This window comes from Bacteroidales bacterium (genome assembly GCA_013141385.1).
Lineage (GTDB): Bacteria > Bacteroidota > Bacteroidia > Bacteroidales > Tenuifilaceae > UBA8529.
Genome location: JABFRB010000018.1, coordinates 115,343 through 156,716, shown reverse-complemented (window position 1 = coordinate 156,716; position 41,374 = coordinate 115,343). Strand labels below are relative to the sequence as shown.

Below are 41,374 nucleotides of genomic sequence, written 5' to 3'. Positions count from 1 at the left end.
GATTCCATTGTAAGCCAAACAAGGGAAATTGTTCGCCCTGGCCGAAAGCATGAAAGAAAAAAACGCCCAAAGAAACTCTACTATATGAATTACAAACCTTTATAGCTTAAGTCAACGACATTGATATCCAATTATATTATTATAATCTTTTTAATCTTTTAATATCCTCTTCAATTTCTTTCAAACTCAATTCTTTTGATATCTCTTTCTGTTTTTCTTTGTATTTCTCGTATTCAACTTCCGATTTATCTAAAGCCATCTGGTGGCTTATTTTTCCGGCGTGTGTGAGTAACTCCCTGCCGTTTAGCTGTAGAATGGAATCGAGCCGTTCAATCCAATCCTTCATGTACATTGGGGTTTGCTGTTGTGCCATTGTTTCGGCAAAAGCAAGGTATTGTTCAACCAGTAAACCTAAGAGTTTTATTTCGTTCTCGTTCAGGTAATTCTTAGCAACGCTAATATCAGTTTTTTTAATGCTTACAGAATTTTTCTTGTCATACGATTGCATCCCGAGCAAGGGTAACGAAGCATCAATACGGCGGTATATTAGTTCGGCTGCCGTTTGCTGGCTAATTGCCCAAAGCAATTTGTTTTGTACCACTTTAAAGAACAGGATTGTTTGTTCATCATGGGCATTATAATCGATGCTTGTTTTGTATATATCTTTGATTTTTTGGTAGAAGAATCGTTCAGAGATACGTATCTCCCTAATACGTTCTTGCAATTCAGAGAAATAGTTCATTGAACTGCCCGACTTAAAACGCTCGTCGTTTAGGGTAAAACCTTTAATAATATATTCCTTAAGCCTTTGTGTTGCCCAAATACGGAATTGTGTACCTTGTTGTGATTTTACACGGTAACCAACTGAAATTATGACATCGAGGTTGTAGTAATTAACATCGTAGGATTTGCCATCGGTAGCAGTTGTCCGGAAATTCCGGACAACTGAACTTCCGTTCAGTTCACCTTCTTTGAAAATATTGTTAATATGCTCAGATATAGTGCGTTTATCCTTATTGAAAAGTATTCCCATTTGAGCTTGTGTAAGCCAAGCGGTTTCATCCTCTAGTCGAACATCTATTTTTATATCGCCTTCATTGTTTTTATATATGAGTATTTCGCTGGTATTCATGTGTTTAATTTTCAATAGTTTTTCAATGTTTTAATCTCTATTTACAATACTCCTGAATTGCATCATACGCAAAGTCTAGGCCTAGCTCACCAGCTTTGCTTAAATCTAAGCATCCGCTATCCTTTTGGCCTAATGTGATTTTCACAAGACCCCTGTTGCAATATGCGTGTGCACTTTTTGGGTCTATCTCAATGACCTTTGTAAAGTCTAGAATTGCTCCTCTGTAATCGGTAAGGTTAACTTTTGCGCTTCCTCTGTTGCTATAAGCCTCTTCGTATAAAGGGTTAATTTCAATGGCTTTGGTGTAATCACTAATTGCTCCGATATAATCTTGATCGCTTAATTTGGCATTGCCTCTCTGACAGTAGTAAAATGCGTTTTGGGGATCTTTCTCAATCGCTTTGGTATAATCCTCAATTGCGCCGTTATAATCTTGTGTATTTGCTTTTTCAGCTCCACGTTTATAGTATTCATCAGCTGTTTGGCAGAATACTGATGAGAAAATTAGAGATAAAGAGATTATAGAAAACAATTTCTTCATAACCTAATACTTATGGATGAGTAAGGTTTGTATTATATCCTATAAAGTTATAAAAATTAGTCGATAAGTTACTTTCCGATACAAAACTTCGAGAATATATGCCCAAGAATATCATCAGTAGTAATTTCGCCAGTTATTTCACCAAGGTAGTAAATGGCTTGCCTGATATCGATTGCAAGTAGATCGCTGGGGAGGTTGGTGCTTAGGCCAGTAATTGCCTGATCGAGATTTTCCTTTGTTTTCAGTAGTGATTCGTAGTGACGGACGTTGGTAACAATTACCTCATCGCTATCGGTTTGCCCGTGGAGGCCAATGTTTATTAGGGTATTGGTTAGCTGCTCGATATTATGCCCGCTTTTAGCCGATATGGTTAGCGCGTATATGGAGGGGTAGTCCTTTTTAAGCATTGAAAGGATGCTATTGAGCCGGTCTTTATCCGCTTTATCCTCTTTATTTAGCAGGATTATCAACCTTTGGTCATCGGTGAGCTTTGTTTTAACCTCTTCAACGGAATGGATTACCTCATCTACTGTGATTTGTGCATCAACTAGTAAAAGGATAACTTTTGCCTGTGATATTTTTGCATAAGCACGCTCAACGCCAATGGATTCAACGATATCCTTGGTATGTCGCAGCCCAGCAGTATCAATAAATCTAAACGATATTCCACCAAGGTTTATGGTATCTTCAATAGTATCCCTTGTTGTACCAGCAACTTCCGATACTATTGCACGTTCCTCGTTAAGCAGTCGGTTAAGTAGCGTTGATTTTCCAACGTTTGGCTTACCCGCAATTGTTACGGGGATTCCCATTTTAATTACGTTACCGAGTTGGAATGAGGCAATCATCTTTTCAATAACTGACAAAATCTCGGTTATAAGGTTTTTAAGCTGAGTTCTATCAGCAAATTCAACATCTTCCTCGCTAAAATCGAGCTCAAGTTCAATAAGTGCTATGAAATGGAGTAGCTGATCGCGTAGGTTTTTTAATTGATCGGAAAACCCCCCTCGCATCTGCTGAAGTGCTACCCTGCGGGCTGCTTCGCTGGATGATGATATTAAATCGGCTACCGCTTCGGCTTGGGATAGATCCATTTTGCCGTTAAGGAATGCTCGTAGAGTGAATTCCCCAGGTTGGGCAAGTCTTGCACCATTCCTTACTAATAGCTCAAGTATTTGCTGCTGGATGATTTGTGAACCATGGCATGATATTTCTACAACATCCTCGCTGGTGTAGGAGCGGGGGGCTTTGAAAAGGCTAACCAGAACTTCATCAACAGGCCTATTGCCATCGTAAATGGTGCCATGATGAATTGTGTTGGGCTTTTGTGCCGTTAGCTTTTTGTTTTTTGAGGATGGTTTAAACAAATTATCGCAAATTGCGATAGCATCTTTTCCGCTGAGCCGAATTATGGCAATGGCTCCTGTACCGGGGGCGGTTGCTATTGCTACAATTGTAGTATCGTCTAAAATCATCCTAAAAGTGTTTGTGCAAAGCTAGTAAAAAAGTGGGAATGGAGTATCGGTGGAGATTGTTAGCAAAACAAAACCCGGTTGCCCGGGTCCCGTTTTTCACATATCATTTTAAACTTTTCACTTTCCTTCAATCAGCTTAACGGTATAATCTAACGCTTCATCAAGCATCTCAGCAGGGGGATCTGCAACAAAACCTTCTTTGCTTAAGAGGGCTGCCATAGATCTTGAGTAATCAATATCCCTTTTAGCAATTTGATAAACCTCATCCCATGTTAAAGTTTTACGTGCAACACCATCTTTAATAGCCTGCATGGCAACATCTGCAGCTTCAACAGCAAACACATCAGGTTCATCCATTTTGGGAACAATGTTTTCTGGGTTAATTCCACGCTTTTCGGCATAGTTAGCCAATGAATGGGCTGCTGTAATAGCCATTTTATCGGTTATTTTTGATGCTCTTACAATTAATGCACCCTTTAAGATTCCAGGAAACCCTATGGAGTTATTGACCTGATTTGGGAAATCACCTCTTCCTGTTGCAACGATATAGGCACCTGCTTCCTTTGCAGCGTAAGGGTAAATCTCGGGTACTGGATTTGCACAGGCAAAAACTATTGCTTTCTGATTCATTGCTTTCACCCACTCTTTTTTAATAGTATCGGGACCTGGAGTTGATGCTGAGATTAGAACATCAGCATTTTTAATGGCCTCCTCAAAAGTCGAGATGCAATTTGGATTTGTGCTTTCGCAGAGCTCCCATTTCCTATAAAACCTTTCATCTGCCTTAATATCTGCTCTCTTTTTATGTAGAGCACCTTTTGTATCGAAAAGGATTATTTTCTTTGGATCGCCACCATCGGCAATGATAAGCCTTGCTATAGTTGTATTTGCAGCACCCGCACCAAAAAGTACAATTCGAGTATCGCCAATTTTTTTATCAACAAGTTTTAGGGCATTGATTAACCCTGCAAGGGTAACGCATGCTGTACCCTGAGCATCATCGTGCCAAACAGGGATAGTGCATTCTTCTCTAAGAACATCTAATACTTTATAGCAGTTGGGTTGAGAGATATCTTCAAGATTAATAGCTCCAAAACTGTACTGACACATCTTTACAAAATCGATAATTTTTTGAGGACTGTTGTGACAACCATTATCTCGACTATCGACACAAAGTGCAACGGCATCAACACCACCAAGGTATTTCATCAGGAATGCTTTTCCTTCCATAACGCCTAATCCTCCTGAAGGAGAACAATCCCCATCGCCAAGAACACGCGTTGAATCGCTAACAACGGCAACTAGATTGCCTCTATTAGAAAGTTCAAATGAAGCATCATTATTCTCTCTAATATTTGTTGAAACCTTTGATACTCCAGGAGTGTACCATACATTAAACCAATTGAATCCTGGTACAGGGACTTTTGGTGCTACTTGGGTTTTTCCACCATAGAATTTATGAGCTTTTTCGGAAAGGCGTTTTAAAAAGATTGTTTTTCCTTTTGCTTTTTGTTCTTCATTCCAGTTTGATGGAAAAATTGACCCAAGATTTTCAAGTTTTACATTGATTTTACTCATAATGTGATAGATAAAGTGATTTCTTTCTTATATTTTTCGAAAGCAATTTACAAAGAAATTTTTAAGTGTTATTTAATACGAGTGTTTTAAAACAACAAATTGATTATATTCGAAAAAAATTTGATACATAAATTATTCTAAATAGCTAAATCGATGAGCGTACTAGTAAATAAGGATTCAAAGGTTATCGTTCAGGGGTTTACAGGTAGCGAAGGGACATTCCATGCAACCCAGATGATAGAGTACGGAACAAATGTTGTGGGTGGAATTACCCCTGGGAAAGGCGGTCAACTCCATTTAGGTCTTCCCGTTTTTAATACGGTTGAAGAGGCTGTTAAAAATGTAGGTGCTAATGTGTCGGTGATTTTTGTACCACCAGCCTATGCAGCCGATACAATAATTGAAGCGGCAACTGGAGGTATTAAGGTGATTATTTGTATCACCGAGGGAATACCCATTGCAGATATGGTAAAAGTAAAGCATATACTTTCCGAATTACCTGATGTTAGGCTTATTGGACCCAACTGCCCAGGAGTAATTAGCCCCGGCGAGGCTAAGGTTGGAATTATGCCCGGATTTATCCATAAAAAAGGCAGTATTGGGGTGATATCGCGTTCGGGTACTTTAACCTACGAGGCCGTTGACCAGCTTACAAAGCAAGGACTAGGTCAATCAACCTGTATTGGGATTGGTGGTGATCCAATAATTGGTACAACAACCCTTGAAGCGCTTAAACTTTTAATGGATGATTCCGAAACTGAGGGAATTGTTATGATTGGTGAGATTGGCGGTAGCATGGAAACCGAAGCTGCACAATGGGTTAAGGAACATGGAACTAAACCTGTAGTTGGCTTTATTGCAGGCCAAACAGCTCCAAAGGGTAGGAGAATGGGTCATGCTGGAGCAATCATTGGTGGGGCAGAGGATACCGCTGCTGCAAAAATGAAAATTATGCGTGAATGTGGAATCCATGTTGTTGAATCGCCAGCTATGATTGGGGAAACTATGAAAAAAGCGTTAGTAAAATAAAAGAATAATGGAGGGATGTTTTACAGATATATTTTCTTCCATTCAAATATTATTAGGAATTCAAAAATAATCATCGGATTTACTCACCTCTCAAGTCAATTAATCAAATGAAAAAGTACATTAAGGTTATACTTATTGTTGTTGCAATTGTATTGGTATTCGTGGGTTTTTATGGGTATCAAATTTATAAAATGGTGATGGGAAGTGAACCATTAACCGGTAAACAAGAAAATATACCAACAAATACAGCCTCTATACCCCCAATCACTGTAGGAGTTGCGGATTGGACAAATTGGAGGGGAACTAATTTTGAAGGAAAAAATGCAACAACTGGCATTAAAACCGATTGGTCCAATGGGCTTGAAAAACTTTGGGCAGTCAATTACTTGTGTCAGGATAAAGCAACCGCTTCATGGTCGTCCGTTGTAGTTCAGGGTAATAGGTTGATTGTTCCTGGCAGGGATGCTAAGAACGATTTAGTTTTCTGCTTAAATGCTGATAATGGACAATTGATTTGGAAAGGCTCCTACGAGGCTAAAGCCGAAACGGCTCATGGCCCTGGCTCACGTGCAACCCCATTTATTGATGAGGATAAGGTATACACATTTGGACGTAGTGGCGATTTGGTTTGCTGGCAGCTTGAGGATGGAAAACTCCTTTGGAGAAAAAATGTAAAGGATGAGGGCGGTATAGAACCATCATGGGGTCTTTCAACAAGTCCGCTTGTATCCGAGAATATGGTTATAGTACAAGGCGGAGGAAAAGCCTTAGTGATAGCCTATGATAAATTAACTGGCAATGTTCTTTGGAAATCAATGGAAGGCGAGGTTGGATACTCCGCTGCAATAACCATGAACATTGAGAACGAGGTTGAACTTCTTATTTACCACGCAAAAGGGTTATCGTGTCTTAACCCTGCGGATGGTAAAGTTCGATGGACTGTTCCTTGGCCAACCGAGTATGGTGTTAATGCAACAACACCGATAGTTTGTAGTGATATTGTTTACCATACCTCTGGTTATGGTATGGGCTGCGAGGCTATAAAGGTTACCAAGGATGGATATTCCGTTCTTTGGAAAAGCCAGGTGTTGGCAGCACAACACTCCGATCCAATTCTTATTGATGGATATATATATGGATATTCAGGCGAAAGCACCCGAAATGTTGGTCAGTTTAAGTGCATTGAGTTTTTAACAGGCAAAGAGATGTGGAGCACAGATCAAATAGGGCAGGGGACAACAACCTTTGCCGATGGGTATCTTATTTGTCAGGACTTAAAAGGGAATATTTTCCTTATAAAACCCGATACATCAGGCTTTAAAAAGATAGGCGAGATTAAATCTGCCATTGGGGATGTAAAAAACCTTGCTTGGACAGTACCAGTGGTTGCCAATGGAAAGCTATACCTTCGTTATATACAGCAGTTGGTTTGCTACAAACTTGTTCCATAGAGGACTATTAGCCAACTATAAACTATTAAAACCGCCGCCTTTAGGTTGGCGGTTTTTTTATTGCATAAAGCCACAAAGGGTATAATAATTTTATGATGCTTGATGAACAAAAAGTATATTTGTATGGAGGATGTCAGGAATCAGACCTATCCCTTAAATTTTAAAGTATAGGTCTTACAAGATTAGACATATATTAAGTTACCAGTCATTTTATGACGAACTTGGAGAACTCTCTTGATAAAGATGAAAACTATTTAAAACCGAAATATTATGAAAACCAGAAAACTCAGGAATCAAGTTATTTCAAACATTCTAGCAGGTTTATTTCTCATTTTAGCCTTATTTGCTTGTAATAATAATGAGAATCCAACTGTAAGCGTTGTTAAGAATTATGTAAAACAAAATCCAGAATATGGAAATTTAAATGGAACAAGCGATATGCCCAATTGGGCAAATGGTAAACGACTAGAAGTAAGAACAGATAATGGTAGATATTTATTTTACATAAGCGGTAATGAGGTCGTAGGAATTGATAAGTATTTAGAAAATGGTTCAAGGGAGAAAGTATTTAAAAAAGAAAGTTCTCTCACAGAAACCAAATCTGAATCTTCATTAGATGAAAACCTTCCTCAATACCAAATACTGTTTCAAGTAGAATTAATGTCTGGAGCGGGTACGTTTGGAGAAATATTAGTTCTTAGTTATTCTAAAGAAATCCCTAAAAAGGAAAGAGAAAGCACATTAAGAAAAATTATCAAGAAAGAGGGTTTTGTATCAGCTATGCTTTATTCAACCGAAGAAGCATATAAAGCGAACAGTTCTGAATCCTTTTCAAAAGCACATCCAAACGCACTTAAAAAAGGTTACTTAGGACAAATAACTGAACAAGGATTATTTATTGAATAAAAAATAAAAAACGCCTAGTAACACGTGGCAAAATCTATTGGGGCAGATGTGCAGATAAGCAAGTTTTTAGTACTTTAGTAAAAGTTTACCGTAGGATAGATGTTCGGTTCTTAACTCCCCAACAGCTCTTGCCACGGAAACGTTGTATGCAATAGACCAGGCATTTTGCATACAATAATGATTCAAAATTTAAAACTTGATTTATAATATAGCAAATATTCTTTTTTAACTTAACATTAGATTTATGATTATTAGCGTATTGGAAATAGCCTTGCTCATAATGTTTCCCTTAATTTTATTTTATCAACGGAGTATTTGGACTTATAAAAAATATTTGCCAAGCATAATGATTATTTATTTGATTTGGTATTTATCATACATGCTGTTTCATGAGTTGATGCATATGCTAGGTGCTTGGATTTTTGATAAAACTATATATGAAACCAAGTTGATTCCTAAATTTTGGGCTGGTGATCTTGGTTCAGGATATATCAGATATGATTACAAAAGTGATTCCAAAGATTTTATAATTATTCTTCTTCCATATGTTAGAGATATTATTCTTCTTGCACTTGGATATTTATTGATAATTAAAGTTGAGATAAAAAAGCCTTTTATGATAGGTTTAATTTTAGTAATAATGATATTGAGTCCGCTTTTCGATATTGGGAACAACTATTTTGCTTATTTACTTGGGTCCATGAATGATTTTAATGCACTTGGAGAATCAAGTAATAAGTTATTTTCTCATTTGATTGGGATTTCATTTTTTATGATTTCTGCTATGATTTCAATCCATATTCTAAAAAGATGTAAGAATTATCCTGAACATTACAACAATTAGATTCAATATCTACTGCATACAACAGCGTATTTATTGACTCCGCCGAACTCCCAAACACAACCAACTAGCAAACGTTGTGTGGCATAATAAAGAAACGAAATTCACAAAATATTGAAGAAATGAACAAACGATTTTTATTTTTTTCTATTAGCATTTTGCTAACAGTATTCAGTTGTCAACCGTTTTATCAGTTGATTAATATTAGTCCTTCTACCAGGTTGAAGAGCATCACTTTTTCAGAAACCGATTTAAATCCCATTTATCAATTGTATTATTCAGACACAATAAATAATGCATATCTGAGGGAGCTTCGTCAAGTTTATAAGCTAGATTCATTAACAGAAAGGACGGATAACGAATTTGAAAAGATAAAAGCAATACTTGATTGGACAAATAAACAATGGGCTCATAGTGGAAGTAATACACCTTCAAAATCTGACCCTTTGACAATTTTGAAAGAAGCTAAAAAGGGGAATAATTTTAGATGTGTTGAATATGGGATTGTGTCAGCAGCAGCTTTAAATAGTATCGGTATTCCATCAAGAGTTTTGGCATTAAAAACAGCAGATGTAGAAAAAGTAAAATATGGAGCAGGACATGTTGTTGCAGAAACTTACTCAAAGGAATTCGAAAAATGGATATTTATTGACGGACAGTTCAATGCGATTCCCATATTAAATAATATCCCATTAAATGCCGTTGAATTTCAAAAAGCAATTAAAGGAAACAGTGTTAACATAAAGATAATTAATAGCAAAGGAGATATCTCAAAAGCAGAAAAGGAACGGTATATTGCTTGGATAAGCAAATATCTATTTTATTATGACATAACCTTTGATAATCGGTATATTGCTAATAAAGACAAAGTGAAAATTAATGAAAAGTCCAAGTTAATGCTGGTTCCTCTTAATGCAGATAATCCTTCTGTCTTTCAGCGGAAAAACAAAATAGATGATTGTTTATATACTAACAATATTAACGATTTTTATCAAAAGCCAAATTAAGAATTACGCCACACACACGTAGTAATAAATATTGGAACTAGACATTGCAGATGCGACATTTTTATTATATTTATCTAAGTTTCTAACGGCGGATAGATGTTCGGTTCTTAACTCCCCAACATTTCTTACTACAGAAATGTTGATTTTCATTGATTGACAAAGCTTTGACTGAGTTTCTCTTATTTGTATATTTGACGAAATTAAAAGAACATGGAAGCATTAAGAATTGAAATACTTAACCCGAAAGTCAAGACCATTTTGAAGCAGCTAGCTGATTTAGATTTAATCACTATATCTAAGACCGAAAAACCAAGTTTAGAGTTAAAAAACCTTCTAAAGAAACTTCGGTTGAAATCTGAGGAAGTTCCTTCTTTGGACGTCATTACAAAGGAGATAGAAATCGTTAAATCAGAGCGATATGCCAAGAAAAAAATTAGAAGTGAAGTAACTGAGTGTCGAGATCCCAAAGATAACTTCTTACTTAATTTAACTATTGACTCAAAAGCAGACTATCTTGCAACTGGCGACAAAGACTTGCTTGTTCTAAAGCGGATTGGAAAGGCCAGAATAATTACCCTTCATAAGCTGGAAGAAATCTTAAAATAAATTCACGAATGCCTTCTTAAATCCCTTAATCATCATAAAAATGAAAATAGCCATAATAGGAGCAGGAGGGGTTGGTGGATACTTTGGCGGTAAGCTTGCCCATGTTGGTTACGATGTAACCTTTGTTGCTAGGGGTGAGCATCTAAAGGCAATTCAGCAGAATGGGCTGGTAGTTAAAAGCATTCATGGTGATTTTAAAGTGGAATCGGTTAAAGCTACGGATAGTATAAAATCTATTGGAGCTGCTGATCTGATTATAACATCAGTAAAAGCATGGCAAATTAAAGAGATTGCTAGAGAATTAAAAGATGTTATAAATTCAAATACCACTATTCTACCACTCCAGAATGGCATTCTTGCCACTAAAGAACTGGTGGAGTTTATCAATCGCAAAAATGTTGTTGGCGGGCTATGTCGCATAATCAGTAAAATTGAATCTCCTGGGGTGATCAATCATCTTGGACTCGAACCTGTAATTATATTCGGGGAGTTGGATAATTCTGTAACAGAAAGAATTCAAATGATAAATGATGTATTCAGTGGGGCTGGGATAAGATCAATAATATCTAAGGATATAGATGCTGATTTATGGGAAAAATTCATTGCTATTTGTGTTAGTGGATTGTTAGCCATTACAAAAACAACTTATGGTGAATTAAGGGAACTCAAGGAGACAAGACAACTAATGATTGATCTGTTTCGTGAGATTTATTTGCTATCGCAAAAAGTTGGAATTAAGATTGATCCCGATTTCGTAGATAGAACCGTAGAAGCAATTGATAAAGTTCCTTACAATAATACATCCTCGTTAACAAGAGATGTTTGGGCAGGAAAACCATCCGAGATTGAATACCAGAATGGAACTGTGGTTAAACTTGCACAAAAGTATGGTATTGATGTACCAATCAATAGATTTGTTTATAGTTGCATTCTACCAATGGAGAAAAAGGCTAGAAAACAATAATGAACTGCCTAGGAAATATTTAACTTGATACGTGTTTCAAAGGGGTCACTGTGTATAGGGTTTCCCCCTTTTTTAAGGGGGAATTAAAGGAGGTAAATGTCTCTACCCTTTTACAACAGCCTCCCACATCACCTCAATTGGGTGTAATGCTTTTCGGCCTGTACCATCCTTTATTTGGTGCCTACAGCTTGTTCCAAGAGCAACTATTGTAACATCCTCTGGTGTTTTACGAATCTCGGGGAAAAGCACAAGCTCGCCAACCTGCATCGATAGCTCATAGTGCTCCTTTTCATAACCAAATGATCCTGCCATGCCGCAACATCCGCTTGGAATTTCAGATACAGAATACCCATCGGGGAACGAAAGCATTGCTTTGGTTGCTTTGGTTGATGCCACTGCTTTTTGCTGGCAATGACCGTGCAGTTTCATCATTTTTGCTTGTGAATTAAACTGCTCCTTACGGATATTACCTTTTTCAACCTCCAACATAAAAAACTCATCGAATAGAAATGAATTTCTGGATAGGTAGGATGCGCTGCACAAATTATCAGAATCGGATAAATCCAAATATTCGTCCCTAAAACTCAGAATTGCTGATGGTTCAATTCCAATAATAGGAGAGTCGTTGGAAACCAATTTGCTAAGCAATTCAATATTCTTATTGGCAATCTTTTTCGCTGTTCTTATAAGCCCTTTTGAAATATAGGTTCTTCCACTTTCAAAAACATCTGGAATAATTACTTCGTAACCAAGAATTTCGAGCAGTTCAACGGCTTTAATACCAATGTGTGAATCATTGTAGTTTGTAAACTCATCGGGGAGAAGAAAAACACTTTTGCCATTCTTATTCGGTTTGGTTTTACGCCTTTTAAACCAATTTTTGAAAGTGATTTTGTTAAGAGTAGGCATCTTCCGTTTGGGCTCAAACCCTAAACCTTTCATGATGATTGGTGATATCACCCTATTTGAAAGGAAAAAGTTCGTAATTCGAGGAGCAATGCTACCCAAAGAGTTTATTCTTGTGATATATGCTACCATTCTACTTCTAAGCGGGATACCATTAGCATCGTACCAATGCTGTAAGAATTCCGCTTTAAGTTTAGCAATGTCAACACTCGATGGGCATTCATTTTTACATGCCTTACAGGATAAGCATAGATCGAGTACTTGGTATATCTCCTTGTGATCGAATGGATTTTTTTTATCGCTTTGGGTTAAAAACTCACGTAGAATATTGGCTCTTGCCCGTGTCGAGTTTCCTTCATGCTTTGTAGCCATATAGCTTGGACACATCGTGCCTCCAGCAAGAATGAATTTACGGCAATCACCTGAACCATTGCATTTTTCAGCAGCACGCAATATTCCCTTTGTATTTGAAAAATCGAATATAGTTGATATCTCCTTTTCTTTTCGACCGGGTATATATCGTAGGAAAGTGTTTAATTGAGGGGTGTTTACAATTTTCTCGGGATTAAAAATATTATCGGAATCAAAAACACGCTTAACGTCTTGCATTAACTTATACACCTTTTCGCCTACCATAATTGGGATAAGTTCACCCCTTAATCTGCCATCGCCATGTTCACCGCTTAACGAACCTCGATACTTTTTAACTAGATGAGCCACTTCGTAGGCTATTACTCTAAACAGTTCCACATCCTTAGGATCTTTCAGATTTAAAACCGGCCTAAGATGAAGTTCTCCGCTTCCGATGTGAGCATGGTAAACACAATCGAGATTATGGCTTGCCATTATTGCAGCAAACTCTTCCATATAATCTGGAAGTTTTTCAACATTAACCGCTGTATCCTCTACAAGTGATACTGGTTTAGCATCGCCCTCGATATTCGATAGAACGCCAAGTCCTGCTTTACGTAAAGCCCATACTTTATTGATATCATCACCCCAAATAGACGGGAAATGGTAGCCATACCCAGCGGCTCGCAGATCTGCCTCCATTTGAGCAGCAATCTGTTCAATTTCAATCCTTGTCTCTCTGGCAAACTCAACAATTAGAATGGCTCCAGGATCACCCTGAACAAAATATCTGTTTTTCTGCTGCTCAATATTTCCTTTGGTACAACCAAGAATGATATTATCCATCATCTCTACTGCTCCCGGTTTGTATTTTAGAGCAATAAGATTTGCTTTAAAGGCATGATTTCGCTCTTCGAGATGAACTGCGATTACCGCCTTTTCTTTGGGTGGCAGAGGAACCAAATTAAGCTTAATTTCAGTAATTAAGCCCAGTGTTCCCTCACTTCCTGCTATTAGATTAGAAAAATTAAAGAGGTTATCGTTATTGGCAAATACGCAATTATCAACAAGTTTATCGAGGGCATAGCCGCTATTTCGGCGTTTAACAGCTGGTTCAGGGTATTGCTCAATAATTTCGTTGCTAATGCTACTATCCGATAGCATTGAATGGATAAAGCGATATATTTCACCTTCCTTACTCTCAATTTTAAGTTTCTTGTTGAACTCTTCTTTCGACAATGGAGAAAACTCGTATTCTAAACCATCATCAAGAATCATTTTTACAGAAATAGTGTGATCTCGTGTACTTCCATAAAGTATAGAATGTGAGCCACAGCTATTATTACCCACCATTCCAGCAATCATGCAACGATTAGATGTAGATGTTTCAGGCCCAAAAAACAAACCATATTGCTTAAGAAATTGATTAAGTTCATCGAGTATAACACCGGGTTCAACTCTAACCCAATGTTCATGAGCGTTTACCTCAATAATTTCTCCCCAGTATCTTGAGATATCAACAATAATTCCTTTACCGACAACCTGCCCTGCCAAAGAAGTTCCTGCGGCACGTGGAATTAATGGTATTTTATGCTTTTTAGCAAAAGCAACTAATTTAACTAAATCATCCTTGGTTTTTGGTAAAGCAACAGCATCTGGAATTTCGCGATAGGCTGATGCATCTGTAGCATATTGCAAAAGGGTGGAATTGTCCCATGATAAATCTCCATCAAGGTGATGCTTTAGCTCATTAAGACTATGATGCAAGTGATCTATTTTCATTTCAATGTTCATTTAAGGGGCTAAAGGTATAGATTTTTAACTTTTGAAAGATAGTGGGTAATATCTGTGTCATATAAAAACGCCATTATATGTAAGATTCAAAGTACTTAATCATAATAAATAGAATAGTTTTTTTATTTCTAAATGAAAAATAATAGTTTTACAATCTGCTATTATTTATGAGAATACTTCTTGTTTTAAAACGTTTTGATTTTGGTGGTGCGGAAAATCATGTGTGTGATCTGGCAAACACTCTATGTGAGCTAAAACACGAAGTATTTTTGGTAACGGCTAAAGGGAGGCAAACCACTTGATTAAACCCACAAGTAAAACTTATTACTTATCAATTTAGGGATATTCTACTGCCTTATAATGTTCTACAATTATATCGAATTGTTAAAAAGTACAATATTGATGTAATCCATGCACATCAAAGGTTATCAATTTTAACATCTTGTATTATTCGCAAGTTTATTGACATTCCTGTTGTGGCAACCGTTCATGGTAGAACAAGGCTGGATTTAAAATCAGAATTTACTCAAAAGACACCTGATAGGGTTATATTTGTGAGTAATCATGTTCTCAATGTATCAGCATGTTACGTTAAAATTAAAGAGAAATCAGTTGTAATTCCCAATGGGGTGGAGGTTAAATTCATTTCTCGCAGAGAGAAACCTTATTCAATTACCTATGTTAGCAGGATAGATAGAAATCATTCAAAAGTAATCTTAATGATTATTCAGAAGATAATTCCTGAACTAATAAAAGAATTCCCCAGTATAACTTTTAATCTTATTGGGGAAGGTAATTGTCTTAATTTAATTACGAAGGAAACTTCAATAATGAATAGTAAGCTAGGTAAAGAAGTATTCAAAATATTAGGTTATCATCCAGACGTTAAAGATTTCTTTTTGAATTCAAGCCTTATTTTAGGAGTTGGAAGAGTTTCCTTGCAGGCATTAGCTTATGGTGTTCCTGTTCTTTCTGTTAACCAAAAAAGATTAGGTTCAATAATCACTACTGCAAATTATGCCGATTATAAAGAGAATAATTTTGTTGCAATTGGTAATGAACCTCCAAATATTGATGAAATTTATACTGTTTTAAGTGATTTTTTTAATAACTTGGAAAAATACCGTAGGGACGCTAATGTAATACAAAACTTAGTAAATACTGATTTTAGCCTTAAAAATGTAGCATACAAAACAGTAGATTTGTATTCAGAGGCAATAAATTCCAAGAGAAAAGTTAGTTAGACTTACATTTTTAAAATATTTTACGCACTTGCTTCAAATTTACCAAATACTATTTTACCTACTAATCATTCATTTTTTTTGAAAATAACTTTTAGATTGAAAGAAAATATTGTAAAACATGTTATTTTTTAAAGTTTTCCATTAAATAATGAAGTTTTTTTATCTAATTTTATCAAAAATAATTTTCAGATATAACTAATTGATAATCAGTTAAAATATTAACAAATGATAGTTCTTGTTCTAAATTGTGGAAGCTCATCGATAAAATACCAGGTTATCGATATGAGTAATGACAGTAAACTATTGGCAAAGGGTATTGTTGAGCGAGTTGGACTTGCAGACGGTATTCTTACTCATAAACCCGAAGGAAAGGAAAAATACGAAGTATTTGAGCCAATCCCTGATCATAATGTAGGGATAAACCTAATTTTAGATACACTGGTTGACAAGGAGCATGGTGTAATATCAAGTATAAATGATATTGTAGCGGTTGGTCATAGAGTTGCTCATGGTGGTGAGTTTTTTACTGAAAGTAGTTTAATTAATGACAGAGTAAAATCAGAAATTGAAAAATGTATAGAATTAGCTCCGCTACATAACCCAGCAAACCTCAAGGGAATTCTTTCAATGGAGAAATTATTGCCTGGCGTACCGCAGGTTGCCGTGTTCGATACATCATTTCACCAAACAATGCCAAATTTCTCATATCTATATGCACTTCCTTATGAATACTATGAGAAATACAAAATTCGTCGATATGGTTTTCATGGAACAAGCCATAAGTTTGTAGCACAAAAAGCTTGTAGAATCCTTGGAATGGATTTTAACAGTTGTAAAATTATTACCTGCCATCTTGGAAATGGTGCATCTATTGCTGCCATTAAAAATGGTAAATCCGTTGATACCTCAATGGGGTTTACGCCAGTTGAGGGTTTAATAATGGGTACTAGAAGTGGTGATGTTGATCCTGGCGTTCTTCTTTTCCTAGCCGAAAAAGAAAACCTTAGCATAAAGCAGGTTAATGATGTTATTAACAAAAAGAGTGGAGTTCAGGGTATTTCAGGTTTATCGTCAGATATGAGAGATCTTGAAAATGCATCTGCTGAAGGTAACGAGAGAGCTCAACTTGCAATTGATATGTACTACTATCGTGTTAAGAAGTATGTTGGTGCTTATGCAGCCGTTATGGATGGGGTTGATTTAATAATTTTCACTGGAGGAATTGGGGAAAATGATGATAATATCCGAGCCCACGTTTCTGAAGCTATTGACTTTATGGGAGTTGATTTTGATGCAGCAGCAAATAAAGGAGTACGTGGTAAAGATAAACTTTTGACTAAGCCAAACTCTAGGGTAAAAGTTATGTCAATTACAACCAATGAGGAGCTTGTAATTGCTACTGACACAGCGAGTATTGTTTCAAAACTTAAGAAATAAATGGTTCGTTAATAAGTACTTAGAGCGAGTTAAATTAGAGCGTATTTTAGAGTATAGGAAACTCCAAACACTAGTCACTTAAATAACAACTAAAATAAATAAAGTAAATAACAATAAAACACACAAGAGTATGAAGATTAATAAACTGGATCAACTATTTGATGTTCTAAAAAGTAAACCAAGAAGACGTATTGTAGCTGCTTATGCTAACGATTCTCATACAATTGAAGCCATAGGTAAGGCAATTGATATGGGTATAGTTGAAGGTACTTTAGTAGGGGATGAGGCTACCATTAAAAAAATATGCTCAGATCTTAAAATAGATTCATCAAAATTTAGAATAGTTCAAGAAGCAGATGAGATGAAAGCAGCAACTAAAGCTGTTGAGCTTATTAACAAGGGCGAAGGAGAGGTTTTAATGAAGGGATTGGTTAGTTCAGATAAATACATGCGTGCAATACTTAACAAGGAAACTGGACTAATGCCTCCAAAAGCAATTTTAACACATGTTACAGTTCTAGAAATACCTACTTACCATAAATTACTTGTATTCGGAGATGCTGCAATTCTTCCTGCTCCTGACTTATCACAAAAAATTGCCCTCACTGAGTATTTAATAAAAATTGCACACTCTTTGGGCATTGAGAATCCTAAGGTTGCTCTGGTAGCTGCAACAGAACAGATGACAGCAGGAATGCCAGCATGTGTTGATGCCGCAATCATTTCAAAAATGGCTGATCGTGGTCAAATTAAAGGCGCAATGATTGATGGCCCACTATCACTTGATGTTGCTATTGATAAAGAATCTGCAGAAATTAAAAAGATAACTGGCGGTGTTGCTGGTGATGCTGATTGTTTGGTGTTCCACAATATCGAATCAGGAAATACATTCTTTAAAGCTTGTACAAAGTTAGCAGGTGGGATGGTTGGTGCAATGGTTATGGGTGCTAAAGTACCTTGCGTTCTTACATCAAGAGGTGATAGCGCACAATCAAAAATGTACTCTATTGCATTAGCGGCTAATGCTGCAAAGTAGTCTAATAACTAAAATTCTTAATATCTATAATGGAAGAATTCAGGATTCTTGCAATAAATCCAGGGTCAACATCGACTAAAATTGCAGTTTATAGGAATAACAAATCAGTTTTTCTGAAGAATATAAGACATTCCTCAGAAGAACTTAAAGTATTTCCAAAAATTGCCGATCAATTTGAATTTAGAAAGGAAATTATCCTCAAAGAACTCAAAGATGCGGATATAAAAATTGATGAAATTTCGGCAGTTGTTGGTAGGGGAGGATTAGTTAAACCTATAGAATCCGGTGTTTATGAGGTGAATGATCAGATGAGAGAGGATATAAAAAACTGTATTATGGGCGAACATGCATGTAACCTAGGTGCATTAATTGCCGATAATATTGCTAAAACAATACCAAATGCTCGAGCCTTTATTGCAGATCCTGTGGTTGTAGATGAAATGGAAGATGTTGCTCGAATAGCAGGACATCCTCTTTTTAAAAGAGTATCAATTTTCCATGCGTTAAACCAAAAAGCAATTTCAAGAATTCATGCAAAATCATTGGATAAAAAATATGAGGAGTTAAATCTGATTGTTGCTCATCTTGGGGGTGGTATTACTGTTGGAGCGCATAAATTAGGCAGGGTAATCGATGTTAATAACGGACTTGATGGTGAAGGACCTTTTTCTCCAGAACGTTCTGGAACACTTCCTGCTGGACAACTTGCTAAACTTTGTTTTAGTGGGGAGTTTACGTACGAACAGGTTAAGAAATTGATTACTGGTCAAGGAGGATTGATTGCACATGCTGGTACTAATGATGCCTATGAAGTGGAGATGAAGGCTAAAGCTGGCGACCCCAAAGCAAAGCTTATACAGAATGCTATGGCATACAATATTGGAAAGTCGATAGGGGCATTTTCAACTGTTTTAAAAGGGAAAGTTGATGCAATTTTGCTTACTGGTGGCATTGCATATAACCCTGATTTAGTTGATTATATTAAGGATATGGTAGGGTTTATTGCCCCTGTAGTAGTGTATCCGGGTGAGGATGAAATGCAAGCGTTAGCAATGAACGGACTAATGGTTTTAAGTGGAGAAGTTCCTCCAAAATTATATAGCTGATAGAACAAAAAAACCGCTTTAGGGCGGTTTTTTTATGGGGTTGATATTGATACAGGAATTATTTTCCCATTAAAGAATTTAGATTTATTGATTGCAAAATCAACAATAAAATCAGCCATTTCTGAGGTTTTAAAAGTTGCTTGGTAGCCAGGAAATGCTTCTCTTAGCATTTCGGTATCCGTTGAGCCAATAGCTAAGCAATTGAAAACTAACCCCGTATTTTTATACTCTTCGGCTAAACACTCTGTCAATGATGCTAAACCTGCCTTTGCAGCAGAATAAACTGCTAATCCCGGAAACTTTTGACTTCCCTGAAATCCTCCCATACTGCTAATGTTGACAATATGCCCAGGACGATTCATTAATGGGAGTAAGGATTTAATAAGTTTAACAGGAGATGTAAGATTAAGCTGAATCATCCTATCAATATCGTTATCCGTTAGTTTATCAAAAGGTTTATTAATAAGTAATCCAGCATTATTTATAACAATATCAATAGTGCTGAAACATTTCTTAATTTCAACAACCAAACCATCTTTATAAGAATTTGAATCTTCAAGATCAAAAACGATAGGGAATAGCTGGGTATTAGTATTCTCACAAGCACATTCATTTTTTAGTTCTTTTAGTTTTGACTCGTTACGGGCAATAGCCACAATATTATTATCGCCTATTGTAGAAAAACGCTTTGCGGTTTCATATCCAATTCCCCTCGATGCTCCGGTAATTATTATGTTCATAATTAATATTTTTTATAAATGATTGTCCGCAATAATACCTAAAGAAGAATAAGTAATCCAAATTGTCATTCCTGCGAATGCAGGAATCCATTTCTTGCACTAGATTTCGGGACTTCGCCCGGAATGACAATGGAGTGTGTTTTGCTTATAGGTAATATAGCGGATATTCATATTTTTTTAATATAAAACAAAGATAACTCCAAAACCGTTAGTAAATAATCTAAATTATTTTTTTTGCTAAAGGTATATTTTTTGTGATCTTTATAGCGTTGTTTAACATTTACCATAATATTTTCATCTCGCTATAAATCAATCGTATAATATAAACTTATTCTCATGAAACAAAAATTAGGCAAAAGCATATTTTTTAGTGCTTTAATATTACTATTAACATCAAGTTTTGGAGCGTTAGCTCAAGAGAAAATCAAGGAAAAAAAGACATTTCGCGATAAAATCTTTTTTGGTGGTAGTGTTGGGATGGTTTTTGGAACTGTAACAAGAGTTGATATCCTTCCTCAGGTTGGCATGTGGGTTCTCCCTCAATGGGCTATTGGTTTAGGTGGTCGCTACACATTTAGAAAGGATCGTTATAATTTTATTAATGGTACATCTAACACCTATAAGGCTCATATTTGGGGTGTATCTGGATTTACCCAAATTTTGCCAATTCCAGATCTTGATAAGGCGTTTAAAATAGGAATACACGGAGGCCCAATATTTCAAGGCGAATGGGAGGGATTATATATGGATAAAAGAACTATTGATCCCAATGTCATCAACCCTGGGAATAAAGGATGGGTTCATATAATTTTGGCTGGAGCTGGTTATCGATTTCCTTTAGGTGATAAAGCTGCGTTAAATTTATTGGTAATGTGGGACTTAACTAATAGTAAATACTCTCCTTATACTACAAATCCACTACTTCGGGTAAATATTAACTTTTAATAAGGACATAAACAAGAAAAGAATAAATGCGAAAAAGGCTTTGGTAGTTCCAAAGCCTTTCCCATTATGTATAGAATAACTCGTTTATTCTAACACATTAACATTAGTAGCTTGTGGGCCACGTTTGCCTTGTGTGATTTCAAATGAAACAGCCTGACCTTCATCAAGACGTTTGAAACCTTCTTTTGCAATGCCTGTGTAGTGAACAAAAACATCATTGCCTTCTTCAGTTTGAATAAAGCCAAAACCTTTAGCTGCATCAAACCATTTTACTTTTCCTTTCATGTTAATAGATGTAAAAATTGTAAATAAAAAATTATCGTTGCAAAGGTGAGCATAATACTTGATTTTGCAAGCGCTTCCAAGGCAATATTTTTTAGTTTTAAAAAATATTTTTGTACATAAATATTATTTATTTGATAAACAGGCTTGTATAAAAGTAATTGTTCTACAAAAACAATAAAGTAATTGTTTTGTTATCATAAAATAAACACGTTCCTTTGCCGAAATTTTTTTTGGAATTAATAAAACATAATACATGATTATTACAAACGATAAAGTTGTATCATTAAGCTATGAGCTTAAGGTAAATGATGAAATTGTTGACAATGCAGTTGCAGAGCACCCCTTGGAGTTTCTCTTCGGTCATGGTCAGCTATTACCTCTTTTTGAAGAGAAAATTAAGGGACTAAAGATAGGTGATGCATTCAGTTTCATGGTTCCATGCGATGAGGGCTATGGTCAGGTAAACGAAATGGCTGTAGTTGAATTGCCCAAAGATATTTTTAATGTTGATGGTCAGATTCCTGAAGATCTTCTAGAGGTTGGCCGTAGCTTGCCGATGAGAGATAACGAAGGAAATGCTTTGAATGGTATGATCGTTGACATTAAAGATGACGTAGTTGTTATGGATTTTAACCACCCATTGGCAGGTCAGGATCTTCACTTTAATGGTAAAGTTGAGGCTATTCGCGATGCATCAGCCGAAGAACTACAGCATGGACATATTCATGGTGGTCATCATCATGGCAATGAATCTGGTTGCGAATCAGGATGTGACGAAGGCTGTTGCGATACTGAGGAGGAAAAAGGGAAACAAGATTGTGGATGTGGTTGCGGATGCAACTAACGCATTTATATTGATTTCGATAAGGGTTAAATTACAATTAACCCTTTTTTTATTATATTTAGTCAATTATTAATCACGTTTTGGTTTTTACTTCGTAAACAAGAATGTAAATGATTTATTACTTTTGCATCGTAAAAATGTTTAAAATGAAGAATCTTGGGACTAAACTATTGATATTGGGTATAGTATCTCTTTCAGTAGTATTTATTGGGTGTAAGAAGGATGCCGTTGATAATAATAAGTTCACGTTTGAATCAAAAGATTATTCTATAAGAACTGGATATTTAACATATCATGGTCCAATGATCCATGATCCTATAACTTATAAGTTTGATTTAAAGGTTATTAGCGCAGGTATTACCTATAACAGTTCCACGAATAGTTTAACTGGTAAAGGAAATTTTATTGGATTAACTATGTATTCATTAGATCCTGATTTTTTATCATCTGGATTATATACTTTCGATGGATTTTCTTCAAAAGATTCATTAACATTTAACCATGGTGTAGTTGGTGTTAATTATAACTTTGATTCTGGCACAGATACTACAAAATACTCAATTAAGACAGGTGTAATACAAGTTGAAAGTAGTGGAAATTTTTATATCTTAGATTTTAATTTTTACACCAATAGTAACAAGCAAATTAAAGGCTCTTTCTCTGCTCTCCTACAGACAAGTACTGCTCTTGCAATAAAGAAAAAGAGTGAATATTAGTTTATGCTATTATCTATTTAACGTCAGTTCGATGTAAGAAACAATGTATTAACCTATATATCAATCAATTTAGTTTATTTGAAGGTAATAATGCCAAAATCAGTTGGTGATTTTGTTTTTATCTCATAAAAATTTCTTTAGAAATCCTCTCTCACAAATGGGTGGAGAGGTTTATAAAGAAATTTTTTTCATCATCTATTGAAACACCCTCCAATAGAGTATCAGTAAACTCAATAAGAACAAGAGGTGTATGAGTTTTTAACAACTATTTTTGGCATATATACCATTTGAAACAATGGAATACTGGAATATAGGAAGATATAAGCAAGAATCTAACCTCTTGTTATCCATTATTCCATCAGTACACTAAATAATAATATATCTCTGTAAATAAGCATATTATCTTATTTCTTAAATCGAACTCACGTTATTTACCAAGTAGATTTAAAACTCCATTAATAAAGGTCAATGGGTGAGTAGGATTACCTGGAATGTAAAGATCTGGTTTGTATCGATTTAAAAATGTTCTATCAAGTGCCGATGAATCGGCAAAAATACCACCACTAATAGCATCAACTCCTACTAAAATAATAATTTTCGGATCAGGTATTGCATCGTAAGTAAGCTGTAGTGCAGTAGCCATATTTTTACTAATTGGACCAGTTATAACCACGCCATCAGCATGGCGGGGAGAGGCAACAAAATCAATCCCAAAACGACCAACATCAAATTGAACATTACCGCTTGCGTTTAGCTCTAACTCACAGCTATTATCACCAGCAGCTGAAACCTGACGTAGTTTTAGCGAACCACTGAAAAATTTCCTTATTTCATGTCTAATAAGCGATTCATCCAGATGAATAGGTTTATCAATACCCTCTCTTATTATTAATCCTTCGGGCGTGTTTGATGCTAGTTTATAATCCTTTGTGAATTTTATCTTCTCAGGAAATTTAAAGGCGCATTCCCCACAAAAATTACATTTTCCAAGATTTATACTTACTGGATTGATGTCAATTGCCCCTAATGGACAAGTTGATTTTAGGGCTTTATCGTCAATTTTAGATGTAGAGATAACGGGTCTTCCCCTAAATATTCCAGGTACTTCGACAGTTTTTACATTAGGTATGAACTGTTTACCCTGATGGAAAATTATTTTAAGATTGTCTAACATATTCCGAGTTTAAATTTACGCTGTTGATAATCATCTAATTTGAAAATCTGGTAACACGTAAGTTCTGTTCATAAAATTACAATTTTCCATTGCCTTATTTTCAAATTATCAGATTTTCAAATTATCTCATTGTCTTATTGCCCCATTGTCAAATTGTCTCATTGCCTTATTGTCAAATTTTCAAATTATCTAAAGGTCATGCCCACAATAGGAGAGGTTAAAACTCTTATTGCAAATTGGAAAATCGGAGATTTCGTTATTTCTAACCGATTGTGCTAAAGCAAGCCAGTTATGAAATGATGGATCTTTAATCTTATAAAGTATCAATTCACCCTTTGAGTTTGTAATAGCACAATGGCAAATTTCACCCCGCCAACCTTCAACTAATGATATCGAGAATGCATCGGGCATCGGTTTAAATTCTGGTTTATCAAACTTTTTGAAATTGGGTATATCTCCAATCATACTTCTGATATAACCAATGGATTGCTTAATCTCATCCCTTCTGATTTGAGCACGAGAATAAACATCGCCATGGCGTTTAATAATTGATTGATGATTGATGGTTGTATACAAATCATGAGGGTGCGATAACCTGATATCTCTATTTAAACCGCTCATGCGTGCAGCCATTCCTACTGTTCCAATAGATTTTACCTCATCTAGGGTTACAACCCCGGTTCTTTCGAAGCGTGATAGAGCACTTGGGAGTTTGAAGAGTTTTGTACTCATCTCAATAAAATCTGGCTCGTATACCGCAAATACTTGATTTAAACGATTTGCCAAATCTTGAGTATATGGAAAATTAGTAGTTCCGGGTCTTATAAGACTCTTTGCTATTCTATTCCCACACCATTCCTGAAAATAATTTATAATAGGTGTTCTTAATCTTCCATAAACTGAACTACCCAACTGGTAAGCTATATCAGTACACATTGCGCTTAAATCAGCCGTATGCATGGCCATTCGCTCCAATTCTAAGGCAAGTGTTCTTGTGAATTGTAAGGCTAAATCGGATTGATACCCACAAAGGTTTTCCCAAAGGTTTGCAAAAGCGGTTGTATGACCAACCGTAGTATCACCAGCAATATTTTCTGCAAGAATTGTGCGCTCTAATAAACTTTTCTTTTTTAGGAAGAGCTGCTCAATCCCTCGGTGCTGATAACCAAGCTGAATCTCAAGATGCATTATCTGCTCGCCATTGCATATAAATCGGAAGTGACCCGGTTCAATAATCCCAGCATGAACGGGTCCAACACCAACCTCATGTAACTCCTCACTATCAAAGCTATAAAAAGGATAATTGGCTATAGTTTCGGCTTTATCCACCCTATTCTCTGAATATCTAACAGGCTTAAACCAAGGATGGTCGGTATATTTGATATTGAAGTTTTCGTGGATTTCGCGCTCAAACTTTTCGAAGTTCAAGTTGTGTTTTGCAAATGAGTTTAGCGTTGTTCCTTTATTAACCACACAGGATGATATGTAGATTTGATGTATTGAATCATCAGCAATACAGCAGAATAATTTAACGCTACCTTCCTGTTGGAGCCCAAAATAATTAACACAATGCCTATTATCATTATCCTTTAGCATATTAATGTTGTTTTCAAGGAAGGTATGATATGCTTGCTCAGGAATATCCTTTATTGGCAGGCTCTGATTATTATTTATTGATACTATGTAGTCCATAACTATTGTGGTAATAATTTTACTGCATCTTGTATTAGATTTACAAAATACATGGGTGGATTATAGGCCAAGTAGACCGCAAATGCGAGCAAAAGATATTGTGATAATGATTCCCATGGGCTAATCTTTGGTATTCTTGCTTCGTTAATAATCATAGGTGGTGTAAATAGGAGCTTAAACATATTCGAACCAAACCCCCAAATTATCATCGTTAGAAGTATTAATACCGCAAAAAGGATTATTAGATGGTGCGATACGAATAGCGATTGAAATATCAAGAATTCACTAACAAATAGTCCAGATGGAGGCATAGCCGTTGAAGAGATAAAGCCGAGTAGCAATACTATGGCACCAGCCCTATTATATTTAAAATAGTTTCCAACATCATATATACTTTTACTATGGTAAACCCTATAAACCTGATTGAATTGGAAAAATAAGCTGGGTTTAACAAAAGCGTGAAGTACAATATGCAGAATTGCAGCATAAACCCCAATTCCTCCAGCGGCTAAGCCCAACATTACAAGCCCCATGTGTTCAATCCCAGAATAGGCAAACATTCGCTTAATATTCTTGATTCGTGTCATGTAGACTGTTGCTACAAAAACCGATAGGAATGCGGCTATAAGAATTATAGTGTTTGCCCAAGGTAATATCTCCGTACGAGCGACAATTGCATAGAATCGATAGATACCAACAAAACCAAGGTTCATAAGAACTGAAGAGAAAAGGGCACCAGCAGGAGCAGGGGCTTTATCCTTAGCATCAATTCCAGCGGTGTACATTGGAACTAAGCCCAATTTTGCGGTAAAACCAGTGAAAATGAAAAGGAAAGCTAATCGTAACCAGAATGGGTTAAGTTGGGCGTAGTTGTCGCGAAGTGAATCAAACGATAAATCTTCAACACCAGTTTGCTTTAATGAAAGGCTTAGGAATAAAATACCAATGAAAACAAAGGTGATGCTTATTGCGCAAATAAATACGTATTTCCAAACACCCTCTAGTGCTTGTGTATTCCGATGATGATATATTAGTACCGATGCGCTTAACGTTGTAATCTCAACAAAAATCCAAGTTACGGCAATATGATTTGATAAGTATGCAACGCCGGTTGCTGTAATTAGCATGGTCATTGCTGAAAAGAAAAGCCCTCTTGATTTCCTCGATTCATCGTGGGTTGCAATATACCTATACCCGTGGAATAGGGCAAAAATAGCCACAACTGCAAGGGTTAAAAGTAGCAATACTCCTAAAGCATCGCTTTTGAAAAAGCCAAGTTCAATGCTGTTTTGATGAAATGCTTGGTAGATTGCAAACGTAGCAAGGAAAAGGGCATAAAAAATTACCAAAGAGTAGTTTACAATTTTATTTCTGTTGAAATAAAGCAGTACGCTAATTAAGATTGCTCCGGGAAGAAATATACTTATCATTGCTCTAATAATTAATCTTTAAGGTTTCTAAGCTGGTTTACATCAGGATCTTGAATAACATCTCCAATCTTATTGAAAAAGATTCCAAGAATAAACACACTGGCAAAAATATCGAGCATAATACCAAGGTTAACCAGCATGGGCATTTCGTTTCCAACTGCAAGGGAGAGTATGAAAACTCCGTTTTCAATAACCAGATAACCCATTACATGGGTAATAATTTTTCGGCGTGTTGTTATAATGTAAAGACCAGTAAAAAGGGTTGATAGCGCAACTACAAAAAAGGTTTTATCGAGATTTGTGTCCTTAATTGAGTTTGATAGAACTATCGTAATAACAAGAATTAACGTAATAATTATAAGCGATATGAAATTTGGTACGAAAGGTTCAGCTATTCGTGTTATGTTGTTTCGCTTTATCACTCGGTTTAAAAATAAAGGCACTGCCACAGCTTTAAATATTACGGTTTCCAATAATATAAGTACTAGGTTAGCCACATTGATTTGGTTTAATGCCAAAAATGTTACACCGAATAGTAAAAAGCCCTGTAGAACAAGTAATCGGATATATGTTAGCAATCTGTTTGCAATACTCATGTAGAGCAGCGTGATGGCAAACATAATAAGAAGAATATCAGTCATATATTACACTAATTTAGCATTAAACAAATCTTTCCAATAGCAAAAGCACGCCAAAGAATATTAGTAGCGATACCGATGTTAAAATAAAGATAAACTGCGGGTTATGGCTCATCCTAAAGCGTGCCATAAACGATTCTAGCAATCCAGCTACAATAGCAAAACCAATTTGTACGGCAAAAAATATTGGAATAGTATACATCAAAGAAAGATCGCCTATAAAAAAGTTAGAGATAATTGCCCCATACATCGCAAACTTGAGGTTTGTGGTGTGAAGTATTAACCCTAAATCAAAGCCGCTGTTATCGAGAACCATTACCTCGTGAATCATGGTAAGTTCAAGGTGGGTTTTAGGATCGTCAACAGGCATACGGCTATTCTCAATCATTGCAATCATTATAAATACAAAGGTTGCTAGTAAGCCTAATAGGTATGAGATATTTGAGCCATAGTGTAAGGTGGAGAAGATACTATGAAAAGATGTATGACCCGTGAGCAATGCAAAAGAACCCATTAGGATAAAGAAAGCCGGTTCAACTAGCATGGAGAACAAAGATTCACGGCTGGCACCCATTCCTTCGAAGCTGCTACCCGTATCCAATGCTGAGATAATCATAAAGAATTTCCCGAATGCCAATAAGTATGCAAACAGTATAAAATCGCCCTGAAATGATATTACCCCTGGATAATCGCCAAGTGGAACTATTAGAATTGCCATTAACACTGAAGCTATGTAAAAGCTAGGTGCAATCTGGAATATAATGCTGGTAGTGCTACTATAAACCGATCCCTTTTTAAGCAACCTGAAAATATCTTTCATTGGCTGGAAAATGCCCGGTCCTTTTCGTCCAGAGGCTAAACTCTTTGTTCGAATAACTATTCCTGTAAAAAATAGACTTGCTACAAGTATCAGAATTAAGCTAACCATGTTATATCTGGTTTAAAAAGTTTATCAGAAATTTTACCTTCTCAATAATTTCTGGAATTAGAATTACTAGTGTTATAAAAATAAAACCGTAAAGAATATATGCTTGCACATTGCCGTTTTGCAGAAATGTAAATCGCGACAGCAATTGGCGGAACGCATAAATCGGTTTATCTATAAGCCATTTTTCAACCTTATCGTGCGGGTGTGTCTCCTGATGAACAGAATCGGGAAAAATCTCTTTAGCCTCCCTTTTAATCTTATCAACATGCAAAAATGGGCTGGCGAGTTTACGGTACGTTCTAATAAAAGAGCTAGCTGTATACTGCATCTTATTACTAGAACCATTGTAACCACATCCCCATGTATTACCGATGGAAGTTAATCTATTTCTAGTAATCATCCTACGAATAAAAATGGTTAATCCTACCAAGGCTATAAACACAGCCGAATAAACACCAATCATTGCGGCGGTATGGGTTATCTCGCTAAACTGACTTACTGTATCAACGCTTATTACATTTGCAAATTGACCAACTGGTAACGATATCACTTTCAGAAACGCAATTGGAACAATACCAATAGCCATAATTACTGCAACTATGGCATAAAGGGGCAGGGTAGAGGCTCTCTTTTCCTGTTCAACCTTATCAATTGAAATTTGCCGAGGTGTTCCTAGGAAAACAATGCTAAAAGCTTTGGTAAAACATATCATTGCCAACCCACCAATTAGAACCAATCCTAGGATTGAGAATAGCATCATGGCGGTAAGCGTAAAATCTGTGCTGCTAATGGATTTAAACATTCCTAGGTAGATCAAAAATTCCGAAATAAACCCATTGAATGGCGGAAGTCCACATATAGCAAGCGATCCGATAAGAAATAGAAATGCAGTTTGAGGCATCTTTCTTATTAACCCTCCTAGGGATTCAATATTTATGGTGTGCGCCAATTGATAAACGTTTCCTGTGCTATAGAAAAGGAGCGATTTAAAAAGCGAATGGTTGAGCGTATGGAGCAATGCACCGCTAAAGCCAAGAACTATTAGAATTTGGTTACTATAACCAACTCCGAGACATCCTAATCCAATTCCAATCCCAATAATTCCTATATTCTCGATACTGTGGTATGCTAGCAACTTTTTGAGATTGTGCTGAATTATGGCAAGCATAACTCCATAAATTCCTGTTAATACCGATATAACAAGTATCAAGTAGCCAATGGTAACAAAATTGGTTTTGATTAACAGAAGTACCCTTAGAATGCCAAATATGCCTATCTTAATTATCACACCACTCATTACACCCGATATATGTGCAGGTGCTGCTGGATGAGCCAAAGGTAACCACGTGTGAAATGGAACAAATCCGGCTTTAATTGCAAATCCTATAAAGAAAAAGATAAACAGTCCCACACCTATAAGTGAAGGTTGAGAGCCAGTAAATGCGGTAATATCATTAAAATCATAAGTACCAGTCTTAATTCTAACCCACATAAACGCTAGGGTAAGAAAAAGTATGCACACATGCGACTGGATTAGGAAATTGATACCTGCCCTTAGCGTTTCCGTTTTATAATGCTCAAAAATTATAAGAATGAAAGATGAAATAGCCATCATCTCCCAAATAACGAGGAGTACTAGGCTATTCTGAACAATACATATATCAATTAGGGTTGTAAAAGCTAAAATGTATGCAGAGGCATGAAGGGTAATATTTGCGGCCTGATCGATATATTTCTTCATGTACTGGATGCCATAAACCGCTCCAGTTAAAAATGTAAAGCCGATTATTAGAATAAACCACGATGATAGGTAATCGACTCGTATTGGAATAGCACCAGTGATAAACGATCCTGCGTAGCTATAATCTACTGGGTTACCCGAAAGAACCTGAACGGATAAGATTGAAGCTAATACAACCTGTAGGCAAATTGTTACCAAAGTCAAGATTCCTTTCCTCCTAACCTTTAGGAAAGGTAACGCAACAATGGAAACAACTGCTACTAGATTGAATAGTTCGATCAATAATCTCATATCAAACCAAATAAAGTACCTACAAAAACCAAAACAATAAAGAGAATACCATAAAGCACATACGACTGAATTTTCCCGTTCTGGATAAACTGGAAATAGTTTGTAGCAAAACGAAGTCGATTAGTAATAGGATTTATTATGTAATTCTCAAAAATATCAACGTAAAACGATGAAAAAGCCCTTTTCTTCGGGAATATATCCGTCTTCTCAATTTTGGTGTATTTCTTCTTCTCAATTGCAAGGAAGCTAAACAATTCGGCAAAACTCCTAGTAAAGGATTTACTTGTATATTGTGCCTTGGGTACTGGCGATTCGTATCCACAACCCCAAGTAGGTTGAATCTCGGTAGTTCTATTTCGAGTTGCCAACCATCTCAAACCAAAAACTGATGCGATTAAGGCTAAAAACACAAGGTTAGCCCATCCAACAACGCTTACAGTATGAAACATAGAGGTTGTAGCCAGATTATCAACATTCATATGGAAGCTCAGAATAACCACTTTAGAGGCGTAGTAAAGATAGTAGGCTGGAATCAACGCCACCGAAAGCATAACAACTATTGCAATATACTGCGGTAATCTCATTATAAAGCTAACCTCCTTAGGCTCATACTCAAACTGATGCCTTGGATTGCCAGTAAAAATTACACCAAAGTTTTTGGTAAAGGTTAGCAATGACATCCCTCCAACAATTGCCAAACCTGCTATTGATAGAACAATAAGAACTAGCTGAGATATATTACCCTGAGCCAAACTCTTAACCAATCCCGTATATATAACAAACTCCGAAATAAACCCATTAAATGGGGGCAATCCGCCAATGGCTAATGCCCCAATTAGGAAAAAAAGGGCTGTTTGTGGCATCTTCTTAATTAATCCGCCCAGCTTCTCTATATTCCGTGTATGCGTTTGCTGGTAAATACTTCCAGCCGAAAAGAACAGCAAGGATTTAAATAGCGAGTGATTCAGAGTATGAAGCAACGCCCCGCTAAACCCAAGTATCATCAACATGCTATTCCCCGATCCCATTCCCATTAATCCAACACCAATACCAATACCAATAATACCTATATTCTCGATGGTGCAGTAGGCCAGCATCTTTTTAAAATCGAACTTTATGGCAGCATTTGCAATGCCGTATATTGCGGTAACAACGGACAGGATAAGGATTATCTCCCCAATAAGCGTAAAATCAGAGTGTAGGTTAGATATAACACGGAAAATACCGTAAATGCCAAGCTTAACAATTACCCCCGACATTATCCCCGAAACATGCGATGGCGCAGCCGGGTGGGCGTGTGGTAGCCATGTATGAAAAGGAATAAAGCCCGCTTTTATTGCAAAACCCGCAAGCAGCAGTATAAATACCCAAATACTTCCGCTATTGTTCAGGAAATCGCCTAATGCCGAAAAATCGAATGACCCGGTTTGGAAGTAAAGCCATATAAACCCTATTGTGAGCAGCGCAACGCTGATGTGCATCTGAATCATATAGTTTACGCCAGCCTTAAGCGTATCCTTTTTCTGATACTCAAAAATAACCAGCATTAACGACGATATAGACATTATTTCCCATGCCACAAGGAAAGCAAAACCGTTCTCCAGCAAGCAAACCCAAAGCATTGAGAAATGGAATAGGATAAAGAAAACCCAATGGATAGATTTGTTTGTTTGCAGATTCTGATACGCCTTTAGGTAGCCAATCCCAAAAAGGGTTCCGTTAATAACAGTAAGGTTAATTATAAGGATAAACCAAGCCGAAAGGGAATCCAACCGAACATTTACATTCCCCATAATCCCTGTAAGGTGGTACGAATCAATTATAGGCTGATGCGTTAACGCGAATACCGATGGTAACGAGGAAAGTATTGAGTTTAGTATAACAACAAAAAATGCAACGTAGGGCTTATACTTTTGTGGGGATAGCATTAATCCTGCTATTCCTGCAATTAAAACAAATATTGTTGATTCTATACAGCTACTATTATAATCCATAAAAAAGTCGAATCTTAAGGAACAACTTCAGGTTTTTAAATTATCTCAAACGTAGAACGAATCTGATATGCAACTGATCCTAGTTACTTGATGCTAGTTGCTGGTTGATAAATAACTAGTAACTAATAACCAGTATCTAGTAACTAGCCAACCAGTAACTAGTTTTTTTCCAAAAAAGAGTACCAAAATTAATTTAAATATGAATGATAAAAATGTTTTTACCCTTTTTTTGTTGATGGCTTAGCGTATTGGATTATGGTTTAGGGGGTTAAAATTAAGTAATGGAGTGGGAGTAAATCTATAAAACTTTTACTCGACCAATCTAAAAAGATTGATAAAAATGAACGGAGAATTTAAAACTACAATGATAGAAAAGAGTATTGGAAAAATGTGATTACTATTTGATATTCTGGTAATTTAACTTATTTTTGGTATAGAAATATTATACTATAAAAATGGTACAGTATATAATGTACCATTAGGTGATATAAATAAATGAGTTATGGGCAAGGCTACCAAATCAGATTATTACTGTAAAATTAGGATTGCCAAATACTAAATTCTATAAAGATGGTTTTTGAATATAAAAATCCCCTAAGTATTACAAGTCAATTTAGTTTTTGTGGTATGCCATTTAGACTTGATACATATTCTGGTTGTGATTTCTTATGTATCTATTGTTTTTCCCATAAAAGGGGAGGTAACTCCAACTACAAAAATATTAAAATAGCTGACCCTGACTTAATAATTAATAAATTTCGAAATTCATTAGAAAAACCAAAAATTAATACTGGATTGATTTCTCAATATATTAGAAGAAGAATGCCCATTCATTTTGGCGGAATGAGCGACCCTTTTCAAAATATCGAAAAGAAAGCTCAAGTATCATTGAAAGTTCTAAAATTTCTTTGTTCAATTAATTATCCTGTTGTAATAAGCACCAAATCAAATTTATTAATCAATAAAGAATATCTAGAAACATTAAAATCAAATCCTAATCTAATTATTCAGTATTCATTTTCAATCCTAAACGATGATTTATCAAAAATCATAGAGCCTAATAGTCCAACTTCTACAGAAAAAATTAATTCGTTAAAGGTACTTTCAAAGCACAATATAAATACAATAATAAGGTGGCAGCCATATATTGTAGGGCTAAGTGAAAATCCGCTTGAATTTGTAAGCAAAATAAAAAATTCAGGAACCAAGCATTTGATTATTGAATTTTTAAAACTTCCAGCAGACAACAATCTTGCTTGGGAAACTAGTTTAAAGCCCCTTAATAAAGTAAGAGACTATTATAATAAAAAAAATAGTATTGTTATTGGAAGAGAATTAATACTCCCTCCAAAAGAAAAAGTTGAAACAATACGAATCCTTAAAAATGAATTAAAAAAATATAACATAACGCTTGGAGTTGGCGACAATGAGTTACAATATCTTTCTGATACAGAATGCTGCTGTGGAGTTGATAAGTATAAGGGTTTTGAAAACTGGAATAAATTTCAAATAAGTTACGCCATTATTAAGTCAATTAACAATCAAATCAAATTTTCAACAATTGAGAAACAATGGAGTCCAACAGGTTCGATTGATAAGTTTTTAAACTCTGAAAGTCGAATTGAAAAAAATAAAGATTTTAATAGAGTATCTGACTATATTATAGATAGATGGAATAATTTAAGTTCTGATTTTAATCCATCAAAATATTTTGAAGTAGAGGATTCAGGATTAATGGATGAAAAAGAATTTCGTATATTTGAGTTTAGAAAATCAAAAACAAAGCCATGATACTAAAGTTAATAAAATTCCTCAAAAGTCCTCCGACTCATTGGCAGTGGTATAAGGGCTTTTTCCAAATTACAGTGTTTAGATACCTCGTAACTTGGTTTGCAATTGTTCCTTTCTTGGCCAGATTGTTCTTTGACATACCAACTTCATTTAAAATTGATATATTGCATACTAATATCGAATATAGTTTTAATTTAAGTTTACCTTTTAATTGGCAATTGCTATGGTTTTCATCTCTTTGTTTTGTTATTGCTTTTGGTCTGTATACAATAATTTGTCCAAGTTTTGTTAAGAAATATAACTCCTTTAGTGACTATTTATCCATGATGCATTCACCAAGGTGGATAATATGGGAATCTAGAAACATCTTTGTTAAGAATATGGATAAAGAAAAGTTTATTGAGCGTATTCTTACAAAAAAATATGTTGAAGAAATTCCATTAGATAAGTTTGATCAAATAAAAACAGATTTTAATTTAAAAAGAAAAAAAGAATCAGAGGAATTTAAAGATTACGGAGTTATAATAGAGGAAAAACAAACAAAATTATACTTTATTCATGATTCCAAAGCTTTTGGACTTGGATTACCAATTCTAAATCAAAATAGTGAAGATAAAGAAAAGACTGATTTGGTAGAAAAAGAATTATTTTGGGAAGTTTTTGGTAGATATTCTGCTTCATTTCCTATTATTAGACTAATAATTCTTATTCTTTTAAGTATTAGTGCTTTTTTGTTTTCAATTGTATTAGTTCAGAATATTATTTCTGGATTAAGATATTTGATTTTATAAGCCCAGCCATAACAATTGCTAAATCCCATTTGGGCAGAGTTGCAGAAACCAAAGTTTTTCGTACTTTAGTTTTCCCCCGTCAAGTCACATTTATAAAAGCCAAATGTCAAGTTGCGCTAGCTACAAAGGTTGATAACAATAATTGCCTTTTTATTGAATATTCTTTACTTTGCAGAAAAGATAGGCTATGAATATTCAAGCAGAAAAATTGGACTCGTTAGGATGATACTAGATACTGATAATCCTCGTATTCTTGCCTCCATTAAGCGGTTATTCACAACTTCCAAAAAGGTTGATTTCTTGGATAGTCTATCTAAATCTCAAAAAGAGGAAATCCTCAAAGGAATTGGAGAGGTTGAAAATGGAGAAACGGTAGACTACGAGGAGTTCATTAAGAAACATCGTTAATGAAAAGAGAAATTAGGATTTCCTTCAAATCAAATATATAAAACCCAAACCTCAAGCCGGAATAAAAATCCGGCTTTTTGCTAATATTCGAATTTTTAACCCATTTAAACTTAACCTGCTAAACTCGGTTTCAAAATTTTGCTTCCACGAAGGGGTTCGTGAGAGCAAAAAGAAAATTTTTTGCCTAGGCGTAGGGGTACGGATGGTCGAAAACTTTTTTTTGTTCATCCGTAGGCGTACGGGAAAGCTAAAAAACTTCTTATATATCAATCCGCATGGGGGTTGCACCAGCTAGCGCGGATTTGTAATCCGTGCTAGAGTTAAACACGCTAAATAAAGTAAATCGTAATAAAGTTAAAGGAAGAGAATGAATCTTTCTATTTTTTTAGTTGATTTTTTAAAGAGCACGGATTAGCTTTGCTGAACTCCCTTTGGTCGGTTACAAATCCGCGCTAGCGAAGGCAAAACCCTACTGCGAGGCCTCAATTGTGAATTGCGTTACAACAAAACACCACTGCATCTCAGCTATCGCAATTTGCGATAGCCGAATTGGGAACTGTAAGTCAAAATCGTTTAGCTAAACTACAAGTCCGATAGGACTTGAATTCGAATAGCCCCCAATGAAATTGGGGGAGATGATAAAGGGTAACAACCCAACCCTGAGAAGGGTTGAATGTGGCTCTATGTTTAAAAATTTAACCCATTTCAGGGTTGGTAACCAACAAACTCAATACCTTCGATGCTATCGGAGGCTATTCATATTCAAGCCCTTTGGGCTTAACCAAACGATATTAAATCGTAAATCCATAACCCGCATCCAAACGTAAAACCCTATTAAAAGCCCGGCTCTTTGCTACCTATACCGTTAATTGCATTACAACCAAATACCATTGCATCTCAGCTATCGCAATTTGCGATAGCCTAATTGGAAACTTCCCTGCACAAACGTGTTCAAATCATATCAAACTGAATTATTGAGTAGGTTAAAGGGGTATTCTATAATTTATTATTCTACAGCTTTATAATCCATTGGGCTTACGAATATCCTTATATTTGAATATAGTGATATCAATCATCAAGTTCATGCTATTCGGGTGCTTTGGCCTGATAAAATGCCTATAAAGAATAGTTCGATCTCTTGCACAATTAATAATTACTTTTATGAAATCAGAAAAGTATAACAAGATTTTTGAATTTAACCGACAGTGGGTTGAAAGCAAAAGTAAGAATGATAAGACCTATTTTACTCAGTTTGGCGAATCGCAATCGCCTGATTTTTTATATATCGGATGCTCAGATAGTAGAGTACCAGCAAATACCATTACAGGTATTGAGGTAGGCGATTTGTTTGTACATAGAAACGTGGCTAACATTGTTTCAAATAACGATTTAAATGTACAATCCGTAATTCAATTTGCTGTTGAGTATCTGGAAGTCAAACATATTGTTGTTTGCGGCCATTATGGCTGTGGCGGTATTAAAGCCGCTCTTAAGCAGGAATCGTTCGGATTGCTAGATAATTGGCTACGAAATATTAGGGATATATACCGTATTTACTACAAAGAGCTAGAATTGATTACTCCATTTGAAAAAAAAATAGATAGACTTGTGGAACTGAACGTAATTGAGCAGTGCAAAAACATTATTAAGACATCATATGTTCAGAAAAGCTATTTGCAAAAGGGATTTCCAACCGTTCACGGTTGGATATATAAAACCAAAAGCGGTGAATTAGTTGATATGAATGTAGATTTTAAGAAAACCCTTAAAGAGGTACAGAAGGTTTATAAATTAGAATAGTTTTCATTTCAAAATTGAAGATAATTCCCATCAAATAGCATATATAAAGGCCAAACGTTGAGTTGGATTTTTAACCCCCTTAAATTTGATCTGCCTAATTCGGTTTCAAACCCCCTCCGTTAAAACTTTGTTTGTATAATAATAAAACATAATAGCCACTGTATTAAATACATTATAAAAAAGACTAAAGGAATGTTCTATAATTTACAATTCTATGGTAATATAATCTTCTGGTGATTTGTTTTTGGTTAAATTGCATATATAGTGATATAAAAAACCGTTGTTACATTCCTAAAATTGAAGGCGTAGCAACGGGAATTCTGAAAATAGTCATTTGTCCTTTGAACGTCGATAATTCTAAAATTCATGTTTTTTATAAATGGTAATTAGTATAGAATAGAACTCTAACCTCTAAAAAATTATACTATGGAAGCAATTGCCGTTTTACAAATGCCAAATTCTAATCAAACCAGAAAAGAATTAGAATTAAAGGAGTATGAAGATTATGAAAGCGATGCTTTTCATTTTCTTCAAGATTATTATACTGATAGAATAGATGCTGAACCAGATGAAAGATTCAACATTGACAGTAGCAGGGAGCTAGCACAAGTTCAACGGGAAGATCTAAATAATAAAATTACGGAAAAAGATAAGTGGTCCGTTGATGATACGGATGGAGATATAGGTGGAGATATAAGTAATAAGCAAACTTTTTTTTATGAGGATGAATTAGCTGTTGAGGAATTTGAAGTTCAAAGAGAAAGTATTGCTGTTGAATTTTTTTTATAAAAAGCAAACGGCGGGTTAGGTACAATTGCTGATTTAATTGTCAAATCGGAAACACATAAATCAAGCAAAGAGCCAAATCTGTGATTCGGCTCTTTACTAATTGGGATTTGAATCCTTTTTTATATAATGCTTACTTACAAGCAATACATTTTGAATTTTTTCAAAAGCGTTTTTTAAATCAAGAATTACCAAGTTCCTCCTCGATCAATTGGTATAGCTCATCGGAACTATCCTTAAACTCTTTAGATTTTTTTCGTCCTTCCATTAACACCTCTTTCGCCTTTTTATAATCTTTGCAATTATAATACACTAAGGAGAGGTCGAAGTAAGGATCGAGAAAATTCTCATCAGCAAGTTCGATTGACCTCTCAAGGCAGCTAATTCCCTCCTGAACCATATCCGTGCTTGCCAGACAAATCCCTTTCCCTTTCAATGCGTACGCATTCTTTGGGTCAATACTTAATACCCGTTCGTTGAACATTAACGATTTCTCGTAGTTTTCGAGCTTATAGTTAACAAAGCCTAATTGGTTTAAAATATCGATATTTTTTTGATCGCACTCATAAATAGCGTTTAAGCAAGCATCAGCAAATTGGTAGTTTTCTTCTGAAATAGCTTCTGCCGAAAGCTCCAGTAACTTCTTATTATCCTTGATATTCTTAATCTCATTACAATCATTCTCTGCAGCAACCCTATAAGTACAATATTGATTTTCCTTTAATTTCTTTCCTGTAGTAAATTTTAGAACTGAGCAACCGGCAAGGCAGTAATTTCCATACTGACACGTAGCGCAAAACCCTGTTAGGTCTTTCCTTGTAAGCCCCCTGTTCCAAGCGAACGATTTAGGATCGTTCCATATATCTATAAGCGAGCGATTGCGAATATTATCTTCAATAAAATCGTTATCCCTTAGTGATGTGCAGCCCACAACATCCCCGTTATACCTAATGCCAAATACTCTTTTACCCGCGAGGCAGCCTGTCCAAAAATGATCTTCGGGATTTCCCTGATTATGTGACCTTATCTCCAGCTCTTTGTCGTTATAATATCCAACACAATCCGCAAGGTCTATTCTAATTATATTTTCTTTTGAGAATTTAAGAAGGTAGTCCAACATTATTTCTATTTCCGATGGATCAATTACCAAATCGGCGTTTTCTATAAGATTTCCCATTGGCATGGCATACTGTAGCTGCCAATTCCTAACGCCATTAGCCTTTATAACTTCGTATATCTTGGGTAATTCGTGAAGATTTTTTTTATTAACAGTTGTAATAATTGACGATGGAACTTTACCTTTCTTTAGAAGCTGCAAACCTGAAATAATCCTGTCATAGGATCCTTGCATCCTCATGAAATCATGCGTCTCTTTTACCCCATCCAAACTGATTGCAATATTTGATATACCCGCTTCCTTTGCATTCTTAACATCAGTTTCAGTCAAAAGCCAGCCATTGGTAATCATATTCGGTATAACGCCATTTTCGCGTATCCTTTTTGCAAGGATATGCCAATCCTTGCGTAGCAGCGGCTCCCCGCCTGATAGCGTAATGTATTCGAGTTTTAGCGCACCTATCTGATCGCATAGTTTTAGACCTTCATCGGTAGTTAGCTCATCGGGTTTGGTTGTGGTACAGCTCGAACCGCAATGCTTGCAGCGCATATTACATGCAAACGTGATTTCCCAAACAGCAGCTGTTGGTTGATATTCCATCATCACAAATTTTTAGGTTTTTGAATAGAAGTAGCAGGTGCTACCTAATAAATAGTGTATAACACATTATTAGCTAGACACCTGCCGAATGTTAATTACTCGGTTAATTCAGTAGGATCAATTCCATACAATGGATGTATCGAATACAATAAGAATACACCACCTTTAATGTTTTTAAGGTCAGAATCTTTAAGTTTCTTCACCTTCGAAATTTTAATAAATTTTTTAGTTTTCATAACGGTAAAAATTAAATTGTTGCCTACTCTATTTGGGATTTTCGGCTTACTCCATAGTAAGTTTATTCCATGTTTGCTAGACTTTAAATTTATAAAAAAACAGGTTTTTAGCTTATGTCCATGGCGTTTTGTTTTAAATATATAGATATTCTATAAAAGTATACTGAGGGGGAAACCTGCTAGCGTCCGTAGGACCTAGTAGCGTTTATCTATCTTTTTCCTAGTTCAGACGCTTCTGAATCTAAAAACCCTAGAAGGTCGGGTAATTCTTTTTTTTGAGGTGCTGGAAAAAAATCTTCGTGTAACTTTGTGTAATGCTTTGTGAACCTTCGTGTAATTGTTATTCCACAAAAAACACAAAGTAGTCACAAAACACACAAAGGAATATGCAACAACTAATTGAGAATGAATTTTCTAACACTTGTTCATACAGCACAAGTGTTAACATAATTGAAATTAGAAGGTTTTGGATTGGTTAACCCAGTTAAGGTTACTACTCTTTTAGGAGGGTTATTGCTGCTAGATGTGGTGTATAGATTTTTGAATAGAAATGACAGGTGCTATCCAATAGATAGGTTTTTACATCTTATTAGGTAAACACCTGCCGAATGTCAATTAGTTGGCTAATTCTGTAGGATCAATTGTATATATTGGATTTATTGAATACACTACTACACCACCTTTAATATTCTTAAGGTCAGAATCTTTAAGTTTCTTCACCTTCGAAATTTTAATAAATTTTTTAGTACGCATAATTATAGAAATTAAATTGTTGCCTACTCTATTTAGGATTTTCGGCATACTCCATATTAGCTTTGTTACATAGTTTATAGGTTTTAGATATATAGATATTTTATAAGAAAACCTGCTAGCGGTCGAAGAACCTAGCAGCGTTTAGCTACCTTTTACCTACATCAGATACTTTCGAGTCTAAAAACCCTAGCGGTCGGGTAATTTTTTTTTGGGGTGCTGGGGAAAAATCTTCGTATAATAGCAATTCCACAAAAAGTGTCAGCCCCTATC

36 protein-coding genes are annotated in these 41,374 nt (G+C 35.6%); 19 read left to right on the top strand and 17 right to left on the bottom strand.

The features are described 5' to 3' along the window. Positions 1-139: 139 nt before the first annotated feature. From HOO91_10895 to HOO91_10880, 4 genes are all read right to left on the bottom strand, one after another. Positions 140-1,132, bottom strand: a complete 993-nt coding sequence (locus tag HOO91_10895; GenBank protein NOU18049.1) for a virulence RhuM family protein — start codon at positions 1,130-1,132, stop codon at positions 140-142. Between the two features lie 37 nt (positions 1,133-1,169). Further along, positions 1,170-1,673: a tetratricopeptide repeat protein gene (locus HOO91_10890; protein NOU18048.1), complete on the bottom strand. Its 504-nt coding sequence runs from the start codon at positions 1,671-1,673 to the stop codon at positions 1,170-1,172. A gap of 68 nt (positions 1,674-1,741) precedes the next feature. Then, a complete protein-coding gene (gene mnmE, locus HOO91_10885; GenBank protein ID NOU18047.1) occupies positions 1,742-3,148 on the bottom strand; it encodes a tRNA uridine-5-carboxymethylaminomethyl(34) synthesis GTPase MnmE in 1,407 nt (468 codons plus the stop codon). Between the two features lie 117 nt (positions 3,149-3,265). Beyond that, complete coding sequence (locus tag HOO91_10880) at positions 3,266-4,726, bottom strand: NADP-dependent malic enzyme (GenBank protein ID NOU18046.1); 1,461 nt, start codon at positions 4,724-4,726, stop codon at positions 3,266-3,268. A gap of 153 nt (positions 4,727-4,879) precedes the next feature. Here HOO91_10880 and sucD point away from each other — a divergent pair, with 153 nt between their 5' ends. The 7 genes from sucD to HOO91_10845 all read left to right on the top strand — a co-directional run bounded on the left by sucD (position 4,880) and on the right by HOO91_10845 (position 11,530). After that, positions 4,880-5,755 carry a succinate--CoA ligase subunit alpha gene (gene sucD / locus HOO91_10875; GenBank protein NOU18045.1) on the top strand — a complete coding sequence of 292 codons (876 nt, stop codon included), beginning with the start codon at positions 4,880-4,882 and terminating at the stop codon, positions 5,753-5,755. Between the two features lie 107 nt (positions 5,756-5,862). Continuing rightward, positions 5,863-7,206, top strand: coding sequence for a PQQ-like beta-propeller repeat protein (locus HOO91_10870; GenBank protein ID NOU18044.1), 1,344 nt, complete (start codon positions 5,863-5,865; stop codon positions 7,204-7,206). Positions 7,207-7,476: 270 nt separating this feature from the next. Then, on the top strand, positions 7,477-8,112 hold the full coding sequence (locus tag HOO91_10865; protein NOU18043.1) for a hypothetical protein: 636 nt from the start codon (positions 7,477-7,479) through the stop codon (positions 8,110-8,112). Positions 8,113-8,356: 244 nt separating this feature from the next. Next, complete coding sequence (locus HOO91_10860; protein NOU18042.1) at positions 8,357-8,956, top strand: hypothetical protein; 600 nt, start codon at positions 8,357-8,359, stop codon at positions 8,954-8,956. Between the two features lie 191 nt (positions 8,957-9,147). Continuing rightward, positions 9,148-9,960: a transglutaminase domain-containing protein gene (locus tag HOO91_10855; GenBank protein ID NOU18041.1), complete on the top strand. Its 813-nt coding sequence runs from the start codon at positions 9,148-9,150 to the stop codon at positions 9,958-9,960. Positions 9,961-10,170: 210 nt separating this feature from the next. Then, positions 10,171-10,566, top strand: coding sequence for a putative toxin-antitoxin system toxin component, PIN family (locus HOO91_10850; protein ID NOU18040.1), 396 nt, complete (start codon positions 10,171-10,173; stop codon positions 10,564-10,566). A gap of 40 nt (positions 10,567-10,606) precedes the next feature. Continuing rightward, positions 10,607-11,530, top strand: a complete 924-nt coding sequence (locus tag HOO91_10845; protein NOU18039.1) for a 2-dehydropantoate 2-reductase — start codon at positions 10,607-10,609, stop codon at positions 11,528-11,530. A gap of 102 nt (positions 11,531-11,632) precedes the next feature. Here HOO91_10845 and HOO91_10840 read toward each other — a convergent pair whose 3' ends face one another. After that, complete coding sequence (locus HOO91_10840; GenBank protein ID NOU18038.1) at positions 11,633-14,569, bottom strand: FAD-binding protein; 2,937 nt, start codon at positions 14,567-14,569, stop codon at positions 11,633-11,635. 335 nt (positions 14,570-14,904) lie between these two features. On the opposite strand from HOO91_10840, the gene HOO91_10835 reads away from it, so the two are divergent. From HOO91_10835 to buk, 4 genes are all read left to right on the top strand, one after another. Then, entirely contained in the window at positions 14,905-15,825 is a 921-nt protein-coding gene (locus tag HOO91_10835; protein ID NOU18037.1) for a glycosyltransferase, read from the top strand. A 225-nt stretch (positions 15,826-16,050) separates the two neighbouring features. Continuing rightward, complete coding sequence (locus HOO91_10830) at positions 16,051-17,262, top strand: acetate kinase (protein ID NOU18036.1); 1,212 nt, start codon at positions 16,051-16,053, stop codon at positions 17,260-17,262. Between the two features lie 130 nt (positions 17,263-17,392). Continuing rightward, the gene (locus HOO91_10825) at positions 17,393-18,298 is read left to right on the top strand and encodes a phosphate butyryltransferase (GenBank protein NOU18035.1); all 906 of its coding nucleotides are present in this window, start codon (positions 17,393-17,395) and stop codon (positions 18,296-18,298) included. A gap of 29 nt (positions 18,299-18,327) precedes the next feature. Then, positions 18,328-19,404, top strand: coding sequence for a butyrate kinase (gene buk, locus HOO91_10820; protein NOU18034.1), 1,077 nt, complete (start codon positions 18,328-18,330; stop codon positions 19,402-19,404). Positions 19,405-19,436: 32 nt separating this feature from the next. Here the strand turns inward: buk and HOO91_10815 are convergent, their stop codons facing one another. Next, positions 19,437-20,144 carry an SDR family oxidoreductase gene (locus HOO91_10815; GenBank protein ID NOU18033.1) on the bottom strand — a complete coding sequence of 236 codons (708 nt, stop codon included), beginning with the start codon at positions 20,142-20,144 and terminating at the stop codon, positions 19,437-19,439. Between the two features lie 336 nt (positions 20,145-20,480). Here HOO91_10815 and HOO91_10810 point away from each other — a divergent pair, with 336 nt between their 5' ends. Continuing rightward, entirely contained in the window at positions 20,481-21,089 is a 609-nt protein-coding gene (locus HOO91_10810) for a hypothetical protein (GenBank protein NOU18032.1), read from the top strand. A gap of 84 nt (positions 21,090-21,173) precedes the next feature. On the opposite strand, the gene HOO91_10805 is transcribed toward HOO91_10810, so the two are convergent. Continuing rightward, positions 21,174-21,374 carry a cold-shock protein gene (locus tag HOO91_10805; GenBank protein ID NOU18031.1) on the bottom strand — a complete coding sequence of 67 codons (201 nt, stop codon included), beginning with the start codon at positions 21,372-21,374 and terminating at the stop codon, positions 21,174-21,176. Between the two features lie 253 nt (positions 21,375-21,627). Between HOO91_10805 and HOO91_10800 the strand changes: the two genes are divergently transcribed. After that, positions 21,628-22,218, top strand: a complete 591-nt coding sequence (locus tag HOO91_10800) for a peptidylprolyl isomerase (protein NOU18030.1) — start codon at positions 21,628-21,630, stop codon at positions 22,216-22,218. A gap of 146 nt (positions 22,219-22,364) precedes the next feature. After that, positions 22,365-22,934, top strand: coding sequence for a hypothetical protein (locus HOO91_10795; protein ID NOU18029.1), 570 nt, complete (start codon positions 22,365-22,367; stop codon positions 22,932-22,934). Positions 22,935-23,361: 427 nt separating this feature from the next. Here the strand turns inward: HOO91_10795 and HOO91_10790 are convergent, their stop codons facing one another. From HOO91_10790 to HOO91_10760, 7 genes are all read right to left on the bottom strand, one after another. Then, positions 23,362-24,108, bottom strand: a complete 747-nt coding sequence (locus tag HOO91_10790) for an NADH:ubiquinone oxidoreductase (protein NOU18028.1) — start codon at positions 24,106-24,108, stop codon at positions 23,362-23,364. 189 nt (positions 24,109-24,297) lie between these two features. Next, positions 24,298-25,800, bottom strand: a complete 1,503-nt coding sequence (locus tag HOO91_10785; protein NOU18027.1) for an NADH dehydrogenase subunit — start codon at positions 25,798-25,800, stop codon at positions 24,298-24,300. A gap of 2 nt (positions 25,801-25,802) precedes the next feature. Beyond that, a complete protein-coding gene (locus tag HOO91_10780; protein NOU18026.1) occupies positions 25,803-27,230 on the bottom strand; it encodes a hypothetical protein in 1,428 nt (475 codons plus the stop codon). An 11-nt stretch (positions 27,231-27,241) separates the two neighbouring features. Continuing rightward, a complete protein-coding gene (locus HOO91_10775) occupies positions 27,242-27,871 on the bottom strand; it encodes a hypothetical protein (protein NOU18025.1) in 630 nt (209 codons plus the stop codon). 19 nt (positions 27,872-27,890) lie between these two features. Further along, entirely contained in the window at positions 27,891-28,796 is a 906-nt protein-coding gene (locus tag HOO91_10770; GenBank protein NOU18024.1) for a hypothetical protein, read from the bottom strand. Between the two features lies 1 nt (position 28,797). Next, on the bottom strand, positions 28,798-30,828 hold the full coding sequence (locus HOO91_10765) for a hypothetical protein (GenBank protein ID NOU18023.1): 2,031 nt from the start codon (positions 30,826-30,828) through the stop codon (positions 28,798-28,800). Continuing rightward, a complete protein-coding gene (locus HOO91_10760) occupies positions 30,825-32,822 on the bottom strand; it encodes a hypothetical protein (protein ID NOU18022.1) in 1,998 nt (665 codons plus the stop codon). Before HOO91_10760 ends, HOO91_10765 begins: the two co-directional genes overlap by 4 nt. 570 nt (positions 32,823-33,392) lie before the next feature. Here HOO91_10760 and HOO91_10755 point away from each other — a divergent pair. From HOO91_10755 to HOO91_10735, 5 genes are all read left to right on the top strand, one after another. Beyond that, positions 33,393-34,613: a radical SAM protein gene (locus tag HOO91_10755; protein ID NOU18021.1), complete on the top strand. Its 1,221-nt coding sequence runs from the start codon at positions 33,393-33,395 to the stop codon at positions 34,611-34,613. A gap of 380 nt (positions 34,614-34,993) precedes the next feature. Next, positions 34,994-35,404, top strand: a complete 411-nt coding sequence (locus HOO91_10750) for a hypothetical protein (GenBank protein NOU18020.1) — start codon at positions 34,994-34,996, stop codon at positions 35,402-35,404. 222 nt (positions 35,405-35,626) lie between these two features. Next, positions 35,627-35,812: a hypothetical protein gene (locus HOO91_10745; GenBank protein ID NOU18019.1), complete on the top strand. Its 186-nt coding sequence runs from the start codon at positions 35,627-35,629 to the stop codon at positions 35,810-35,812. 1,161 nt (positions 35,813-36,973) lie between these two features. Then, positions 36,974-37,612, top strand: coding sequence for a carbonic anhydrase (locus tag HOO91_10740; GenBank protein ID NOU18018.1), 639 nt, complete (start codon positions 36,974-36,976; stop codon positions 37,610-37,612). A 426-nt stretch (positions 37,613-38,038) separates the two neighbouring features. Then, positions 38,039-38,401 (top strand): hypothetical protein, encoded by a 363-nt coding sequence (locus HOO91_10735; protein NOU18017.1) that lies wholly within the window; start codon positions 38,039-38,041, stop codon positions 38,399-38,401. A gap of 178 nt (positions 38,402-38,579) precedes the next feature. On the opposite strand, the gene HOO91_10730 is transcribed toward HOO91_10735, so the two are convergent. From HOO91_10730 to HOO91_10720, 3 genes are all read right to left on the bottom strand, one after another. Then, complete coding sequence (locus tag HOO91_10730; protein ID NOU18016.1) at positions 38,580-40,115, bottom strand: radical SAM protein; 1,536 nt, start codon at positions 40,113-40,115, stop codon at positions 38,580-38,582. Positions 40,116-40,210: 95 nt separating this feature from the next. Beyond that, entirely contained in the window at positions 40,211-40,351 is a 141-nt protein-coding gene (locus HOO91_10725; GenBank protein ID NOU18015.1) for a hypothetical protein, read from the bottom strand. 615 nt (positions 40,352-40,966) lie between these two features. Continuing rightward, a complete protein-coding gene (locus HOO91_10720; protein ID NOU18014.1) occupies positions 40,967-41,104 on the bottom strand; it encodes a hypothetical protein in 138 nt (45 codons plus the stop codon). Positions 41,105-41,374: the final 270 nt, after the last annotated feature.

What these genes read in the sequence shown, in the direction of transcription:
- HOO91_10735 (NOU18017.1), top strand. Translation starts at nt 38,039, where the DNA reads ATGGAAGCAATTGCCGTTTTACAAATGCCAAATTCTAATCAAACCAGA.
- HOO91_10865 (NOU18043.1), top strand. Translation starts at nt 7,477, where the DNA reads ATGAAAACCAGAAAACTCAGGAATCAAGTTATTTCAAACATTCTAGCA.
- HOO91_10825 (NOU18035.1), top strand. Translation starts at nt 17,393, where the DNA reads ATGAAGATTAATAAACTGGATCAACTATTTGATGTTCTAAAAAGTAAA.
- sucD (NOU18045.1), top strand. Translation starts at nt 4,880, where the DNA reads ATGAGCGTACTAGTAAATAAGGATTCAAAGGTTATCGTTCAGGGGTTT.
- HOO91_10830 (NOU18036.1), top strand. Translation starts at nt 16,051, where the DNA reads ATGATAGTTCTTGTTCTAAATTGTGGAAGCTCATCGATAAAATACCAG.
- HOO91_10745 (NOU18019.1), top strand. Translation starts at nt 35,627, where the DNA reads ATGATACTAGATACTGATAATCCTCGTATTCTTGCCTCCATTAAGCGG.
- HOO91_10800 (NOU18030.1), top strand. Translation starts at nt 21,628, where the DNA reads ATGATTATTACAAACGATAAAGTTGTATCATTAAGCTATGAGCTTAAG.
- HOO91_10775 (NOU18025.1), bottom strand. Translation starts at nt 27,871, where the DNA reads ATGACTGATATTCTTCTTATTATGTTTGCCATCACGCTGCTCTACATG.
- HOO91_10890 (NOU18048.1), bottom strand. Translation starts at nt 1,673, where the DNA reads ATGAAGAAATTGTTTTCTATAATCTCTTTATCTCTAATTTTCTCATCA.
- HOO91_10740 (NOU18018.1), top strand. Translation starts at nt 36,974, where the DNA reads ATGAAATCAGAAAAGTATAACAAGATTTTTGAATTTAACCGACAGTGG.
- buk (NOU18034.1), top strand. Translation starts at nt 18,328, where the DNA reads ATGGAAGAATTCAGGATTCTTGCAATAAATCCAGGGTCAACATCGACT.
- HOO91_10725 (NOU18015.1), bottom strand. Translation starts at nt 40,351, where the DNA reads ATGAAAACTAAAAAATTTATTAAAATTTCGAAGGTGAAGAAACTTAAA.
- HOO91_10810 (NOU18032.1), top strand. Translation starts at nt 20,481, where the DNA reads ATGAAACAAAAATTAGGCAAAAGCATATTTTTTAGTGCTTTAATATTA.
- HOO91_10895 (NOU18049.1), bottom strand. Translation starts at nt 1,132, where the DNA reads ATGAATACCAGCGAAATACTCATATATAAAAACAATGAAGGCGATATA.
- HOO91_10860 (NOU18042.1), top strand. Translation starts at nt 8,357, where the DNA reads ATGATTATTAGCGTATTGGAAATAGCCTTGCTCATAATGTTTCCCTTA.
- HOO91_10760 (NOU18022.1), bottom strand. Translation starts at nt 32,822, where the DNA reads ATGGATTATAATAGTAGCTGTATAGAATCAACAATATTTGTTTTAATT.
- HOO91_10765 (NOU18023.1), bottom strand. Translation starts at nt 30,828, where the DNA reads ATGAGATTATTGATCGAACTATTCAATCTAGTAGCAGTTGTTTCCATT.
- HOO91_10850 (NOU18040.1), top strand. Translation starts at nt 10,171, where the DNA reads ATGGAAGCATTAAGAATTGAAATACTTAACCCGAAAGTCAAGACCATT.
- HOO91_10790 (NOU18028.1), bottom strand. Translation starts at nt 24,108, where the DNA reads ATGTTAGACAATCTTAAAATAATTTTCCATCAGGGTAAACAGTTCATA.
- mnmE (NOU18047.1), bottom strand. Translation starts at nt 3,148, where the DNA reads ATGATTTTAGACGATACTACAATTGTAGCAATAGCAACCGCCCCCGGT.
- HOO91_10730 (NOU18016.1), bottom strand. Translation starts at nt 40,115, where the DNA reads ATGGAATATCAACCAACAGCTGCTGTTTGGGAAATCACGTTTGCATGT.
- HOO91_10880 (NOU18046.1), bottom strand. Translation starts at nt 4,726, where the DNA reads ATGAGTAAAATCAATGTAAAACTTGAAAATCTTGGGTCAATTTTTCCA.
- HOO91_10770 (NOU18024.1), bottom strand. Translation starts at nt 28,796, where the DNA reads ATGGTTAGCTTAATTCTGATACTTGTAGCAAGTCTATTTTTTACAGGA.
- HOO91_10780 (NOU18026.1), bottom strand. Translation starts at nt 27,230, where the DNA reads ATGATAAGTATATTTCTTCCCGGAGCAATCTTAATTAGCGTACTGCTT.
- HOO91_10755 (NOU18021.1), top strand. Translation starts at nt 33,393, where the DNA reads ATGGTTTTTGAATATAAAAATCCCCTAAGTATTACAAGTCAATTTAGT.
- HOO91_10870 (NOU18044.1), top strand. Translation starts at nt 5,863, where the DNA reads ATGAAAAAGTACATTAAGGTTATACTTATTGTTGTTGCAATTGTATTG.
- HOO91_10845 (NOU18039.1), top strand. Translation starts at nt 10,607, where the DNA reads ATGAAAATAGCCATAATAGGAGCAGGAGGGGTTGGTGGATACTTTGGC.
- HOO91_10815 (NOU18033.1), bottom strand. Translation starts at nt 20,144, where the DNA reads ATGAACATAATAATTACCGGAGCATCGAGGGGAATTGGATATGAAACC.
- HOO91_10805 (NOU18031.1), bottom strand. Translation starts at nt 21,374, where the DNA reads ATGAAAGGAAAAGTAAAATGGTTTGATGCAGCTAAAGGTTTTGGCTTT.
- HOO91_10840 (NOU18038.1), bottom strand. Translation starts at nt 14,569, where the DNA reads ATGAAAATAGATCACTTGCATCATAGTCTTAATGAGCTAAAGCATCAC.
- HOO91_10785 (NOU18027.1), bottom strand. Translation starts at nt 25,800, where the DNA reads ATGGACTACATAGTATCAATAAATAATAATCAGAGCCTGCCAATAAAG.
- HOO91_10750 (NOU18020.1), top strand. Translation starts at nt 34,994, where the DNA reads ATGGATAAAGAAAAGTTTATTGAGCGTATTCTTACAAAAAAATATGTT.
- HOO91_10795 (NOU18029.1), top strand. Translation starts at nt 22,365, where the DNA reads ATGAAGAATCTTGGGACTAAACTATTGATATTGGGTATAGTATCTCTT.
- HOO91_10720 (NOU18014.1), bottom strand. Translation starts at nt 41,104, where the DNA reads ATGCGTACTAAAAAATTTATTAAAATTTCGAAGGTGAAGAAACTTAAA.